General features: G+C 53.3%; 54 protein-coding genes, 1 tRNA gene and 1 pseudogene (1 of these 56 cut by a window edge). 28 read left to right on the forward strand and 28 right to left on the reverse strand.

The features are described 5' to 3' along the window. On the reverse strand, positions 1-1,502 hold the 5' portion of the coding sequence (locus ABLW18_RS09710) for a propionyl-CoA synthetase (RefSeq protein ID WP_347824612.1). 388 nt of this gene lie to the left of the window's left edge; 1,502 of the gene's 1,890 nt are visible here — the first part of the coding sequence; its start codon is at positions 1,500-1,502; its stop codon lies off the left edge, out of view. Positions 1,503-1,665: 163 nt separating this feature from the next. On the opposite strand from ABLW18_RS09710, the gene ABLW18_RS09715 reads away from it, so the two are divergent. From ABLW18_RS09715 to upp, 6 genes are all read left to right on the forward strand, one after another. Beyond that, positions 1,666-2,760: a cupin domain-containing protein gene (locus ABLW18_RS09715; RefSeq protein ID WP_347824613.1), complete on the forward strand. Its 1,095-nt coding sequence runs from the start codon at positions 1,666-1,668 to the stop codon at positions 2,758-2,760. A 100-nt stretch (positions 2,761-2,860) separates the two neighbouring features. Next, complete coding sequence (locus ABLW18_RS09720) at positions 2,861-3,277, forward strand: cytidine deaminase (RefSeq protein WP_347824614.1); 417 nt, start codon at positions 2,861-2,863, stop codon at positions 3,275-3,277. Next, on the forward strand, positions 3,277-4,599 hold the full coding sequence (locus ABLW18_RS09725) for a thymidine phosphorylase (RefSeq protein WP_347824615.1): 1,323 nt from the start codon (positions 3,277-3,279) through the stop codon (positions 4,597-4,599). Before ABLW18_RS09720 ends, ABLW18_RS09725 begins: the two co-directional genes overlap by 1 nt. Further along, positions 4,592-5,764: a phosphopentomutase gene (locus ABLW18_RS09730; protein ID WP_347824616.1), complete on the forward strand. Its 1,173-nt coding sequence runs from the start codon at positions 4,592-4,594 to the stop codon at positions 5,762-5,764. The genes ABLW18_RS09725 and ABLW18_RS09730 overlap by 8 nt, the downstream gene beginning before the upstream one ends. Further along, positions 5,761-6,729 (forward strand): adenosine deaminase, encoded by a 969-nt coding sequence (locus ABLW18_RS09735; RefSeq protein WP_347824617.1) that lies wholly within the window; start codon positions 5,761-5,763, stop codon positions 6,727-6,729. The genes ABLW18_RS09730 and ABLW18_RS09735 overlap by 4 nt, the downstream gene beginning before the upstream one ends. Before the next feature lie 115 nt (positions 6,730-6,844). After that, complete coding sequence (upp, locus tag ABLW18_RS09740; RefSeq protein ID WP_347824682.1) at positions 6,845-7,471, forward strand: uracil phosphoribosyltransferase; 627 nt, start codon at positions 6,845-6,847, stop codon at positions 7,469-7,471. 97 nt (positions 7,472-7,568) lie between these two features. On the opposite strand, the gene ABLW18_RS09745 is transcribed toward upp, so the two are convergent. Beyond that, complete coding sequence (locus ABLW18_RS09745; protein WP_347824618.1) at positions 7,569-8,486, reverse strand: hypothetical protein; 918 nt, start codon at positions 8,484-8,486, stop codon at positions 7,569-7,571. 91 nt (positions 8,487-8,577) lie between these two features. After that, positions 8,578-10,203, reverse strand: coding sequence for an AMP-binding protein (locus tag ABLW18_RS09750; RefSeq protein ID WP_347824619.1), 1,626 nt, complete (start codon positions 10,201-10,203; stop codon positions 8,578-8,580). 68 nt (positions 10,204-10,271) lie between these two features. Here ABLW18_RS09750 and ABLW18_RS09755 point away from each other — a divergent pair, with 68 nt between their 5' ends. After that, complete coding sequence (locus ABLW18_RS09755; RefSeq protein ID WP_347824620.1) at positions 10,272-11,174, forward strand: DMT family transporter; 903 nt, start codon at positions 10,272-10,274, stop codon at positions 11,172-11,174. A gap of 28 nt (positions 11,175-11,202) precedes the next feature. Here ABLW18_RS09755 and ABLW18_RS09760 read toward each other — a convergent pair whose 3' ends face one another. The 8 genes from ABLW18_RS09760 to ABLW18_RS09795 form a co-directional block, all read right to left on the reverse strand. Next, positions 11,203-13,386 (reverse strand): 3-hydroxyacyl-CoA dehydrogenase NAD-binding domain-containing protein, encoded by a 2,184-nt coding sequence (locus tag ABLW18_RS09760; protein ID WP_347824621.1) that lies wholly within the window; start codon positions 13,384-13,386, stop codon positions 11,203-11,205. 11 nt (positions 13,387-13,397) lie between these two features. Continuing rightward, a complete protein-coding gene (locus ABLW18_RS09765; RefSeq protein ID WP_347824622.1) occupies positions 13,398-13,811 on the reverse strand; it encodes a hypothetical protein in 414 nt (137 codons plus the stop codon). A gap of 21 nt (positions 13,812-13,832) precedes the next feature. Beyond that, positions 13,833-15,044: an acetyl-CoA C-acetyltransferase gene (locus ABLW18_RS09770; protein ID WP_347824623.1), complete on the reverse strand. Its 1,212-nt coding sequence runs from the start codon at positions 15,042-15,044 to the stop codon at positions 13,833-13,835. Positions 15,045-15,055: 11 nt separating this feature from the next. Beyond that, positions 15,056-15,688, reverse strand: a complete 633-nt coding sequence (locus ABLW18_RS09775) for a glutathione S-transferase (protein ID WP_347824624.1) — start codon at positions 15,686-15,688, stop codon at positions 15,056-15,058. 40 nt (positions 15,689-15,728) lie between these two features. After that, the gene (locus ABLW18_RS09780) at positions 15,729-17,510 is read right to left on the reverse strand and encodes an acyl-CoA dehydrogenase C-terminal domain-containing protein (protein ID WP_347824625.1); all 1,782 of its coding nucleotides are present in this window, start codon (positions 17,508-17,510) and stop codon (positions 15,729-15,731) included. A 22-nt stretch (positions 17,511-17,532) separates the two neighbouring features. Next, positions 17,533-17,922 carry a MerR family DNA-binding transcriptional regulator gene (locus tag ABLW18_RS09785; protein ID WP_347824626.1) on the reverse strand — a complete coding sequence of 130 codons (390 nt, stop codon included), beginning with the start codon at positions 17,920-17,922 and terminating at the stop codon, positions 17,533-17,535. A gap of 136 nt (positions 17,923-18,058) precedes the next feature. Continuing rightward, complete coding sequence (locus ABLW18_RS09790) at positions 18,059-18,427, reverse strand: MerR family DNA-binding transcriptional regulator (protein ID WP_347824627.1); 369 nt, start codon at positions 18,425-18,427, stop codon at positions 18,059-18,061. Between the two features lie 47 nt (positions 18,428-18,474). Next, positions 18,475-19,617, reverse strand: coding sequence for a putative manganese transporter (locus ABLW18_RS09795; RefSeq protein ID WP_347824628.1), 1,143 nt, complete (start codon positions 19,615-19,617; stop codon positions 18,475-18,477). A gap of 86 nt (positions 19,618-19,703) precedes the next feature. On the opposite strand from ABLW18_RS09795, the gene ABLW18_RS09800 reads away from it, so the two are divergent. Genes ABLW18_RS09800 through ABLW18_RS09810 form a run of 3 tightly spaced genes read left to right on the forward strand, consistent with a single transcriptional unit; the run spans position 19,704 to position 21,944 of the window. Then, on the forward strand, positions 19,704-20,132 hold the full coding sequence (locus tag ABLW18_RS09800; protein ID WP_347824629.1) for a PaaI family thioesterase: 429 nt from the start codon (positions 19,704-19,706) through the stop codon (positions 20,130-20,132). Then, positions 20,129-20,629, forward strand: coding sequence for a PaaI family thioesterase (locus ABLW18_RS09805; protein ID WP_347824630.1), 501 nt, complete (start codon positions 20,129-20,131; stop codon positions 20,627-20,629). The genes ABLW18_RS09800 and ABLW18_RS09805 overlap by 4 nt, the downstream gene beginning before the upstream one ends. Next, positions 20,622-21,944, forward strand: a complete 1,323-nt coding sequence (locus ABLW18_RS09810) for an MATE family efflux transporter (protein WP_347824631.1) — start codon at positions 20,622-20,624, stop codon at positions 21,942-21,944. The genes ABLW18_RS09805 and ABLW18_RS09810 overlap by 8 nt, the downstream gene beginning before the upstream one ends. 20 nt (positions 21,945-21,964) lie before the next feature. On the opposite strand, the gene ABLW18_RS09815 is transcribed toward ABLW18_RS09810, so the two are convergent. Both ABLW18_RS09815 and ABLW18_RS09820 read right to left on the reverse strand, forming a co-directional pair. Next, positions 21,965-23,026 (reverse strand): quinone-dependent dihydroorotate dehydrogenase, encoded by a 1,062-nt coding sequence (locus ABLW18_RS09815; RefSeq protein WP_347824632.1) that lies wholly within the window; start codon positions 23,024-23,026, stop codon positions 21,965-21,967. Beyond that, on the reverse strand, positions 23,023-23,361 hold the full coding sequence (locus ABLW18_RS09820) for a DUF952 domain-containing protein (protein ID WP_347824633.1): 339 nt from the start codon (positions 23,359-23,361) through the stop codon (positions 23,023-23,025). The genes ABLW18_RS09815 and ABLW18_RS09820 overlap by 4 nt, the downstream gene beginning before the upstream one ends. A 7-nt stretch (positions 23,362-23,368) precedes the next feature. Here ABLW18_RS09820 and ABLW18_RS09825 point away from each other — a divergent pair, with 7 nt between their 5' ends. After that, complete coding sequence (locus tag ABLW18_RS09825) at positions 23,369-23,767, forward strand: 5'-nucleotidase C-terminal domain-containing protein (protein ID WP_347824683.1); 399 nt, start codon at positions 23,369-23,371, stop codon at positions 23,765-23,767. A 71-nt stretch (positions 23,768-23,838) separates the two neighbouring features. Here the strand turns inward: ABLW18_RS09825 and ABLW18_RS09830 are convergent, their stop codons facing one another. Next, positions 23,839-25,635 (reverse strand): serine protease, encoded by a 1,797-nt coding sequence (locus ABLW18_RS09830; protein ID WP_347824634.1) that lies wholly within the window; start codon positions 25,633-25,635, stop codon positions 23,839-23,841. A 163-nt stretch (positions 25,636-25,798) separates the two neighbouring features. On the opposite strand from ABLW18_RS09830, the gene ABLW18_RS09835 reads away from it, so the two are divergent. From ABLW18_RS09835 to folP, 7 genes are all read left to right on the forward strand, one after another. Further along, a complete protein-coding gene (locus ABLW18_RS09835; RefSeq protein ID WP_347824635.1) occupies positions 25,799-26,713 on the forward strand; it encodes a glycine--tRNA ligase subunit alpha in 915 nt (304 codons plus the stop codon). After that, positions 26,713-27,231 carry a DUF6446 family protein gene (locus ABLW18_RS09840; protein ID WP_347824636.1) on the forward strand — a complete coding sequence of 173 codons (519 nt, stop codon included), beginning with the start codon at positions 26,713-26,715 and terminating at the stop codon, positions 27,229-27,231. Before ABLW18_RS09835 ends, ABLW18_RS09840 begins: the two co-directional genes overlap by 1 nt. Further along, positions 27,231-29,288, forward strand: coding sequence for a glycine--tRNA ligase subunit beta (gene glyS, locus ABLW18_RS09845; RefSeq protein ID WP_347824637.1), 2,058 nt, complete (start codon positions 27,231-27,233; stop codon positions 29,286-29,288). Before ABLW18_RS09840 ends, glyS begins: the two co-directional genes overlap by 1 nt. Before the next feature lie 116 nt (positions 29,289-29,404). Beyond that, entirely contained in the window at positions 29,405-31,891 is a 2,487-nt protein-coding gene (locus tag ABLW18_RS09850) for a putative PEP-binding protein (protein WP_347824684.1), read from the forward strand. A 101-nt stretch (positions 31,892-31,992) separates the two neighbouring features. Then, the gene (locus ABLW18_RS09855) at positions 31,993-32,676 is read left to right on the forward strand and encodes a cell wall hydrolase (RefSeq protein ID WP_347824638.1); all 684 of its coding nucleotides are present in this window, start codon (positions 31,993-31,995) and stop codon (positions 32,674-32,676) included. 48 nt (positions 32,677-32,724) lie between these two features. Continuing rightward, a complete protein-coding gene (locus ABLW18_RS09860; protein WP_347824639.1) occupies positions 32,725-33,648 on the forward strand; it encodes a dihydroneopterin aldolase in 924 nt (307 codons plus the stop codon). After that, positions 33,645-34,637, forward strand: coding sequence for a dihydropteroate synthase (gene folP / locus ABLW18_RS09865; protein ID WP_347824640.1), 993 nt, complete (start codon positions 33,645-33,647; stop codon positions 34,635-34,637). The genes ABLW18_RS09860 and folP overlap by 4 nt, the downstream gene beginning before the upstream one ends. On the opposite strand, the gene ABLW18_RS09870 is transcribed toward folP, so the two are convergent. The 3 genes and pseudogenes from ABLW18_RS09870 to ilvC form a co-directional block, all read right to left on the reverse strand. Next, positions 34,609-35,115, reverse strand: coding sequence for an EamA family transporter (locus ABLW18_RS09870; protein WP_347824641.1), 507 nt, complete (start codon positions 35,113-35,115; stop codon positions 34,609-34,611). The two genes, folP and ABLW18_RS09870, sit on opposite strands and share 29 nt — an antisense overlap. Positions 35,116-35,227: 112 nt before the next feature. Next, positions 35,228-35,605: pseudogene (locus tag ABLW18_RS09875) on the reverse strand (DMT family transporter); the annotation flags it as partial. A gap of 14 nt (positions 35,606-35,619) precedes the next feature. Then, positions 35,620-36,642 (reverse strand): ketol-acid reductoisomerase, encoded by a 1,023-nt coding sequence (gene ilvC, locus ABLW18_RS09880; protein WP_347816374.1) that lies wholly within the window; start codon positions 36,640-36,642, stop codon positions 35,620-35,622. Between the two features lie 134 nt (positions 36,643-36,776). Here ilvC and ABLW18_RS09885 point away from each other — a divergent pair, with 134 nt between their 5' ends. The 3 genes from ABLW18_RS09885 (at position 36,777) to ABLW18_RS09895 (ending at position 38,892) form a co-directional block, all read left to right on the forward strand. Next, a complete protein-coding gene (locus ABLW18_RS09885; RefSeq protein WP_347824642.1) occupies positions 36,777-37,232 on the forward strand; it encodes an Lrp/AsnC family transcriptional regulator in 456 nt (151 codons plus the stop codon). After that, positions 37,229-37,684 carry an Lrp/AsnC family transcriptional regulator gene (locus ABLW18_RS09890; RefSeq protein WP_347824643.1) on the forward strand — a complete coding sequence of 152 codons (456 nt, stop codon included), beginning with the start codon at positions 37,229-37,231 and terminating at the stop codon, positions 37,682-37,684. The genes ABLW18_RS09885 and ABLW18_RS09890 overlap by 4 nt, the downstream gene beginning before the upstream one ends. 74 nt (positions 37,685-37,758) lie before the next feature. Next, entirely contained in the window at positions 37,759-38,892 is a 1,134-nt protein-coding gene (locus tag ABLW18_RS09895; RefSeq protein WP_347824644.1) for an aminotransferase class V-fold PLP-dependent enzyme, read from the forward strand. Between the two features lie 7 nt (positions 38,893-38,899). On the opposite strand, the gene ABLW18_RS09900 is transcribed toward ABLW18_RS09895, so the two are convergent. Then, the gene (locus ABLW18_RS09900; protein ID WP_347824645.1) at positions 38,900-40,087 is read right to left on the reverse strand and encodes an FAD-dependent monooxygenase; all 1,188 of its coding nucleotides are present in this window, start codon (positions 40,085-40,087) and stop codon (positions 38,900-38,902) included. Continuing rightward, positions 40,074-40,772 (reverse strand): pyrimidine 5'-nucleotidase, encoded by a 699-nt coding sequence (locus ABLW18_RS09905; RefSeq protein ID WP_347824646.1) that lies wholly within the window; start codon positions 40,770-40,772, stop codon positions 40,074-40,076. The genes ABLW18_RS09900 and ABLW18_RS09905 overlap by 14 nt, the downstream gene beginning before the upstream one ends. 104 nt (positions 40,773-40,876) lie before the next feature. On the opposite strand from ABLW18_RS09905, the gene ABLW18_RS09910 reads away from it, so the two are divergent. Then, complete coding sequence (locus ABLW18_RS09910; RefSeq protein WP_347824647.1) at positions 40,877-41,533, forward strand: GntR family transcriptional regulator; 657 nt, start codon at positions 40,877-40,879, stop codon at positions 41,531-41,533. A gap of 75 nt (positions 41,534-41,608) precedes the next feature. On the opposite strand, the gene ABLW18_RS09915 is transcribed toward ABLW18_RS09910, so the two are convergent. The 4 genes from ABLW18_RS09915 to carA form a co-directional block, all read right to left on the reverse strand. Continuing rightward, a complete protein-coding gene (locus ABLW18_RS09915) occupies positions 41,609-42,016 on the reverse strand; it encodes a hypothetical protein (protein WP_347824648.1) in 408 nt (135 codons plus the stop codon). Positions 42,017-42,399: 383 nt separating this feature from the next. Next, positions 42,400-42,981, reverse strand: coding sequence for a hypothetical protein (locus ABLW18_RS09920; protein WP_347824649.1), 582 nt, complete (start codon positions 42,979-42,981; stop codon positions 42,400-42,402). Continuing rightward, positions 42,891-43,433, reverse strand: a complete 543-nt coding sequence (locus ABLW18_RS09925; RefSeq protein WP_347824650.1) for a hypothetical protein — start codon at positions 43,431-43,433, stop codon at positions 42,891-42,893. Before ABLW18_RS09925 ends, ABLW18_RS09920 begins: the two co-directional genes overlap by 91 nt. Positions 43,434-43,504: 71 nt before the next feature. Then, positions 43,505-44,668: a glutamine-hydrolyzing carbamoyl-phosphate synthase small subunit gene (carA, locus tag ABLW18_RS09930; protein WP_347824651.1), complete on the reverse strand. Its 1,164-nt coding sequence runs from the start codon at positions 44,666-44,668 to the stop codon at positions 43,505-43,507. Between the two features lie 139 nt (positions 44,669-44,807). Here carA and ABLW18_RS09935 point away from each other — a divergent pair, with 139 nt between their 5' ends. Next, the gene (locus tag ABLW18_RS09935) at positions 44,808-45,266 is read left to right on the forward strand and encodes a GatB/YqeY domain-containing protein (protein ID WP_347824652.1); all 459 of its coding nucleotides are present in this window, start codon (positions 44,808-44,810) and stop codon (positions 45,264-45,266) included. A 39-nt stretch (positions 45,267-45,305) separates the two neighbouring features. Here ABLW18_RS09935 and ABLW18_RS09940 read toward each other — a convergent pair whose 3' ends face one another. From ABLW18_RS09940 to lipB, 3 genes are all read right to left on the reverse strand, one after another. Then, positions 45,306-45,833 carry a DUF2244 domain-containing protein gene (locus tag ABLW18_RS09940; RefSeq protein WP_347824653.1) on the reverse strand — a complete coding sequence of 176 codons (528 nt, stop codon included), beginning with the start codon at positions 45,831-45,833 and terminating at the stop codon, positions 45,306-45,308. Between the two features lie 344 nt (positions 45,834-46,177). Next, positions 46,178-47,851 (reverse strand): cytochrome c oxidase subunit I, encoded by a 1,674-nt coding sequence (gene ctaD / locus ABLW18_RS09945; protein ID WP_347824654.1) that lies wholly within the window; start codon positions 47,849-47,851, stop codon positions 46,178-46,180. Positions 47,852-48,051: 200 nt separating this feature from the next. Beyond that, complete coding sequence (lipB, locus tag ABLW18_RS09950) at positions 48,052-48,771, reverse strand: lipoyl(octanoyl) transferase LipB (protein WP_347824685.1); 720 nt, start codon at positions 48,769-48,771, stop codon at positions 48,052-48,054. An 89-nt stretch (positions 48,772-48,860) separates the two neighbouring features. Between lipB and ABLW18_RS09955 the strand changes: the two genes are divergently transcribed. From ABLW18_RS09955 to ABLW18_RS09970, 4 genes are all read left to right on the forward strand, one after another. Further along, positions 48,861-49,004 carry a hypothetical protein gene (locus ABLW18_RS09955; RefSeq protein ID WP_347824655.1) on the forward strand — a complete coding sequence of 48 codons (144 nt, stop codon included), beginning with the start codon at positions 48,861-48,863 and terminating at the stop codon, positions 49,002-49,004. Next, positions 48,969-49,055, forward strand: a tRNA-Leu gene (locus tag ABLW18_RS09960). The genes ABLW18_RS09955 and ABLW18_RS09960 overlap by 36 nt, the downstream gene beginning before the upstream one ends. 56 nt (positions 49,056-49,111) lie before the next feature. Next, positions 49,112-50,251, forward strand: a complete 1,140-nt coding sequence (locus ABLW18_RS09965; RefSeq protein ID WP_347824656.1) for a tyrosine-type recombinase/integrase — start codon at positions 49,112-49,114, stop codon at positions 50,249-50,251. A 141-nt stretch (positions 50,252-50,392) separates the two neighbouring features. After that, positions 50,393-52,171 carry a M10 family metallopeptidase gene (locus ABLW18_RS09970; RefSeq protein ID WP_347824657.1) on the forward strand — a complete coding sequence of 593 codons (1,779 nt, stop codon included), beginning with the start codon at positions 50,393-50,395 and terminating at the stop codon, positions 52,169-52,171. 9 nt (positions 52,172-52,180) lie between these two features. Here the strand turns inward: ABLW18_RS09970 and ABLW18_RS09975 are convergent, their stop codons facing one another. Next, positions 52,181-53,653 carry a hypothetical protein gene (locus ABLW18_RS09975; protein WP_271547950.1) on the reverse strand — a complete coding sequence of 491 codons (1,473 nt, stop codon included), beginning with the start codon at positions 53,651-53,653 and terminating at the stop codon, positions 52,181-52,183. Positions 53,654-54,378: 725 nt separating this feature from the next. On the opposite strand from ABLW18_RS09975, the gene ABLW18_RS09980 reads away from it, so the two are divergent. Next, positions 54,379-54,759 carry a hypothetical protein gene (locus tag ABLW18_RS09980; RefSeq protein WP_347824658.1) on the forward strand — a complete coding sequence of 127 codons (381 nt, stop codon included), beginning with the start codon at positions 54,379-54,381 and terminating at the stop codon, positions 54,757-54,759. Between the two features lie 207 nt (positions 54,760-54,966). Here the strand turns inward: ABLW18_RS09980 and ABLW18_RS09985 are convergent, their stop codons facing one another. Continuing rightward, the gene (locus ABLW18_RS09985) at positions 54,967-55,689 is read right to left on the reverse strand and encodes a tetratricopeptide repeat protein (RefSeq protein WP_347824659.1); all 723 of its coding nucleotides are present in this window, start codon (positions 55,687-55,689) and stop codon (positions 54,967-54,969) included. Between the last annotated feature and the right edge of the window lie 1,035 nt (positions 55,690-56,724).

Here is a 56,724-nt window from a genome sequence, read left to right on the forward strand (position 1 = left end):
CCAGCGACGTTGATGACGTCATCGGTTCGCGCCATGATATAGAGGTAGCCATCTTCATCAATCATCCCGGCATCGCCTGTTTCATAATAGCCGGGAAACGCTGTGAGGTAGGATTTAATGAAGCGATCAGACGCATTCCAAAGGGTTGGCAGGGTGCCGGGGGGGAGCGGCAGTTTTATCGCAATAGCGCCCAACTCGCCGACTGGCATTTGATGGCCGCTCTCATCCAAGATTTGCACATCATAGCCGGGCATGGCGACGGTTGGGGAGCCAATTTTGACCGGCATGGCCTCAAGGCCCGTCGGATTTCCGGCAATTGTAAAGCCGGTTTCGGTTTGCCACCAGTGGTCATAGACGGGCACGCCCATGACCTTCTGCGCCCATTCTATCGTATCAGGGTCGGCCCGTTCGCCTGCCAGATAGAGCGCACGAAGTCTGCTCATGTCGAAATTTTTGATTGAGTCGCCCTTTGAATCTTGCCGTTTGATTGCACGAAAGGCGGTGGGTGCCGTGAAGAAACTGCGCACATCGTGCTCGGCAATGACCCGCCAAAAGGTTGTTGCATCGGGTGTGCCAACTGGCTTGCCCTCAAACACGACAGTGGTGTTGCCATGGATCAATGGCGCATAGCAAATATAGGAATGTCCAACGACCCAACCCACGTCGGAGGCGGCCCAAAACACATCGCCCGGATCGACATTATAGATGTTTTTCATCGTCCAGTGCAACGCAACTAAATGCCCAGCGGTTGGGCGCACAACGCCCTTTGGCGCGCCGGTTGTACCGGAGGTGTAGAGAATATAGGCCGGATGATCTCCGGATACGGCAACGCAGGGAGCGGGCGCTACGCCCTCTTGCAAATCGTGCCATTCGATGTCCCGCGGTCCCAACTCAGCCTCGCATTGGGGGCGCTGAAAGATCACGCTAAATTCAGGCTTATTCGCAGCCAAATCAATAGCGCCATCGAGCAGTGGTTTATATTCGACAATGCGGCCGGGCTCGATCCCGCAGGATCCTGCAATAATTGCCTTTGGAGTGGCGTCATCTATACGAACTGCCAGTTCATTTGCGGCGAAACCGCCGAAGACAACTGAATGAATCGCGCCGATACGGACGCATGCCAGCATGGCCACCAAGGCTTCAGGCACCATCGGCATGTAGATGACGACCCGATCTCCCACCGTCACACCTTTGGCGGCCAGCCCGCCTGCGAGCGTGGCGACTTGCTGTTGTAACTCGGCATAGGTGGTTTTGGATTTTTGTCCTGTAACAGGGCTGTCATAGATAATGGCCACTCGATCGCCATTGCCGGAGTCGACATGGCGATCAACGGCGTTATAACAGGTGTTGACCTGCGCATCCTTGAACCATTCGTACAGGGGGGCGTCATCGTTCCATAGAGCTTTGGAGGGTGCTTTGATCCAATCAATAGCCTCAGCAGCTTTCATCCAAAACGCCTCTGGATCTGCCTGCCAGCCGGCATAAACTTCTTTATAGGACATCTGTTCGCCTCCACGTCAGTTTTGAGAAGGTTATTCCCTATCACAGGCTTGGACGCAACATTGGGCTTGCGCTAACAGTTCGGCATGCGACGATCCGCCATTGCATCATGTAGAACTCTGGTGGAAAATGGCGATTAAGTCGCTGTGATATGGAAGAGAGATCATGCAAAACATACGCGCCGAAGTGGTGTTGCCAACCAAAAAATTGCGAGATGACATTCCGTTTTTCACCAAAACGCTTGGGATGCGCATGGATGAAATTTTTCCAGCCGATGATCCCAGCGTTGCGGTATTTTCCGGCTATGGTTTGCGTGTACGGGTTCAAAAGGACGCGGAGACTGTTCCGGGGTTGTTGCGCATCCTATGTGATGACCCGATGTTGATTGCCGGTGGCCAGACGCATTTGACCGCGCCCAATGGCACGCGCATTGAAATTGCCGCCCTCGCCCCGCCCGTCGTGATGCCACCGGTTGCGCATGAATTTGTTGTGCGCCGCATGGCCGATCAAGCCCCCTGGGTCATAGGGCGCGCAGGCATGCAATATCGCGACCTTATTCCCAGCCGCTTGGGCGGTTCAATCATCGCCAGTCATATCCGCATTCCTGGCGGCGGACCGGTGCCGGATATGGTGCATTTCCACTCCGTCGGGTTTCAACTGATCTATTGCTACAAAGGCTGGGTGGATTTGGTCTATGAGGACCAGGGTCCACCGTTTCGCCTCGAAGCTGGAAATTGCGTGATCCAACCGCCAGAAATCCGTCACCGTGTGCTCTTTGCCAGTGAAGATTTAGAGGTGATTGAAATTGGCGTGCCCGCAGAACATATCACCACAATAGATCATAGCATGGATCTGCCAACCGAGCATATACGGCCCGATCGGCTGTTTGAGGGGCAGAGGTTTGTTCATTACAAAGCCAATGAAACTGAATGGTGCCCGTTCCGCCTTCCGGGGTTTGTGGCGCGCAACACGATGATTTGTGCGAATACAGGAGCCATCGCGGGGGTTCAGGTGGTCAAGCCGGGGTCGGACCGACCTGTTTGGGCAAGCCACACGAGTGATATTCACTTCACCTTCGTCTTGCATGGTCACTTGACGCTGCAAAGCAAAGATCAAGCGGCGCAGACGCTTGTGGCTGGCGATGCTTTTGTCACCCCGCCGGATATGGCTTGTTTGTATAGCGCGCCCTCTGAGGATCTTGAGCTGTTAGAGGTCAGTTTGCCCGGTGAATTTGAGACTCATTTGGAAGACAGGGCTTAAACCCTTAACGGCTGCGGCATTTGCAGGGTAGACGGGGTCAACCATTGGGTATGTAATGCGTGTCAGCGGCGCTGCGCGCCGATTTTGAAAGGTTATAGTCATGAGCAATGATTTAATTCTCGCCGCGTCTCAGGTTCGTCTGAAAGCCTATGTGCCTTATTCCAATTTCCCTGTTGGGGCCGCGTTGCGCACTGTTAGCGGCGCAATTTATGTCGGCTGCAATGTCGAAAATGTTGCCTACCCCGAGGGAACTTGCGCTGAGGCCGGTGCGATTGCTGCCATGTGTGCAGGGGGGGAATATGAGATTACTGAAGTGGCTGTGATTGCTGGATCAGACCGTCCTGTGCCGCCCTGTGGCGGCTGTCGTCAAAAATTGGCGGAATTTGCCAAGGGACAGGTGCCCGTGACGTTGCTGGCGACCAATGGTGCGCAAGAGCGAACAATGGTGGCAGATTTGCTGCCCAGTGCATTTGATCCCGATCATCTGACATCTGGGACGCAGGACCCGAAAGCCTGATGCTGACCCGCGACCTTCTTTTGGCTTTACGAGAAGGCTTGCCGGTACCGGCAGAGGCGGTGCGGGCTTTTGGTGCCAACTTGGGCGCGGGCGATATTAGTGATGCTCAAGCCGGAGCATTTGCAATGGCGATTTGTTTGCAGGGGCTCAGCGAACAGGGGCGCGTGGCTTTGACGCTCGGCATGCGAGATAGCGGCAAAGTGCTGGGCTGGGACCTGCCGGGTAAAATGATCGATAAGCATTCTACCGGCGGCGTAGGGGATTCAGTTTCATTGATTCTGGCGCCGATGCTGGCGGCGGTTGGTGCCTATGTTCCAATGATTTCTGGGCGCGGATTGGGGCACACGGGCGGGACCTTAGACAAATTGGAGGCTATCCCAGGCCTGAAAACGCAATTCACTGAGGTCGAATTTCGCGCCATTGTGGCCAATGTTGGCTGCGCGATTGTGGCGCCAAGCCTGGATATCGCGCCGGCCGATCAACGCCTCTATGCGGTGCGCGATGTAACCGGGACTGTACGATCTCGGGATTTGATCACTGCCTCCATTTTGGCCAAAAAACTGGCCGCGGGGCTGGAGGGGCTGGTGCTGGATGTCAAAACTGGCTCGGGAGCGGTGATGTCAGATCTGGGTCAAGCGCGAGATCTGGCGCAGGCCTTGGTCGCCACCGCCAATGGAGCCGGTTGCCCCACCAGCGCGGTGTTGACCGATATGAGTCAACCGCTGATCCCAAGTATTGGAAATGCGCTTGAGATTGCCGACGTGATGCGTGCCTTTGAGACTGGGCAAGGGGCGATGGTCGAGGTGGCGCTTGAGCTTGGCACGCAGCTCTTGCTGCAAGCACAAATGGTTCTAACTGAGACAGGCGCGCGTGACCGCTTGCGGGCAACTTTGCAAGATGGCAGCGCCAAGGCCCGGTTTGGCGCGATGGTTCGGGCGCAGGGCGGCCCGGCAAATTTTGTAGATCGCTGGCAAGACTATCTTGAAATCGCTCCGGCCTATGAGCTGCGTGCTGCGAATGCGGGCTATTTGAGTGAGATAGATGGGGCCGCGCTGGGGCAGGCTGTGGTTACGCTCGGCGGCGGGCGGCAACGCGAAGATGATCGGATCGACCATTCCGTTGGCCTGTCTGACATTACCCCCCTGGGCACGTATCTGCGCAAAGGCGCGCCGATCGCGCGGCTGCATTGCCGAAGCTCGAAACAAGCGGATATCGCCCTGCGCGCTATTCAGGCCGCGCTTACCCTGAGTTCAGAGCCTCCGGTTTTGCCGGCTTTGATCATTGAACGGATTATGCCAGAAAAGGTCTCAAAACATGGCTAGGGCGTTCGTGGTTGTTCTGGATTCTTTGGGTTGCGGTGGTGCGCCAGATGCTGCCGAATTTGGCGATCTGGGGGCCAATACGCTGGGTCACATCATCCAGGCGCGCCAGGGTCAATTGCATGTGCCGACTTTGGCCGCTTTGGGCCTGGGCGAGGTGCTGCAGCATTCCAGCGGCATGTCCTCTCCGTGGCCGGCAGCGACCTTGGGGGTATGGGCGGTGGCACGCGAAATCTCCAAGGGAAAAGATACCCCATCGGGCCATTGGGAATTGGCTGGGGTGCCAGTGCCGTGGGATTGGCACTATTTTCCCAATAAAACGCCAGCGTTTCCGCCGCAGGTGTTGGCAGCATTGCAAGACTTTGCAGGTGGCAGCCTGGCCAATTGCCACGCTTCTGGGATGCCGGTGATTGAGGCTTTTGGTGCCGAGCATCTGCGCTCTGGCTTGCCGATTTGTTACACCTCTGTGGACAGCGTGTTTCAAATTGCTGCCCATGAAGACCATTTCGGTTTGCAAAATCTTTATCAGCTTTGCCAAGATATGGCAGGCATTTTACATGAAATGAAGGTTGGGCGGGTAATCGCACGGCCCTTTGTTGGATCGCTGGAAACGGGATTTCATCGCACGCTGAACCGTAAAGATTTTGCTATGGATCCACCGCATGCAACCCTCTGCGAATGGGTTATGCAGGCCGGACATCCGGTGCATGCGATTGGCAAGATCGGTGACATATTTTCGATGCGCGGGATTACGCGCTGCCGCAAGGGCAGTGATGCGCAGCTGATGGAACATTTGGCCGATGAAATGAAGCACGCGCCGGACGGCAGTTTAATTTTCGCGAATTTTGTAGAATTCGACACGCTCTTTGGCCATCGGCGCGATGCGGAGGGCTATGCGGGGGCACTGGAATGGTTTGATGCGCAGATTGGTCCGATTTTGGCTGAAAGCCGGTCTAATGATCTGGTAATCTTTACAGCGGATCATGGCAATGATCCGACCTGGCGGGGCACAGATCATACGCGCGAGCAGGTGCCAGTGCTTGTTCATGGGCAGAAGTTGGCGCAACAATTGGGTTGTGAGCGCACGATTGCGTTTCAAGATGTGGCTGCAACGGTGGCCATGCATTTGGGTGTTGTCGCACAAGGGCAGGGTAGGAATTTTTTATGAGTTGGAAAACATTTCCGAAAATTGAGCTGCATCTGCATTTGGAGGGGGCGGCGGATCCGGCCTTTATCCGGGGGCTCGCACAAGAGAAATCTGTTGATATTGGAGGGATTTTTGATGAGGCTGGCGCCTATAAATACAAAGGATTTGGCGAGTTTTTGCAGGTTTATGAGGCGGCCACCCAAGCGCTGCAAGGCCCAGAGGATTTTCAGCGCCTGACGCAATCAGTCTTAGAAAACCTCGCTGAACACAATGTTGTTTATGCAGAGACTTTCGTTTCCCCAGACTTTTGTGGTGGCAGAGATTTGGGCGCTTGGCGCGAGTATCTGCATGCCATGCAAGAGGCGCATGTTGAGGGGGTGACGCTGAAAGGTATCGTCACCTGCATCCGCCACTTTGGTCCAGACAAAGCGCGAGAAACGGCCATGTGCGCTGCCGAAACGGCGGGGGAGTGGCTTGTTGGCTTTGGCATGGGCGGGGCTGAGGATGCAGGCAAGGCCCAGGACTTTGCCTATTCGTTTGATATGGCGCGCGAAGCTGGGCTGCGCTTGACCTCTCACGCTGGCGAATGGGGTGGGGCGCAATCCGTCTGGGATACGATTAACGATTTACGAGTCGAGCGGATTGGCCATGGGGTGCATGCGATTGAAGACCCTAAGTTGGTCGATTACCTTGCCGACACGGGACTTGTACTGGAGGTGAACCCTGGCTCAAACATTGCCCTGGGCGTTTATCCAAGCCTGGCGCAACACCCGATTGCAAAGTTGCGGGACGCGGGGGTGAAAGTCACTGTCAGCACCGATGACCCGCCATTTTTCCACACCGATATGACCCAAGAATTTGAGAAGTTGGAGCGGGTGTTCGGCTGGGGCGCAGATGATTTCCGCGCGCTCAATGCCAATGCCCTCGACGCCGCATTTTGTGATGCCGGCACCAAAGAGGCTTTAGTTAAGATTCTAGAAAACTAGAACTCAGTTTCACCGCATGGCAATTTTGACCTCAGTTGAGGCGATGGTGCATTGTCATGGCGGCAATTTTGCACCAGTATTGGTACGGAAAATCCTAGTAACTGGGCCAAACCTCATGACACTCACCATTGTTGATCATCCACTTGTAAGGCATAAGCTGAGCTTGATGCGCGATAAGGCGACACCGACCAATCAGTTTCGCCAGTTGCTGCGCGAGATCAGCCATCTGATTGCCTATGAGGTGACGCGGGATCTGCCGCTGGAACTGTGCGACATTGAAACGCCTATGCGCTCTATGCAGGCGCCTGTCCTGGCGGGAAAAAAGCTGGCTTTGGTTTCCATTCTTAGGGCTGGAAATGGATTGCTGGATGGGGTTTTGGAATTGATTCCCTCAGCCAGGGTGGGGTTCGTGGGGCTTTATCGGGATGAAAAGACGCTGAAGCCGGTTCAATATTACTTCAAAGTGCCCGATGACCTGCAAAACCGTGTTGTGATCGCGGTTGATCCCATGTTGGCCACAGGAAATTCGAGTGTTGCGGCGATTGATTTGCTCAAACAGGCGGGTGCACGCAATATCAAATTCCTCTGCCTCTTGGCCGCCCCTGAAGGCATCGCCCGGATGCAAGAGGCTCATCCCGATGTTGATATCACGACCGCCGCGGTTGATGAATGCATCAGCGATATCGGCTATATTTTGCCGGGCCTCGGCGACGCGGGCGACAGAATGTTTGGGACGAAGTAAGCCGAATTAGAGCGTGGCATAGAGCGGATAGGGTTTCAAATTCTTAGCTTCTTGACACGAGATATAATCGCCTTTTGGTGTCACACTACTTGCGCCCTCACTCTGGGGTGCAAATCGCTTGTAGGCCGAGCCATGCGCCGTCGGGGAGCGGGGGTGTGGGGAGGGTCGTGGGGGGCTGTATGGTCGATGCGGGTCCGCGCTGATCTGACAGGGCAATTTTTGCCAGTTGGTCCACCTGCCGGTTTGAGAGCTCGTTTGAGGTGATCAGGCTTATAGAGACGAATGGTCCGGCGTCTTGCAGGTAGGTGCCGAGCGGATCTGCTTCATTTAAAGTGGCTATGGCGGAGGCGACATAGCCTGCCGTCACCGCTGGATCACCCGATTGCCCCACCATGTTATCAAACAATATCACTTTGCCGCCGGGCAAGATAATTGGAGCTGTGCGTTGACCGGGCAAGACGCGCAGCTCAAGTGCGGCGTTCGGTGCCAAGCCCTCCATGAGAAGCGCGGCGCTGCGGATGCCTTCAGGACTGGTGCAATAGGGGCCGGCCAACTGGCCAATGCGCTCTGCAAGCACTTGGCCAAGTTGCACGCGCTTGGCCTCCGGTAAGACATTGCTTGCATAGCTGACCATGGCTTGCGGGCCCCAAATTAAAGTTGCAAAGCTCAGGAGGACGACGCTGGAGGCCGCAAGAATGAAACGCAATCTGCCGGGATGTGGGCGGCTGCGATCAATGGCTTTTTGAACCTTGAGCAGGGCTTCGAGCATGGTTTTATCGGAAATTTCCAAACTTTCTTCTGAGCCAGGCGCTGGTCTTAGGGTTGCTGCATCCTCTTTATGCGTTTGAACATCGACCGCGGCCAAAGACCAATGGGCCAGCGGGCGGTTTTGCATGTCCGTCAAAATCAAGGTGGCTTGGCCGCAAGAGACCACTACCTCACGCCTTTGCGTCGCAGGGCCGCTGCGCCAAAGGCCGGTACATTCCAGCCGGTCATATGCTTTAAGTGCGGTCATAAGGGCCTGCTCTGCCTCTTTCCCGCAAGATAGGTTGATCTGTGCAGTGACGCAATGGCCTGTGGCGACCTGCGCTGATGTTTGCTCGCCCTTAGGCTGTTTTTGCGATACCTCGAAGCTCGAATTTTTGAATTTTGCCCGTAGATGTTTTGGGCAGCTCTTGGAAGATGATGCGCTTTGGGGTTTTGAACCCGGCCAGTCGGCCACGCACAAAGGCGATCACTTCAGCCTCTGTGGCCGATTTTCCCTCAAGCAGCTCTACAAATGCGCAGGGTACTTCGCCCCACTTATCGTCGGGCTTGGCCACAACGGCGCATAGGCTCACGGCCGGATGGGCCATTATAGCGCCTTCGACCTCAATGCTTGAAATATTCTCTCCGCCTGAGATGATGATATCTTTCATCCGGTCAGCAATCTGCATCATGCCATCGGGATGTTGAATGGCGATGTCTTCGGAGTGGAAAAACCCACCAGAAAAAGCCTTTACTGTTGCTTTGGGGTTTTTGTAATAGCCCTTCATGACCGCGTTGCCACGCATGACGATTTCGCCCTGGGTGGCGCCATCCATCACAATTTGCTGGCCTGTGTCATCGATAACTGTGGTCAAGTCCATCATCGGCATGGCGATGCCCTGGCGGGCTTTACGGGATGATTGCTCTTCTGCGGGCAAAGCATCCCAGGCTGGGTTCCAAAGCGATTCCACTACATGCCCATAGGTCTCGGTCAGCCCGTAGACTTGTGTGACATTAAAACCCATTTGCCCAATGGCGGCCAAAGTCGCCGGAGCGGGTGGGGCGCCTGCGGTAAAGACCTCAACTTGATGATCAAAGCTGCGCCGTTCGCCGTCGGCAGCGTTTACGATCATGTTGAGCACAATCGGCGCACCGCCAAAATGGCTGACACCTTCACCTGCGATGCCATCATAAATGGCTTTCGCTGAAATATCTCTGCAACCGACGACGGTACCGCCCAAAAGTGGCATCATCCACGTGTGGTTCCAGCCATTACAGTGAAATAACGGCACGATGGCCATGAACACGGGCTGAAGGGTCATGCGCCAACTGATTGGCGTGCCCATGGTCATTAAATAGGCGCCGCGGTGATGATAAACCACGCCTTTGGGGCGGCCTGTTGTGCCGGATGTGTAATTGAGTGCGAGGCTCTCCCATTCATCTTTCGGCATGATCCAAGGGGCCTGTGCATCGCCGCGTGTGAGCAGCGTCTCATATTCCAGATACCGGCCAGAAGCCTTAAAACCAGCCTCTTGATCGGCCACCTCAATGATCTTCGGCTTGGGTGTGTTCATAGCGGCAACGGCCGCCTCAACCGGCGGGAGAAATTGGCTATCGACCAAAACAACTTTAGCCTCTCCATGTTCGAAAATATAGGTAAGCGTGTCAACATCCAGCCGGGTGTTGATGGTGTTCAAAACAGCGCCACATGCCGGCACGCCAAAGCTGGATTCAATTTGCGCTGTGATATTGGGGAGCAACGTTGCGACCACATCACCAGGCTGGACGCCCAATCCGGTTAGGGCGCTGGCCAATTGGCTCACCCGCGTGTGATATTGGCTGTAGGTGGCACGATGGGAGCCGTAGACCACAGCAATGTGTTCCGCGAAGACCGAGGCGGCGCGTTTTAGATGCGACAAAGGCGTTAGCGGCACATAATTTGCCTGGCATTTGTCCAAACCGGTCTCGTCCGCCATCCATCCCATGTCGCATTCCTCCCTCGTCTCGCACTATCGCTCTTGTGCAGATGATTTCAAGAGCCCATGCATAACAAATGGATCAAAAAACAAATACAGTTGCGTCAATTCTCTTCATGGTGACCGGCATGGCCACGGTTGGAGTGATTGATAACTTCATCACCTATATCGCTGTGGAAGTGAGCCTGTGGCAATTTCATTTTCTGCGCAGCATGATAGCTGTTCCCGCTATTGTAGGTTTTGGCCTAATGGTTGGCTGGACATTGCGCCCCTTGCGCATTTTGCCGGTCTTGGGGCGCAATATGTTTCTGTCGGGTGCCATGTTTGTCTATTTTGGCTGTTTGGGGTTCTTTCCCATTTCGGCCGTGGCGGCAGGTCTTTTCACGGCGCCGGTTTTGGTGATGTTCATAGATGCTGTTTGGTCGCGTCGGCACATCGGGCCCATTCGCCTCGCCACGGCATGTTTAGGGTTTTTGGGCACGCTATTGGTGCTCAAACCAGAAGTGGGCGGATTAAGCTGGGCCAATTTGATCCCAGTTTCGGCTGGGATGATGTATGCTTTTGGCAATGTGGCCACCCGCAAATGGTGTGAAGGTGAAAGCGCTGTTGCCTTGCTTTGGTCCTATATGTTTTTGATGCTGATTTTTGGAGCTTTGGGAGCCGTCTACCTTTATTTCTTCCCCGGAGATCCAGACAGCTATCTCACGCGCGCCTGGGTTTGGCCCTCCGCAAGTGTATGGATGTGGATCGTTATTCAGGCGGTGTTTTCGTTGATTGGTATCGGATTCATCATGAAAGCCTATCTCATAGGTGAGGTGACCTATGTCTCGATCTTTGAATATTCTATGTTGATTTTCGCCAGCGCCACCGCTTGGATGTTGTTCGGTGATCGCCTTGGACCCTTGGGGTTTGTCGGCATCGGCGTCATCATCGTGACCGGAATTGTCATTGCTGTTCGTTCAAATACGGCGGACAATTAGGGCATCTACGGCCTGCAGCTGAGCGGATTCAAGCGGCGAAGTGGCTGTAAAAGCCTTTGCCTTCTTCTGCCAATGTGCGGAGCAATTCGGGCGCGGCAAATCGGGCGCCATAGCGTGATTGCAGCTCACCGCAGCGCGCGACCCCATAGCTGGCACCCAGCATGTCGAGCCAAGACAGCGGCCCGCCGGACCAAGGGGCAAAACCCCAGCCCAAAATCGCGCCGACATCGCCCTCGCGCACATCCATCAACACGCCCTCTTGCAATGCGCGCACCGCCTCAAGGCTTTGGGCAAACATGAGCCTGTGCTGCACATCTAATAGCTCCAGATTGCCGCCCTCTTTGCCGAAATGATCGCGCAGGCCCTGCCAGAGGCCTTGCCGCTTGCCTTTGGCATCATACTCATAAAATCCGGCCGAAGACTTGCGCCCAAGGCGGCCCTGCTCAAACAGCCAAAACAAGACCTCATCGGCTTGTGCATTGTCGTAATCTGCGCCCATGGCGGCTTTGGTGGCCTTGGCGATCTTGACCCCAAGATCGATAGAGGTTTCATCATTCAATTGCAGCGGGCCAAGGGGCATTCCCATGAGCTTGGCGGCATTCTCGATCAGGACAGGCTCAACCCCTTCGTGCACCATGCGCAGCCCTTCGTTGATATAAGGGATGATGCACCGGTTGGCGTAAAAGAACCGCGCGTCATTCACCACAATCGGGGTTTTGCGAATTTGCCGCGCAAAGTCCAAGGATTTTGCAACCGCTCGATTGCCTGTATCTGCACCTTTGATAATTTCCACTAGCGCCATTTTTTCGACAGGGCTGAAAAAGTGGATGCCAATGAATTGGTCGGGCCGCGCGCTGGCTTTTGCGAGCTCCGTTATGGGCAAAGTTGAAGTATTGCTGGCAAAAATACTGTCGGGTCCAATGACAGCTCCTACCTGACGGATCACCTCTGACTTGATTTTTGGGTCCTCAAACACGGCTTCGATGATCAAGTCGCACTCTGTCAGAGCTTGATAGTTGGTTGTTGCGTCAATGCGCGACAACAGAGCCTCTTTCTGCTCAGAGGTTGATTTGCGACGCGTGATCCCCTTGTTGCAATAGTTGGCGACATAGGCTTTGCCCCTATCGGCTGCCTCTTGGGTTTGATCAATGAGCACCACCTCAATACCAGCCTGCGCCGAGACAAGTGCAATGCCCGCTCCCATCATTCCCGCGCCAAGAATGCCCAATTTGCGCACGGATTGATCTGGCACTTCTTTGGGCCGTACCGCGCCTTTGTCCAGAGCGCCTTTGTTGAGAAACAAGCTGCGGATCATATTGGAAGAGGAGGGGTTCATTATAACCGATGTGAAATGCCGGGCCTCGATTTTTAGGGCCGTGTGAAAGGGCACTAAGGCGCCTTCATAGACGGCACTTAACAGTGCCTTTGCGGCTGGGTAAACACCCATGGTTTGACCATTGACCATAGCAGACGCACCGACAAAGGTCATAAAGCCGGTCGGGTGATAGGGCGCGCCGCCGGGCATTTTATAGCCTTTTGCGTCCCATGGCTTGACCAAATCAGTGTCTTTTGCCGCCAAGATCCATGCTTTTGCATCTTCGAGCGGGGTGGTGCTGACCGCATCAATGATCCCGGCTGCTTGGGCCTCAGATGGTGAGCAAAGCTTGCCCTGCAACAGATAGGGGCTTGCCGCCATCGCCCCCATTTTGCGAACCAAGCGAGTCGTGCCCCCTGCGCCGGGGAAAATACCCACCTTTATTTCTGGCAGGCCAATTTTCGCCTTTGGGTTATCGGCGCAAATGATGTGGTGGCAGGCCAGTGGGATCTCAAGCCCAATTCCAAGTGCTGTACCCGGCAGCACGGCGACGATGGGCTTGCCGCCCTTTTTGGTTTTGAAATCCATGCCTGCCAGTTCAATTTTACGCAGGATTTGGTGAATTTCCATAACCATCTCGAAACAGCCCTGCGCGGGATTTTCTGGGTGCATGTCCTTTGTCTCAGCGATCACCGCCAAATCCATACCAGCGGCAAAATCCGACTTAGCGGAGGTGATGATCACCCCATCGACCATGGGATCATTGAGGCACCCATTGATCAGAGCATTGATATCGGCAAAACCCTGCTTACTCATGACATTCATCGGCCGGGCCTGGCAGTCCCAGGTGATGGTGGCCAGACCATCGGCATCAAGGGTTTGGGTGAAATCGGACATATATCCTGCCTCTAGGTTAGGTATTCCCGGGTCGTCCAATCGCGATGACCCAGAGCGTTCATTATTGAGCTGATCCACCAAGTCTTCCCGTCATGGATTAACATGGCAGAGGAGGTATAGGGTCCCACAACACGCCGATCTTCCGCAAACATTTGCGTTTGATAGGTGCCGATCAACGTGTCCTCTTCGCTGGCTTCAATCACCATGACCTTTCGGATGATCTGCGAGATTTTCAGCGTATCAAGTGCTTGGCAACAGAGATCCCAATCTTTTTGGAGGCTTTCAATTGAATCGTTGTACAGCTGGCCGTTGAGCGTAATTGAGGTGAAGGGCAAGGCGATATGATCAACCCATGTCTGAAAATCGCAATCGACCCAACAGGCGGAAATTCGATCTAAAAAAGCTTGAAATTCGTCTTCATCCACGGGAATGCTCCATTTCTGGTCTCAAATGCGTTCAATAATCGTCGCGGCGCCCATGCCAGAGGCGACGCAGAGTGTGGCCAGGCCAGTGCCCTTGCCGCTGCGCTCTAATTCATCGAGCAACATGCCAATAATAATGGCACCTGTGGCGCCAAGCGGGTGGCCCATGGCAATTGCGCCACCGTTTACATTTACGCGGCTCTCGTCAACATTGAAGGCCTGCATAAAGCGCAGCACCACTGCGGCGAAGGCCTCATTGACTTCAAAGAGATCAATATCTGAAATGGACATCCCGCTTTGTGTCAAAATCTTTTCGGTAACGGGAACCGGTCCGGTCAGCATGATCGTAGGATCGGATCCAATTTTAGCTGTGGCGCGAATAACCGCGCGGGGTTTGAGACCCTGGGCCGCGCCAAAAGCTTTTGAGCCAATCAAGATGCCAGCCGCCCCATCGACGATGCCAGACGAGTTGCCGGCGTGATGGATATGGTTGATCCGTTCCAGATGCGGATACTTCATCAGGGCGACCTTATCAAAGCCAGGCATGGTTTCGCCCATATCTTTGAAGGCAGGTTTCAAAGCCCCCAGTGATTGCATATCCGTGCTGGGGCGGGGGTATTCGTCATGGGTCAGAATGGGGAGGCCGTTGAGATCCTTGACCTCAACCAATGTGTCGTCAAAGCGCCCCTCTGCTATGGCCCGCGCGGCGCGTTTCTGGCTTTCAACGGCCAAAAGATCAGCCTGCGCGCGGGTGAAGCCATATTCGGTGGCGATGATATCTGCGGAAATGCCCTGCGGCACAAAGTAATGCGCCATGGCGATCGCGGGATCTACCGCCACGGCGGCCCCGTCGCTGCCCATCGGCACGCGGCTCATCATCTCGACCCCGCCTGCGATATAGGCGCTGCCTGCACCGCCTTGGATTTGATTGGCCGCAAGGTTGACGGCTTCCATGCCGCTGGCACAGAAGCGATTGATTGACAGTCCGGGGATGCGCTCATCCAGATCCGAGGCCAGCACCGCCGTGCGGGCCAAACACCCGCCTTGTTCCATCACCTGCGTGGCATTGCCCCAGATGACATCCTCGATCACTGGCCCGTTCAGATGATTGCGGTGTTGCAACGCGTTGAGCAGATCGGCAGACAGCCGGGCGGCTGTGACCTCATGCAGGCTGCCATCGGCGCGCCCCTTGCCACGGGGTGTGCGTATGCAATCGTAGATATAAGCCTCAGTCATAGATCGTTCCTTTATGCCCGGTCAGAGGGATTGCCTGGCATCAAATCATAGGGGTGTTTCCAACCGGGCGTCTTTTCGATCCGGCCGAGCCAAGCGTCAATATTGGGCCAGTCAGAACGGATGAAGCCATAGGGCTCCGGATAGAATAGATAGCCACAATTGGCGATATCGGCGATGGTGAGGCTTTGGCCGACGATCCAATCGCGCCCTAGGAGATGGCTGTCCAGTGTTTTATAGGCACCAAGCAAGCGGCCCTGCATAAATTTGATCGCCTCTTGCGGGCGTTTTTCTTCGGCTAAGAAATTCATTAAGAAACGGGTGACGCCGGCCTGTGAAGACATCTTATGGTTGTCAAAAAGCACCCAGCGCAGCACTTCGTATTTGTCCTCTGGCTTCCCGCCCAGTTTGCCGGTTTGGTCGACCGCCCATTGCTGAATTGCGCCTGATTGTGACAGGGTAAAATTATCCTGTTCCAGCACCGGTGCCTCGGCCATAATGTTAAGGCTGAGATAGGAGTCGGTCCGCGCTCCGCCGCTGAAAAAATCTACAAAAACGGGTTGCCAGTCGAGGCCGGAGAGCTCAAGCGTGAGCGCTGCTTTGTAGGAATTTCCGCTTTCTCCGAAGCAATATAGTTTGAGCGTCATTTAAGCCTCTAGATGTATTTTGTTGCGGTCGAATGAAGTGTCAGCCAGAAAAGGCCTCCGCGTCAAGTGCCATTACCGTGTCTCCGCCCGAAGTTATTCGCGCCAGGTGAAGCGCCGTGGCCGGCAAGTGCCGGGTCATATAATATTGGCCCGTTGTCAATTTTGCTTCGTAAAACGCGCGATCGCTCGGGTCTGTTTCCAGCGCCGCACAGGCCGCCTTTGCCATCTCGCCCCACATCAAGCCGAGACAGACATGGCCGAGCAGATGTAGGAAGTCTGTGGATCCGGCCAGGGCATTATGGGGGGTTTTGATCCCGTGTTGCATGAAATACATCACGGCGGTCTGCAAATTTTTGGAGGCGGCTTTTATGCCGGCGACGAAGGGTTCCATCGCTTCACTATCGGCATTCTCATCACAAAAGCGCGCGAGACGCTCCATAAACCCTAGGATGTATTTTCCACCTTCTTGCCCGAGCTTGCGGCCCACCAGATCCAGCGCTTGTATCCCATTGGCGCCCTCGTAGATCATTGCGATACGCGCATCTCGGGTGAATTGCGACATGCCCCAATCTTCGATGTAACCATGGCCGCCGAAGACCTGTTGCGCCTGCACGGTCATCGCATAGCCTTGATCGGTCAAAAACCCTTTTATCACAGGGGTCAAAAGCGAAATGAGCCCATCGGCGGCAGCGTCTTGCGAGCGATGGGCCTGGTCAATGAGACTCGCGCCCCAAAGTGTAAGCGCCCGGGCTCCTTCGATAAAACTTTTTTGATCCATAAGGCTGCGGCGGATGTCGGGATGCACAATCAACGGATCGGCGGGTCCATCTGGGTTTTTGATGCCGGTGACGTCGCGGCCTTGCAGGCGTTCCTTGGCGTAGATGACTGCATTTTGATAGGCGGCGCTGGCCTGTGCCAATCCTTGCATGCCGACACCCAAACGCGCCTCGTTCATCATGGTGAACATCGCGCGCATGCCCTTGTGCATCTCACCAAGCAAATAACCTGTGGCGCCGTCGTAATTCATGACGCAGGTTGCATTGCCATGAATCCCCATTTTCCGCTCAATCGCCCCGCAGGTCACTCCGTTGCGCTGGCCAATGCGGCCCTCGGGGGTGACAATAAATTTTGGCACAATGAACAGTGAAACGCCTTTGATGCCCTCCGGTCCACCTGGAATTTTGGCAAGAACGAGATGAATGATATTCTCGGCAAGATCATGCTCTCCGGCTGAAATGAAAATTTTCTGGCCGGTCACCGCATAGCTGCCATCCGCGTTCGCGATAGCCTTTGTGCGCATCAGGCCCAAATCCGTGCCGCAATGCGGCTCGGTCAAATTCATCGTGCCGGTCCAATCGCAGGCAATCATCTTTGGCAGGAAAAGATTTTTTTGTGCTTCTGTCCCATGGGATAAAATTGTTGAGGCGGCGCCGTGGGTGAGGCCATGATACATGGAAAACGCTTGATTGGCGGCCATAAAATGCTCTGTGACTGCGGATCCGATCACGGAGGGCATGGATTGCCCGCCATATTGTTCCGGCATATCAATCCCAGCCCAGCCGCCAGATTTGAGCTCTTCAAAGGCTTTCTTGAACCCGGCGGGCGTGCGCACCTTGCCTGCGTCCCATGTGCAGCCGTCACGATCACCAACCGCATTCAAGGGCGCGATGACGGCACTGGCCAGCTTGCTAGATTCGTCTAATATTGCCTTGGTGAATGCTGGATCAAGATCGCTGTAGCCTGGAATATTGGACTGAGAGAGCCGCAACACCTCGTGCAAGATGAATTGCTGATCCTTAACGGGGGCGCTGTAGCTTGGCATGGGGGATCCTTTGGCTGGAAACTTAATCTGTGGCGCGCGTTTTTTGGTGCAGCAATTGGCGGCCCCAGTCTAATTGGGCTTTCAATTCGTCAATTGCCTCATTGAGCTCATCGCGCTGGCGCTCCATATCCTCCAAGCGCGCGCAAGCAATGCGATAAGTCTCTTGGAGTTGCGTGGCTTGCCCGTCTCCAATGTCGTACATATCCAGGAGCTGGCGGATTTCCTCGAGGCTAAAGCCAAAGCGCTTTCCGCGCAGGATCAGCTTAAGCCGGGCGCTGTCGCGGCGGGTGAAAAGGCGCTGGGTGCCCTCTCGCTTGGGAAACAGCAATTCTTTGGATTCGTAAAATCGTAAGGTGCGTGGCGTGACGCCGAAGGTCGCGCACATTTGTTGTATCGTTTGTGTCTCTTCCATCTCTTCACCACTGAGGTTTCATCATAGGCCTGCTTGCAATGCCTTACGTTGACGTCAATCAAGAGATAGGTAAAGCAAATTGGCATAATATATAAATTTTTGGCGGCAGTTTGCCTATTTATTGTAAGTTTTGACCCTAGGATAGCTCTGCTGAAATGGCGTCAATCATCGTCGAGAGATCTGTAATTGCGCCTTTGATGTCCTCTTGCTGCTGTTTCAACAGAGCTAATTTTTCTTGCGCGATTGGAATCCAGGCCTGCATCTGCGCCGTGCTGCCTTCTTTGTCGTAGATCTGCAACCATTGGCGCAGTTCTTCCAGACTAAAACCAAATCGGCGGCCGCGCATAATCAAAGTCATGCGCGCCACTTCGCGCGGGCTGTAAAAGCGGGCCCGACCAACCCTTTGGGGCTGCAAAAGCTCGATGTATTCATAATAGCGCAGAGTGCGCGGGGTCACATCGAAATGCGCGCACATGTCTTTGAATGTTAGGTTTTCTTGTGTCATGTTTCCCCCACTCGCATGGTATTGCACTGAAATGGACGGTCAAGAGATCAGTTCATGAAGCCCGGTGCCAGGATGTAAAACCCATAACCTACCACAAGAGCCGGGATGGCCGAATAGCCTGTGGCAATTAGAGCTGCACGTGGATTGAGCGCAATGGCTGGGAAGAGCGCATCACCGTCATTAGAGATCGCATTGCCGATCAATGCCGCAAAGGGCAAAACGCCATTAAGGTAGAGCGTGGCGACCAAAACTTGCGGTCCGCATCCTGGAACAAACCCAACCAAGACCGCAATCAGCGGCAACAGCACCCCGATGGTTCCAAAGGCGGCACGCAGGTCAAACCCGCCAAAGGTTTCGGCGTAACTATAGCTGAGATAGGCGATGATCACCCAGATAGAGATAAAGGAGGTCTCCTCTGCGACGCGGGTCAATGGGTGATCGGCAATATTTGTCATGGCTTTGAGCGGAGAGGTTGCCCAGATGAAAAGCCCGAGAAAAATACCGGCAAGAGCGACGGAGAAAATCAAACCAGTGCCATAAAGTGCAAAAATGTCTGCTCCCGCCACTTGGGTGACGCCAAAGATTAATCCGGGCAGGGCCAGGCCGACATATGCGTAGTCTTGCCAGCGTGTGCGCCCAATGACCGGCGCAATTTCGCAATGTCCAGAGGTGTCCGGTGTGAGATCAAACCGATTGAAGCGATCGACAAGCCATCCTGACAGAATGCCGACGACAAAGGACAGGGGCAAAACAACCAGCGCCGCATCTGGACGGGTTGCGATCAACAGAAAGGCGGCATCCCCCATGGTTGCGGTCAGCGTTGCGACCACGGCGCCAAAGCTGACATTGCCCGAAGAATAAGCCGCCACCACAACCACAGCGCCGCCGCAGCCGGGCGTGGTGCCCAGAAGTGCGGCCATAGGCACTTGAAACCCTTTGGATTTTTTCAGAGCGGACCCAATATCAAATCGAAACACCCGTTCCGCACCATAAAATAATAGCAATGTTGCGGCGACAAATGCTGAGACCTGCACATAGGCATCCACCATCAAACCACGGGTGAGATGCCCGACGGGTCCTGGAGCGAGCGCGAGAGCCAAAAATACACATAAGACCAGCAGTCTTCGGCTTCGAAATGGGCCGAGCATATCTGACGCGATGAATGTCTGCGCATTGGAGCCTGTGGTCATGACAGCTTTCGTATTTCAATTGAGAATAATTCGCAAGTGCAAATAAAGCGCTTGGCAATCACCGGCGCAGGCACAATAACCGCTGCATGACAAAAGACCAAATGACAGCTGCGCGTCAGTTCATTGATGCAATTCCGCATTCTCGCCGATTGGGCATGCAGCTCGAAGAGCTGAGTGATGGTCGTGCGATTATTTCGATGCCCTATGATTCCGCCCTGATTGGCGACCCGGTCACAAAGGTCATTCACGGCGGCGCTGTGTCTGCTTTGATGGATACGGCGGGTGGGGCCGCGGTGGTGGCACATCCTCTTGCGGGGCTGGGCACGGCAACTTTGGATTTGCGCATTGATTATATGCGGCCTGCAACGCCAGGCCAGACCATCACGGCCACTGCGGAGTGCTATCATGTCACCCGGACAGTGGCCTTTGTGCGTGCCACGGCCTGCGATGAAGACACAGGCCGCCCCGTTGCTACGGCGACGGGTGCTTTTACTGTTGTGAAAGCCAGCGCATGAGCCGGCCAGAACCTGTCACCCAAGTCAAACGTCGTCGCGATCTCGCCTTGTCCGTAATCGTTAGCCAAGTGCCCTATATCGAGTTTCTGGGCGTGCGCTTTGACCGGCATGGCGATGAGTTGACTGCAACTATGGGGTTCCATGACAATCTGATTGGCAACCCGATGCTGCCCGCGCTCCATGGGGGCGCAACCGCGGCCTTTTTGGAGATCACCGCGATCATCGGCTTGGCCTGGAGTACGCTTTGGGATGATATCGAAGCGGAGAGATTGGATGTCGAGGCGGTCCAAAATGGCGCCTTAGTCCTGCCAAAAACCATTGATTTTACCGTTGACTACCTGCGCACCGGCCTGCCGCGCGATGCCTATGCAAGGGCACGGGTCAACCGTTCGGGCCGGCGCTATGCTTCGGTGCATGTCGAGGCTTGGCAAGACAATCGAGATCGCCTCTTCGCGCAAGCATCTGGACATTTCTTGATGCCGCAGAGCCATGGCTAACCCAACTTATGGCATAACGCATAGGCGTTTTTTGTCGATTGCCCTGCCGATCGTGATTTCCAATGCGACCGTGCCGATCTTGGGTGCGGTAGATACCGGCGTGATTGGCCAATTGGGCGGAGCGGCGCCCATCGGTGCGGTTGGCATTGGCGCCATTATTTTGGGCGCGCTCTATTGGATCTTTGGATTTCTGCGCATGGGCACCGTGGGTCTGACCAGCCAAGCATTGGGCGGCGGGGACGCGCAAGAGGTCCGCGCGCTGTTCTTTCGCAGCGCAGGCATTGGACTGCTCGCCGGGCTAGGTTTTATTACGTTTCAGATCCCCATTTTTGCTGCTGCCTTTTGGATTGCCCCAGCCTCTGCGGAAGTCGAGGGTTTGGCGCGGGCCTATATGTCTATTCGTGTTTGGTCGGCACCGGCGGCGATTGCAATTTATGGCCTCAGCGGGTGGCTGATTGCGCAAGAGCGCACCCGCGCGGTGCTGATGATTCAGCTTTTCATGAATGTGACAAATATCATTTTGGATTTCTGGTTCGTACTCGGATTGGGCTTTGGGGTCGAAGGGGTGGCCGTGGCGACTTTGATTGCCGAATGGGGCGGGCTGGTATTGGGCCTCTATCTCTGCCGACAGGTCTTTCGCGGTTTGGCGCTGTCTTTGTGGCAGCAGATCGTTAACCGGCGGCGTGTGATCTATATGATGCAGGTGAATGGCGATATTCTAATCCGCTCAGTGCTCCTGCAAGCGGGCTTCGTTAGCTTTTTATTCTTTGGGGCCGAACTCGGGGATGTGACCTTGGCGGCCAACCAAGTCTTGCTGCAATTTGTTTATCTGGCCTCCTATGCCATGGATGGCTTTGTTTTCGCGGCAGAGTCTTTGGTGGGCCAAGCTATGGGTGCCAAGGCTGTAGCGCAATTGCGGCGGGGCGCATCGGTGACAGCGGTTTGGGCTTTTGGCTCGGCCTTTGTCATGGCCGCCGGATTTTGGATCGCCGGGCCCTTTGTGATTGATGTGATGGCCAAAGATCCCGCTGTGCAGCAGGCGGCGCGTTTGTATCTACTGCATATGGCGCTTGCGCCCCTTTTGGGCGCTTTGGCCTGGATGCTTGATGGGGTTTTTATCGGCGCCACCCGCACAAAAGACATGCGCAACATGATGATCCTGTCGTTTTTAGGTTACTGCGGTCTTGTGCTCTTGCTCTTACCGAGTTTCGGCAACCATGGGCTTTGGATGGCGATGAATGGGTTTTTCATTCTGCGCGGTGTCAGTTTGGCGCTTCGCTATCCCGCGCTGGAACGGGTTGCCGCCGCGCCTTAATCATGAGCCGGCCTTTGGCTTTAGAGCCAGTCTTGCGTGGTGGTGCCAGTGGCTTGATCGAGCCGCTCATGGCCGTCCTGGGCCAAAAGTTGATCCAGGCCATTTGCAATGTGCGGCACCAAGGATAGCCCCTGGTAGACCATGGCCGAATAGATTTGCACGGCGCAGGCCCCAGCCGTGATTTTCGCATAGGCGTCCTTTGCCGATCCGATACCACCCACGCCCACCAGATCGATCTCGCCCTGTGTGGCCTGGCGCATTTTGGCCAGAATGCGGGTGGATTTTTCAAACAAAGGCCGCCCCGACAGGCCGCCTGTTTCTTGGCGCTGCGCAGAGGCAAGCCCGTCCCGGTCCAGAGTGGTATTGGTGCAGATAATCGCCGCAAGCCCGGTTGCGCGCGCCAGATCGGCGATATCCTGGATTTCTGCATCCGTCAGATCAGGTGCGATTTTAAGGAAGATAGGCAGGGGGGTGGTCAGATTTGAATTGGCTGCGTTCACTCGGCCCAACAGATCTTCTAGGGCCGCTTTTCCCTGAAGATCGCGGAGCTTTTCGGTATTGGGCGAAGAGATGTTTACCGTTGCGAAATCAATATGGGCTGCGGCCCGTGTGAGTACCTGGCCAAAATCATCGGCTCGGTCTGCGCTGTCTTTGTTGGCACCAAGATTCAAACCGCGTGGTATGGCTGTTGGGTTTTGCGCGAGACGGGTGGCGATTTCGGCGATGCCTTGATTGTTGAAGCCAAAGCGGTTGATGACCGCCTGGTCTTTGGTCAGACGAAACAGCCGTGGCTTGGGATTGCCGGGCTGTGGCTGCGGGGTCGCGGCACCCACTTCTAAAAACCCAAATCCCGCCTTGGCCATTGGCGCCAGCGCCTCGGCGTTTTTGTCATAGCCCGCGGCTAAACCAACCGGGTTGTGCAGGGCAATGCCGCCCATAGAGGTTTCAAGGCGCGCCCTTTGAACCGGGCCGCCGTGCAGCGGGGCCAGGCCCAGCTGTAGCGCTTGAATTGACAATCCATGTGCACGCTCTGGATCCAACTGGTGCAGAAGCTTCAGGCCCAATTTTTCCCGCAGGCTCATGTTAGGCCTTCGGGGAGTTTGTGGCGTCCATCGACCAGCGGCAGGGGCTGGCACCAAAGAACATCTGATAATTTGAGTGTGGCATAGAGGTGGGGAAATTCAGCGCCCCCGCGCGAGACTTCCCATTTTATCGCAGGGCCCAGAGCGTCAGTTTCGACCGCTGCCAGAAACAGATTTTCCGCATTGGCAAAATGTTTGTCGGCTGTGTCTTGGGCCTGCTGGGCTGTGGAGAAATGGATATAGCCGTCTGCGATATCGATGGGAGCCCCAAGGGTCTCGCCCTGTGTCTGCAGGGCGTGCCATTCATCGGCACGGAATATTTTGTAAATCATCATCCCCCACCTGTGCCGTGTCAGGGGAAAATCGTCAACCGTCCTTTCGGGGCAGGGGTTGATTGACGCGCTTGAAAACTCAGCCAGCCAGGTCGAGGCGGTTGCTGGCCGTTTTGCACAGGTTGCTGGTTTTAAATACACTTGGGATCGGCAGGTTGCACCCAATGAGGGACGGATCGTCGAGGTGCTGGTCGCGCAAAATGGCGGCTATGAGCCTATTGATCCTGCGGCCCTCTATTCTGTTGTTACGAATAATTATGTGCGCAATGGCGGAGATGGGTACAAAATGTTTCGGGATGGTTTGAATGCCTATGATTATGGACCAGGTCTCGAAGTGGTTTTGGCCGAATATATGGCCGCGCAGGGAAGCTATGAGCCCTATATTGATGGCCGTATTTCGGTCAAATAATAAAATGCAGGGCCGATTAGCCCCGCATCCCGCAATCTTTGGGCCTTACATTTGAAAATATTTCTTGCCGGTTATGGCCAACATGCAATCAGGCCAACGGTGTTTTGCGCAAGATTGGCTAAATCCACGGGCTCCAGCTTGACGGTCGTGGTTTCGGTGCTGGCGGCGGCCTCGGCCGTGATCAATGTCTCAGAAATCAATGGCCAATTGGCTATGAATTGTACATTTGCAGGCAGTTGGCGAGATCCCTGCGGTGGTGGAGGCAACAGCACACCGATTACAGAGCCATATTGATCATAAACCGGCCCGCCAATATCGCCCGGCAGGCTGTCGATCTCCAATCGGGCAACACCCGCGCGGCCTGTGAGGTCTGTCAGTGCTTGCAACTGGCCCATGGTTATGGATGGTGCGCCAAGTTTGCCACCATAGGAGTAACCCCCCAGAGCAACATATTGCGGCGCATTGGGACGCTCGGTTTCGAACCGGCCAACCGACGGGGGTGCCGCGCCTTCTGTGGGAACCAAGACTGCAAGCTGCGCGTTTTGCGCTGCGATGCTGAGTGGGAGACCATCTTGCAGGAGCAAGCTTGTGCACTCGGAAAAGTCTTGAGCCGCCGTGAGGATGTGGCCCGCGCTGCTGATGAAAACACCCGATTGAGTGAAGCTTGGTTGGCGAATGGTCAGGCCGCCCAGGGATTCTTTCGGCTTGAGATCCGTGCCAAGAATGGGTGCCTCGCCCAGCGCGCCAGCAACAGATGTGAAGCTGGTGAAGATTTCCTCTTCTACGCGTGCGCGGCGCGTTGCGTCCCCGCGCGGCCAGACAAATATTACGCCTTTGATGTCACCGCCCTGCAATGTGGCAAAGCCGGTGGTGTGGAGCCGGTCGTCATAGGCCTCTATCGTGAAGCTGGATTTTGCCAGATTGCGTGGGCCAGTTTCTGGTAGGATGCTCAAAGTTTGCATCACCTCATAGAGGGCTGCCAGCCGGGGTCTATCGCCGCGTTGACTAATGAGGATCACCTGCGCCAAGCCTGTGCCTTTGGCGGCATAGGTGGCAAAGGGCGGGTTATAGGAGACTGGCGCCAAAAGAGCGTTGGGCAGGCGCAGCGCGATACCAGCCTGCGCATCAACCACCTCTTCAAATCCCAATCCTGCCAACAAAAATTGATAATCCGCAATAGCTTCGGCTCTTTGTTCGGCGGTAAGAACACTGGTTTCTTTATAGCCATTGGCGCTTTGCCAGCGCGTCATAGCCGAACGCGTTCCCGGCCCATAAAGCCCATCAATGGTACTTTCATAAAACCCGGCCCAAGCGAGTGCGCGTTGCAGGTATTTTTTCTCGCCCTCTGTCATCGCCCCTTCTGTTGCTTTGGCTTGGGCGAGCTGCTCGGCCAGGCTGATTGGCTGTTCCGGTAAGGTCACTTCCGCCGGCCCATCGGGCACCGCGCCAGGCTCTTGATCTGCGGCGTGTGCCTCGGTTTGGGGTGCCGTATTTGGCCGCCTAGCGGTTTGTGTGGCGACTTGAGCTGTGCGCGGGCGCGGGTAGAAGCGTTCACCGTAGGATGTGCCGCTTGTGGTGAAGCTGGTGCGGGGAATAATTCCCTCAGCGCGGAACTTTTGCAAGGTGGCGTCGGCCTGCTCTGGATCATATGGGCCAATGGCGACGCCGAACCAGCCACCGTCAATTTCAAACCCGTTCACATTATCTAGATCGCGGGCATAGATCTCAATTCTGTCCAAACTTGCCTCGAGATGCAGCCGGGTCTCGAGCTGGATCCAAACCTGCCGAGTCACAGTCGATTGTGCCAAAGCAACCTGTGCCGAGGTCAAAATCATAGCCACGAGGCTGTAGATAAGCGCTGATTTCATCGTAGAACCTTTAAAAAATTTATCCTGTTATTTGTGCGATTGCTGCGTAAATCAAGTCACTGCAGGAAAGTTTTGGGATTTGCGCTGATTTCGCATCGGTGGCTTGATTGACGCTGGCCCGTGCAGCGCCTATTCAGGCGCCAGATCAGCGGCCGAGGAACATATGAGCACTCCTAAATCATTCCAAGAGATTATTTTGCGTCTTCAAACCTACTGGGCCGAGCAGGGCTGCGCCATTTTGCAGCCCTATGATATGGAGGTGGGTGCTGGCACGTTTCACCCCGCCACCACGCTGCGGGCTTTGGGCTCTAAACCCTGGGCCGCTGCCTATGTGCAACCATCGCGCCGTCCAACCGATGGGCGCTATGGAGAAAATCCAAACCGCTTGCAGCATTATTACCAATATCAGGTGCTCATCAAACCCAGCCCGCCGAATTTGCAAGAGCTCTATCTGGGCAGCCTCAAAGCCATTGGCATTGATATGGCCCTGCATGACATCCGCTTTGTCGAAGACGATTGGGAAAGCCCGACCCTGGGGGCTTGGGGATTGGGCTGGGAAGTGTGGTGCGACGGTATGGAAGTGTCGCAGTTCACATATTTCCAGCAGGTCGGTGGCCACGACTGCCACCCGATTTCTGGCGAGCTGACCTATGGTCTAGAGCGTTTGGCCATGTATGTCTTGGGCGTGGATCATGTGATGAACATGCCCTTTAACGACCCTTCGGCGCCTATCGCGCTAACCTATGGGGATATTTTCCGTCAAACTGAGGAAGAATACGCCCGTTGGAACTTCGATGTGGCCAATACCGAGGTATTACTGCGCCAGTTTGAAGAGGCTGAGGCAGAATGCGAGACCATTTTGGCGCAAGAGGCGGTTGACCCCAAAACTGGCAAGCGGATCATCATGGCCCATCCGGCCTATGATCAATGTATTAAAGCCAGCCATATGTTTAACCTTCTGGATGCGCGTGGCGTAATTTCAGTAACAGAGCGGCAGGCCTATATTGGCCGAGTACGGAGTTTGGCGACCAAATGCGCCGATGCCTTCGTTCAGACTTCAGCAGCGGGAGCGGCCTGATGGCTGTCAGTGGAAAAGTGATCAGCGGCGGAATTTTAGGGATAACAGCGGCCTTCGGGATTGGCGTCTATTATGCGCAGGTCTATGGCTATTACGAGACCTTCACCCAGGGAGAGGTTACCTTGACCTCGGTCGTTAGTGGTGAGCCGACACGTATTCCGGTGACGGAGTTTGAGGGCATTGATGCAGACAGCAGCCCAATCCGCTATCGTGCCTGCTTCAAAACCCCCTTGAGCACGGCCATGCTCACAGAGACATTCACCACGCTGGAGCGCTCGGAGCCGCGCAACGCGCCGGAGTGGTTTGGGTGTTTTGATGCGGCCCAAATAGCGGCTGACATCGACGCAGGCCTTGCGACCGCTTATCTTGGCGCGGCGAATTTCGAATTTGGGATCGACCGGATTGTGGCAATTTACGATGACGGGCGCGGCTTTGTTTGGCATCAGATCAACGATTGTGGCGACAAACTTTATGACGGCTCGCAGGCCTCTGACGATTGCCCGGAAAGGGATCAATAATGGCGGATCTTCTCATTGAACTCTTTTCGGAAGAAATACCCGCAGGTTTGCAAGCTCCAGCGGCCGAGAATCTCAAGAAACTTTTGACCAATGGGATGGTCGAGGCGGGCTTGACCTATGCGACGGCTTCAACGTTTCACACAGCGCGGCGATTGACTTTGGTGGTGGAAGATTTGCTTGACGCCAGCCCCACCGTGCAAGAGGAGCGTAAGGGCCCGAAAGTTGGCGCGCCGGAGCAGGCGATCAATGGATTTTTGCGCGGCGCGGGACTGTCCATGGATGACCTTGAAGTGCGCAACGACAAAAAAGGTCAGGTCTATTTCGCGAAGATTACCAAGCCTGGGCGCCCCGCCTCTGAGATTGTGGCCGAGGTGTTAGAGACGACTATTCGGAATTTCCCTTGGCCAAAATCGATGCGCTGGGGCTCGGGGAGCCTGCGTTGGGTGCGGCCTTTGCAATCGGTTCTTTGTATCTTGTCGAATGAGGCCGAAGTCTCGATTGTCCCGCTCGAAGTGGATGGCTTCAAGGCTGGCAACCAGACCCGAGGTCATCGTTTCATGGCGCCCGATGCTTTTGCGGTGAGCGGTTTTGACGATTACGACACCAAGCTGAAGCGCGCCAAAGTGATCCTGCGGACCGAGGAGCGCCAAGCGGCGATTTGGCAGGACGCCCAGACCCAAGCTTTTGCGCTGGGCTATAGCGTGGTGGAAGATGCCGGCTTGCTGGCGGAGGTGGCAGGGCTTGTGGAGTGGCCCGTTGTTCTGATGGGCCAAATTGACGAGGAATTTTTGGATCTGCCGCCAGAGGTATTGAAAACCTCTATGAAGGAACATCAAAAATTTTTCTCGGTCGCAAACCCGAAAACAGGCCGCATTGAGCGCTTTGTGACTGTGGCTAATATTGAGGCGGCCGATCAGGGCACTACGATATTGAAGGGCAACCAAAAGGTACTGGCCGCTCGTCTTGCCGATGCGAAATTCTTTTGGGAGAATGATCTGCGCGAGGCAAAAGTGGGCATGGGAGCCTGGCAGGCGGCTTTGGAAAACGTCACTTTTCACAACAAGCTCGGCAGCCAGGCTGCGCGAATCAAACGTATCGCGGCTTTGGCCCGTGACTTGGCGCCAATGGTGGGCGCGGATCCCGATATGGCAGAGCAGGCCGCTTTGGTGGCCAAGGCAGATTTGAGCTCAGAAATGGTCTATGAATTTCCCGAATTGCAGGGATTGATGGGACGCTATTACGCCGCAAAAGCGGGCATGTCTGCCGAGATTGCGGCGGCCTGTGAAGCGCATTATTCGCCGCTTGGTCCCTCGGATGACGTGCCGACAGCGCCGGTTTCTGTTGCTGTAGCTCTGGCCGATAAGCTTGATACTCTAACAGGGTTTTGGGCGATTAATGAAAAACCGACTGGCTCGAAAGATCCGTTTGCACTGCGCCGCGCAGCTCTGGGGGTAATCCGTTTAATATTGGACAATCACCTCACCTTGCCGTTAGCTGATAGGCTGATCCCTGCGGATGCGGGTGCTGGAGCCGCGGATTTGCTCGGATTTTTCCAAGATCGCCTCAAAACCTATCTGCGTGACCGCGGTATTCGTCATGATGTGATCGACGCCTGCATCGCCATGCCGCAAAGTGACGATCTGGCACTTTTGATCAAGCGGGCCGAGGCCTTGCAAGGTACGCTGACCACCGATGATGGTGAAAACCTGATTCAGGGCTTTAAACGTGCCAACAACATCTTGAGCCAAGCCGAAGCGCAGGACGGGGTTGAATATAGCTTCGGCGCCGATCCAAAATTTGCCGAAAATGAAGCGGAAAAGGTGCTTTTTGCGGCGCTAGACGCGGCGGATAAGAAGATTCAACCTGCTATGGCAACACAGAATTTTGCCACTGCTATGGCAGCTATGGCCACATTGCGTGGTCCGATCGACGCGTTTTTTGAAGCGGTTAAGATCAATGCCGATAGCGCATTGGTCCGCCGTAATCGGCTGAATCTTTTAAGCCGGATTCGCACAACCTGCCTGTCTGTTGCTGATTTGACCAAAGTCGAAGGCTGACAAGTGCCTCTTGCACTACGCGGTTAACGGCCTATGCTGCAGCAGAACATGAGGATGCCGCAGTGCAGAACGATCAAACATTCGCCCCTGTTGTATTGGTCACCAATACAGCCTCAATGACCGCCCTCGCCTATGGCGGGCGGGCCAAATGTGCGCAGCGCTTGATCCGGCTGGATATGCCGGTTCCGACAACGGTGGCCCTCTCCTTTGAGGCGGTGCATGAATTGGCGCAGGGCCATGCCTTGGATCTTGGTTTGGTCTTGCCACATTTTGGCGCGGCGCCTTTGCTCTCGGTGCGGCCGTCCTCTGGCAGTCCCGATTGGGGCGGGCCGGGTGCGATTTTGAACATTGGCATGAATGATGTTACATTTTCAGAGCTCTGCGAAAGCCATGGTGAAACGGCAGCAGCCACCCTCTATCTGCGGTTTATCAACGCCTATGCCACCCATGTGGCACGGCTGGATCCAGATGCTTTCGATGATCCTGAAACGCCGAATGCCGGCGATGTGATAAAGGCTTTGACCACCTATCGCGACGAGGCCGATGAGCCCTTTCCGCAGGAGGTCGATGTGCAATTGGCCCATGTGTTGCGATCTATGGCCCGCGCATGGGAAAGCACCAGTGCGCGGCTTTTGCGCCAGGCTAAAGGCGCACCTGTGGATGCGGGGCTTGGGCTTGTGGTTCAGGCGATGGCCATTGGGGTTGGGCGCGGTGAATGTGGGTCGGGTGTGATACAATTTGCCTCCTCTGATACGGGCCTGCCCGAGATTCACGGGCGCTATCTGCGACAATCTCAAGGGCGGGAGGCATTGGATCGTCAGGTTGGATCCTTATATCTGACCAAAGATCCGCGTGGTCCGTCCTTTGAGGAAACTTGCCCCGAGGCTTTTGCTCAGCTTTTGGATTATTCGGTGTTGGCCCGAAAGCGCTTGCGTGAAGAGATGCAAATTGAATTTACACTCGAGAGTGGCAAGCTGGCGATTTTGGATGCGGTGCGTATCGTGCGATCTTCAAGCGCGGCGGTGCATATTGCCGTGGGCCTGGCGCGCGACGGCATCATACCGCGTGAAGATGCACTCATGCGGGTTGACCCAAAGGCATTGTCCGAACTGTTGCACCGGCAAGTGGCGCCCAATGCACCGCGCACCGTATTGGCCAAGGGCATTGCCGCAAGCCCGGGGGCGGCGACTGGAAAGATCGTCTTTACAGCATCTGACGCGCAAGCCAGTGCTGCACGTGGCGAAGCGGCTGTTTTGGTGCGGCGTGAAACAGGCCCGGAAGATATTCGCGGGATGCACTCCGTGGTTGCGGTGCTCACGGAACGCGGTGGGGTCACGAGCCATGCCGCTGTGATCGGGCGCGGTCTTGGCTTGCCTTGCGTGGTGGGCGCCTCAGACATGAGTATCGACGGTCAAAAGAAGTCGATCATTGGCCGTAACCAACAGATTTTGCGCGAGGGCGATGTCATCACTGTGGACGGCACTCATGGTGAGGTATTGGTCGGGCATGTGGAGACAGTGGAAGCTGGTCTCAATGCCGCTGTTACAACCCTATTGGGCTGGGCAGATGAGCTACGCGATATTGGAATCAGAGCCAATGCGGATACGCCGCGTGATGCGCAAACTGCCAGAAATTTTATGGCTGACGGCATTGGCCTGTGTCGCAGTGAGCATATGTTCTTTGAAGCTGATCGCTTGACGGTGATGCGGGAGATGATTTTCGCTGAAAACGAAGAGGACCGCGCCGCCTCTTTGGAGCGACTTTTGCCAATGCAACGAGCTGATTTTACTGAATTATTCCAAATCATGGAGGGGCGTCCGGTTTGCATTAGGTTGCTTGATCCGCCTTTGCACGAGTTTTTACCAGCCGATCGTAGCGGATTACGCGATTTGGCCGAAGCGCTCAATCTGCCCCTATCGCGCGTGACGGAACGGGTAGAGCAATTGTCGGAATATAACCCGATGCTCGGTCTGCGCGGTGTGCGGCTTGGGATCACGGTTCCTGAAATTTATGAGATGCAGGCACGGGCGATATTTGAAGCGGCGATCGACAGCGGCGTTGATGCCTCACCAGAGATCATGATTCCATTGGTGTCGGCCTGCCGCGAAGTCGAATTGGTCAAAGCGCGCATTGATGCCGCTGCCGCCGCGGTCCGGGTCGAACGTGGGTATAGCTTTAGCTATTCTCTTGGAGTCATGGTCGAAACTCCGCGTGCGGCCCTGCGAGCTGGAGAAATTGCCGCCTATTCCCAATTTTTGAGCTTTGGCACCAATGATCTGACACAGATGACCTATGGGCTGTCTCGCGATGATGCAGGGCGGTTTATGTCTTCTTATGTACAGCAGGGGGTCTATGAAGAAGATCCGTTTCATCGATTGGACAAAGAAGGCGTTGGCGAATTGCTGACGCTTGGCGCTGAGCGTGGCCGGGCTGCGCGGCCTGAAGTGGTCCTGTCCATCTGTGGTGAACATGGGGGCGATCCGGTAGCGATCGCTTTTATCCGTCAATGTGGTTTCACCTATGTGTCCTGCTCGCCTTTCCGTGTGCCCGTTGCCCGCCTAGCGGCTGCGCAATGTGCCATTGAAGACAAAATAACCAACTGATTTTTATTATTTTTTGTAAGGCCGCTTGATGTAAATTCTGCGGTCGCTGGACGAATCCCTCATATTTGAGTAAATCGTCTCGAGCTGTTGGGAGAGTATCAATGGGGTTTGGAGAGTTTCGCACCTTCGCCATGGCGATCTGTGCTGGGCTGGCTTTGCAGGTTTTGGCCCTGCAGCCTAGCAAGGCCAGTGATCTGTCCTCTGCTTTTCCAGCGGCGGGGTTAGAAGATGCCCTGCGCCATGAAAACGCGATGGTCTCGGCTGTCTCTTTGAGCCGCGTTGCGGTTTTGACGTCCCCGCGCCCTAAAGAGCGCCCAAAGGGATCTGAAGTGCGATATTCTGGCCGTTGGCTGCGCAGTTTGGCAAAGCCAAGTGGCGGCAAACAATGGGCGTGCTTGGCTGAGGCTATTTATTTCGAAGCCCGCGGAGAATCGGTCGAAGGGCAATTTGCGGTGGCGGAAGTGATTCTTAATCGTGTTGACAGTCCAAAGTTTCCAAACAGCATTTGCAGTGTGGTGCGCCAAGGTGCGGGGCGCATACATGCGTGCCAATTTAGTTATAATTGTGACGGGAAGTTGGAGTATATCGCCAATGGGACGGCCTATGATCAAGTCAAAAGAGTCGCGTGGGTGTCGATGGACCGCAAGACGCGGCCTTTGACAAAGGGGGCTACCTATTATCATGCCACCCATGTGTCCCCATCTTGGGCGCGACGTTTTCAGCATGTGGCCACAATCGGGGTACACAGATTTTATAAACCCATTAGACGCGTTGCTGAGAAATAGTGGTTGCGCCACGCTGAGCGCGGCTATCAAACAGGGCAAGAGGCCAAAATGACCGTCGATCTAAAACATGCTTTTGCTCATCCCAGCGCGCGGTCAGAGGCGACAGCTAAGGCACCTTTTGATAGAATTTCTGTGCGCGACTATATCCTCACTGTGGAAATTGGTGCGTTTCAAGCTGAACGCGGCACCACGCAACGCATTCGTTTTGATGTGGTGGTTGAAGTCCAGCCTTTGAGCGACGAAATCGACGATGATGTGGATCGCATCCTGTCGTATGATCGGGTCACAGAGGCTATTGACGCGGCCTTGTCCGAAGAACGGCTGAATTTGCTGGAAACTTTGGCGGAACGTGTTGCAGAGCGCATATTGCTCGCGCCACAAGCGCAGCGGGTTTTTGTGCGGATTGAAAAACTTGATCGCGGGCCGGGCAATTTGGGCGTTGAGATTGTGCGTTCAAAGTCACGCGCCGTTGAAACGGACCTTCCGGGGTTGGAAGGGACGCCGCATCCGATTGTTCTGTTTTTGGCAAATACTGTGATCGAAGAGGGGCATTTAGATGTCTGGCTCTCCGCCGCTGAACATAACACCCGCCCGGTCATTATCTGTGTCGGTATGCCCGATGTGGGAGCGCCGCAGGTGGCGAGGCATCGCATGGTGCAGCGCCGCATTGATCTCTTGGCGATTGAACAAAATGCTTGGATTTTTGCCAGTCACGATCCGCGATGTGTGGTTGTGGGTACGAAGACAGAATTGGATTGGGGCATGCGCCACGATCAGATCAGCCTCTGGGCACCCTCGAAAATTGTTTTGGACGCGGTCGATGGTCCGCCGCCTGAGATGGTCGATATTTCTGCTCTGGTCGAATGGTTTGCCCAAGAAATGCAGGCGGCGCAGCTGGTGTTTGTCGGCGCCACTCCAACAGGGAATTTGCCTATTGCCCGCCAGGCTCAGGCAGATCTGGTACGGTTATGACACTGTATTATCGGCCTTTGGTCGAAGAGCAGGGCTCGCATGTGCTTGCGGGGGGCTGGTGCCGTTTTTCCAAGGTCGAAGTTCTGTCGCGGCATGGGAGCGCTGAGTTGATATCAGCTGATGAGGTGCCGCAAGACATCTTGAAACGGCTCACCTCTGTGCGCTCTGATTTGGGCATAAGCGCTAGCACAAAAGCGCGGCCGCAGATCATGGGTATTTTAAATACTACGCCAGATAGTTTTTCTGATGGTGGGCAATTTGACAGCCGTGCAAGCGCGCGTACCCATGCAGTGCGCTTGAAGCAAGAGGGTGCAGATATCATTGATATTGGGGGCGAAAGCACTCGCCCCGGTGCTGATGAAGTTGCCTTGGAGGAAGAGATTGCGCGTACCAAGCCCGCCATTCTTGATGTACGGCAGGTGTCGTCTGTCCCATTGTCTATTGACACGCGCAAAGCGCCTGTTGCGGTGGCGGCCTTGGATGCGGGTGTTGATTGGATCAATGATGTCTCCGCTTTGAGTTTTGACTGTGAGATGGGGCAAGTGGCGGCCCGCAGCGGCGCGCCATTGTGCCTGATGCACGCACCCAGCGACCCCAAAACGATGCAGCAAAACGCGCAATACCAAGATGTTTTGCTTGATGTGTACGATTATTTGGCTGCACGGGTGGATTTTGCGCTGTCACAGGGCGTGTTGCGACACAATATTATTGTCGATCCCGGCATAGGGTTTGGAAAAACCTTGGAGCACAATTTGGCACTTTTGCGCGGTCTTGCCCTGTTTCACGGCTTGGGGTGTCCCGTTCTTTTGGGCGCGTCCCGTAAGCGCTTTATTGGGACGATTTCTGGTGCAGAGAAGGCCCAGGACCGCATGGCTGGCTCCATTGCTGTGGCCTTGGCTGGCGCTGGGCAAGGCGCGCAGATCTTGCGGGTGCATGATGTGTGCGAAACGGTTCAGGCGCTCAAACTTTGGGCGGCTGTCCGCGGCTAAAGATGTGGCGCAAGACACCCGCTTGAATGATTGCCACTCCCAATAAGATTAAGGCCAAAGCGACAAAGAGTGTGGCTGGAAGGGTTTCCCCCAGGAAGAGGCTGCCAGCGAGCACGGACCAGACGGGGACTTGGTAATTTGTGAGCGTCATGAACGACGGACCGGCGCTGCGGATCAGGGCAACTTTGATGATGAAGGCCAATGCGGTAGAAACAAGGCCCAGGTATCCAATGGCGAGTAGACCTGGGAGGCTGGGCAGCTTGGGCAGGCCTTCGATAAGCAGCGCGATTGGCAGTAAGAACACAGCGGCCAAAATGAGTGAGCCGGTGGAGAGCGCCAGCTCATTAATGGGTGGGCATTGTCGCGTGGCGATGGAACCGCAGGCATAGCAAAAAGCGGCCCCCACGCAGGCGAAACGCGCTAGAGTCTCCACGGGGCCCTCTGCTACGCCAAGTCCGCTTGTGCCGATCAGTAACATTGCGCCCAAAAAGCCAACCCCAAAGCCGATGAGTTTGCGTAAAAAAATCCGCTCGCCTGGTAAAAAAATGTGCCAGCGGCAAAATAAAAATTGGCAACGCCGCCATGGTCATGCCGGCGTAGGCGGAGGGCACATGTTGTTGGCCCCAACTGAGCAGCGCGAAGGGGATTGCACTGGACAGCAGCCCAACCAAAAGAACAAAGCGCCAGACGGCGATATTTTTGAAACTGTGCAAGGCAATACCGCGCCAATGCATCAGGCAAAAGAGTGCGATGGCGCCGATGCTGATCCGCCCGGCGGCAAGGGTCAGCGGTTCGAAGTCACGCAATGCGATGCGCACCACCATAAAGGCTCCGACCCAAATCATTGCTATGAAGGCAATGCGAAGCCAGTTGATCACTCCGGGAGATGTCATGGACGTACTTTCACAGAGGCAAAAGAAAAGGGCCCGGCCAGTCGTGCCGAGCCCCCAAAGTCTAATGTGAGCCATAGCTCACCACAAGATTAGTTCTTGGATTTATCAACCATCTTACCAGCAGAGATCCAAGGCATCATTGCGCGCAGTTTTTCACCTGTGGCTTCAATCTGGTGTTCATCGTTGATGCGGCGTGTCGCTTTGAAAGATGGCTGGCCAACAGCGTTCTCGACCATGAAGTCACGCACGAATTTGCCGTTTTGAATGTCGGTCAGAACCGCTTTCATTTTGGCTTTGGTTTCGTCGTAGGGCAAGATACGTGGACCGGAGACATATTCACCGTATTCCGCCGTGTTGGAGATGGAGTAGTTCATGTTGGCAATGCCGCCTTCATAAATCAGATCCACAATCAATTTTACTTCGTGCAAACACTCGAAATAGGCCATTTCTGGAGCGTAGCCCGCTTCGACCAAAGTTTCGAAACCCATGCGGATCAGCTCCACCAAGCCGCCACAAAGAACCGCTTGTTCACCAAAGAGATCCGTTTCGCATTCTTCACGGAAGTTGGTTTCGATAATGCCTGAGCGGCCGCCACCGATTGCTGAGCAATAGGACAGGCCGATTTCCAAAGCTTTGCCTGAGGCGTCTTTGTCTACGGCAACGAGGCAGGGCACGCCGCCGCCTTTGGTGTATTCGCCGCGCACGGTGTGGCCCGGACCCTTTGGAGCCATCATGATGACGTCGATGCCTTCTTTTGGCTCAATCAGGCCAAAATGCACGTTCAAGCCGTGTGCAAATGCAATTGCCGCGCCTTCACGGATATTGTCGTGGACATATTTTTTGTAAGTTTCGGCCTGCAATTCATCCGGCATGGTGAACATGATGACATCGGCCCAAGCGGCTGCTTCTGCAATGCCCATAGTTTTCAGGCCTTCCCCTTCCGCCTTTGCAATAGAGGCAGACCCTTCACGCAGCGCGACCACGAGATTTTTCGCACCGCTGTCGCGCAGGTTCAACGCATGGGCATGGCCCTGGCTGCCATAGCCGAGAATGGCGACTTTTTTGTCTTTGATCAGATTTACATCGCAATCACGATCATAATAAACGCGCATTTTGGCGTCCTTTCATAGTTGGGATTTCTGGGGCCTGTCTATCAGTTTGAACGGTGTAATAAAGGATATATTTTGACAAATTAAAAGCAATTATAACGGTTTTCATTCGTCATATTTTAATATATGAAAATTTCATGCTTGATGATCTTGATCGACGCATTTTGCGGTTTTTACAATCTGACCCTACAGCACCGCTATCGGAGCTGGCGGAACGCTGCCAATCTCAGCCGGCCACTGTGGCGCGCCGGTTGGATCGGTTGAAGGGATTAGGCGTGTTGCGCGGTTTGCACGCGGTGATTGATTGGGCGGTTTTGGGGTATGGGGTTGAGGTCAGCCTGCGCTTTACTTTGGACAAAACAAATTCAAAGGCTTTTGATGAGTTTCTGGCCGCAGCGCGCCGGATCAAACAAGTGATCGCCATACAAACCTTTTCGGGCCGCGTGGATGTGCGTCTTTCGGTGATTGCGAAAGACATGCCAGATTATCAAAAACTGTATCGCAGTGAGATTCTCAATCTGCCACATATCGCGGAGCTTGAGGCATTGATGCATGTGGCGACGCTGAAAACCGCGGAAGCTCTGCCCCTATGAGTGCCTGGGATGACAAGGATTTTGCGCTTCTGCGGGCTTTGTCGCGGGATGCCACCCAATCGGCAGGTGTTTTGGGCCGTCAATTGGGATTGAGTCAGCCGGCCACCTGGCGGCGCATTAAGCGGTTGCAGGCTGCGGGGGTTCTGGCCGGTCGTCGGGTGGATCTAAATGTCGAGGCATTAGGATTCGGGGTCACGGTTTTTTTGGGCGTAAAACTGGCCACGCGCGGGCAGGTCAGCCTTGAGGATTTTGAACGTGCCGTCACGGCCATCCCGGAGGTGCAAACCGTTCAGCATGTGCTCGGGCGCTATGATTACCGCTTGCGGGTTGTGGCGCGGGATATTTCGGACTTTGAGCGGGTCCTGCGCCACCGCATTATGACCGTGCGCGGTATCGGTGATGTGGAGGCGAATGTGCTTTTGAGTGAAGAACGTCTGCTTGGCCCACTTTAGATGCATACCAAGATAGACCGTGCATCCTGTGGCCAAGCTTTTTATACTACCACAACCTTAAAGGAGATGCCGAAATGACCGCTTTGCTTGATACCGTAGATCCAGATGGCCTGCTTGAATATTCTGTTGTGTTTACAGATCGCTCGCTCAACCATATGAGTGCGAAATTTCAAGGTGTGATGCGTGATATCTCATCCATTCTGAAAGAGGTGTATTCTGCCGATGGCGTCGCTGTGATTCCCGGTGGCGGTACCTATGGGATGGAAGCGGTTGCGCGGCAGATTGCTGTGGGCAAAAATGTTATGGTGCTGCGCAATGGATGGTTTTCCTATCGCTGGACCCAGATTTTTGAAGCCGGCTCAATTCCTGCCAGCGAAACGATCATGAAGGCCCGGCGGGTGGGCAATGGCGTGCAGGCAGCCTTTGCCCCTGCGCCGATCGATGAGGTTGTGGCCAAGATTTTGTCGGATCAACCTGATGTCGTTTTTGCACCGCATGTCGAGACCTCAGCGGGTTTGATCTTGCCAGATGACTACCTCAAAGCGGTCTCCGATGCGGTGCATAGTTACGGCGGATTGTTCGTTCTGGATTGTATCGCCTCAGGCTGTGCTTGGGTGGACATGCGCGCTGTAGGCGTTGATTTCTTGATTTCCGCGCCTCAAAAGGGGTGGTCAGCTTCACCATCTGCGGGATTGGTCATGCTGTCTGAGGCCGGTATCGCAGCGGTTAAGGCCAGCCAGTCCAACAGCTTTGCCGCGGATCTGGGCAAGTGGTTGTCCATTATGGAGACCTATGAAGCCGGTGGTCATGCATATCACGCCACAATGCCAACCGATGCTTTGATCGGGTTTCGCGATACAATGCTCGAAACCAAGGATTACGGTTTTGGCAAATTGGCCGATGCTCAATGGGAGCAAGGTAATCGGGTGCGTGCAGTCCTGGCGGAACGCGGCATTGCCTCCGTTGCCGCTGATGGATTTGGCGCCCCCGGTGTCGTTGTGAGTTTTGCAAGCAGCCCAGAGATGCAATCTGGCAAACCTTTTGCCGCGCTTGGTATGCAGATCGCAGCCGGCGTGCCGCTGCAATGCGACGAGGGCCCGGAGTATCGCAGTTTCCGTCTTGGATTGTTTGGCCTTGACAAGCTCTATGATGTAGACGCCAGCGTGGCGCGTTTAGAGCAGGCTTTGGATCAAGTCCTCGCCGCGTAAGCCCGCGCTAGCGGATACCCAGCCCCAACTGCATGAGCTGGCGGCGTAGGGGTGTGATCCGGTGGATCGCGTCCAGCCCCAAGGCCCTGGCCTTGGTGGCGATGGGGCCCTCGGCCTTGGAGGAGCGGTTCAGCGCCCCGACGCCGATCACCCGTGATTGCGCAATTGGCCGGCGGGCTTGATGGTAACGCTTCAGCATATCAGCCTCACCAATCTGCGCCGGTGCGGCCCTGGCAAGATCAAGCAGTGCCTCAATATCTCCTAAGCTCAGGTTCAAGCCCTGCGCACCAATCGGCGGCACCACATGCGCGGCTTCTGCAATGAAAGCGGTGCGCTCGGCAAAAAAATGATCAGACAATTGGCTGATGATCGGCCAGGCGGTGCGCGCAGTGATCAACTCCAGTTGTCCCAAAACACCGGCGGAACGCTCGGTTATGGCCGCATTGAAGGCCTCTATGGGTTGGCATTGCATCTCTTTTATCGCGCTGACGCGGTCCATCCACACCACAGCGGAGGAGGGTTTGCCGTTGCAATCGGGCAGGGGCACTAAGGTAAAAGGCCCGCCCGCTTTATGAACCTCTGTCGAGATGTTTTCATGCAGTATGTCGTGGTTCACTGCAAAACTTAATGCCAATTGACCAAAATCTGTGCGTTTTGCGCGGATATTTGCAGCGCGCCGAATGGGGCTGTCTCGGCCGTCGGCCGCAATCAGCATTTTGCAACAGACACGTTCTGAAGAGCTCAGAGTGACGCGCGCTTCGGTGCTGCGCGTTTGACTGCCGATTGTCGAAACACCGGGCTGAAAGTCGACATTCGGTAGGGCGCCCAACCGTGTCAAAAGCCCCTCGCGCATGTCCCAATTTCCCAGATTCCAGCCAAATGGCGCATCTGAAATATCGGCTGCGTTAAAATCCTTACGGACCAATGCCTCCCCGGCTGCATCCACAATGCGCATGATCTGAAGCGGTGCGCTGCGGTCTGCCACCAAAGGCCAAAGACTAATTTGCTGCAAAAAAGCTTGCGCGGGTTGCAAATAGGCGGTGGTGCGGAGATCGGCGCCTTGGTGGCTTCCGTCGGTGACAGGAGCCGTGGGATCGACGCAAAGAACCTCGAACCCAGACTCGCCAAAGGCAACAGCGGCGGTCAGCCCGGCGATGCCGCCGCCAGAGATGATAATGTCTTTATATATGGCCATAAGTTTTATGTAATCTGCCGCTTGGCTTTGAAAAGCAAGCTGCGACCAATTGCGACAAGAAGGCCTCCAAATCCTGATGCGCGGCGTCGACGTAATCAGGCGCGACCGTGTTTGACGAGATGTAGACCGTCCGCATCCCAAGGCCTGCGGGCACCTGCAAATTGCGGGAGTCATCCTCAAACATAGCGGCGGAATGCGGGGTCACTGCCGCGCGCGCAAAGACCTCCGCGAAGGCCTCAGCATGGGGTTTGGGCCGATAACTTGCGTGCTCTATACCGTAGACGGCATCAAAATTTTGCTCCAAGCCACGGGCTTGCAATACCCGGCGTGCATAGGGTTCCGTGCCATTGGTATAGACAATTTTCCGACCCGGCAGGGCGGAGATCAGCGATGAAAGCTCTGCCGAATGCGGCAATGGTGAAAAATCTATGTCATGGACAAAATGCAAAAATGCCTCGGGTGGCATAGCGTGCTGGTCCATCATTCCCGCTAGGGTTGTTCCGTGACTGCGCCAGTACTGCGCGCGGAACACATCCGCCTCTTCAAGGCTAACATTCAGAAAATCAGAGACAAAAAGGCGCATTTTTTCTTCAATCTGATCAAAAAGCCGGACCTTGTGCGGGTAAAGCGTATTGTCGAGATCAAAGATCCAAGTGTCGATATGTGAAAACTGGTCAAAATCCATGGGGCAATTGGTACCAAATAGCGCGGCAGGTTCAATGCCGAAACGCTTGCGAGGCGCGGCCAGCTCGCCCATAGTTGACGAAAGGATCGATAAGGAGCCTATTTATGCTAGAAACATCTGCATCCCGACCCGTTCAAGGGGACGCTTATGGATTGATTTTGGAGGCGATTGACGTGGGCATCTACAAGCCCGGCAGTCGCTTGGTTGAAAGTGAATTGGCCGAACGTTTTGGCGTGTCACGCACACCTATCCGCGAGGCGCTGCAAAGGCTGGAGACGCAGAGCCTTTTGACCCGTGATGGCCGGAGTTTGATTGTTGCCTCTTTGGATCACAATCAAATGGCTGAGCTCTATGTGGTGCGCACAGAACTTGAGGGGCTGGCGGCACGTTTGGCGGCGCAACATGCGTCGGTTGAAGAGATCAATGTGCTGCAACAAATGATTGATGCGGACCGCGAGCGGGTGTCGGATGCCGCCGCTTTGGCGCGCTCGAATAAGAGGTTTCACAAGCAATTGCATTTGGCGTCGCACAACCGGTTTTTGGTGCAACAGCTGGATTTGGTTTATCGCTCCATGGCGCTCCTTGCGACGACCTCCCTTGCCGTCGAGGGGCGGGGACCTGTGGCCTTGGACGAGCATCAGGCGATTGTTTTGGCAATTTCGAATCGGGATGGGCCGGCGGCCTATGAGGCGGTGAAGCAGCATTTGAGCGAGGCCTTCGTCACCCGCCTGAAACATGATGCGGGCGCTCAGGCCTGGTAAGAGGTGGGGCCGGAGCAGTGGCAAGCGATATGCTATGGGCGGTTTTGTCCCAATAAAAGGGTTTCTAGAGCAATTTTAGGAAGCCTTTATAGGCGGCCATAGATTGTAGGCGGCCATAGATCCCAGCGGGAGATAGAAATGCAGGCTGGGCACCCATTTGAGCAAATGGCGGTGTTTGGCTTGATTGCAGTCCAGCAAGCCAAATATGATGTCGATGACCTCGGACATTAAATAAATCCCGCCCAAAGTGTAGAAGGCCCAGCTCGGCATGAAGCCCGTCAGGGGATGGGGCAGAGCAAGAAAGGCCAGCCAGAAGGTCCAAAGCACTGGGGCCAATAAAAATTTTGACAGTGTTCCTGCGAAGAGCAATTGTACACCGAAAAACTGCCAAAGACCCAGGTCCCGCAGGAGGGTTTTCGGCGCGCGCATGTGCACCGCCCAGGTGAGCGCATAGCCTTTGAGCCAGCGGCTGCGTTGGCGCATCCACGGCCAGCCACGGGCAATTGGCCTCCGCAAGGGTGACGGTGGGCAAGAGCTCTGTGTGATAGCCGAAACGTGTTAGGCGAATGCCAAGATTTGCATCTTCCGTGACGTTATGCGCGTCCCAACCACCGAGCTCTTCAAGGATATGCTGGCGAAAAAACAGGGTCGTTCCACTGAGTGGCACGGGGAGCTTGAGCCGCGCAAGACCCGGTAGCACAATGTGAAACCAAGTGGCATATTCGATGGTGAAACAGCGTGACAACCAATTGGAGCGCGAATTGTAGAAATCCAAAGAGCCCTGAACGCAGGCCAATTTCTCGTCGCTTTCCGCAAAATGGCGGGCCACTTTGCGCAGTTGGCCCGGTTCGGGGGCATCTTCGGCATCATAGACGCCAATGATCGACCCTCGGCAGTGATCCAAGGTGTTTGAGTGCCCTCGGCTTTGTTTTGATGGACCCGTTTGGCACATTTATCGCGGTGATCCACGGCGGAAGTTTGATGCCAGCGAGGGTCTTGGCTGTGCTTATGTCATCGCGTTCCATCACCAAAATCACCTGTAGCAGATTTTTTGGATAGTCGAGTTGGCGCAGATGCGTGAGCAGATGGCTCATCATTGCGCATTTTTTGAACAGGGGCACCATGATGGATATTTCGGGCAGGGGTGCATCGGTTGTGCGGCCCCTATATTTAAGACTGGCCAGTGCTCCGTGATGTAAAAACAGCATCGCGGTGGCGAGTTTCAGCGCCATATTGGCGATCAAAGTGAGGGTTCCCCAAAGGGCGAAGACCAAAAATGTAATAGCAGGAGCGAAGGCACCCGTCAGGGCAACCAGCGCGATCAAGCTGCACAAGGCAACATGTAAGATTTTGAAATTCAGATCGTGGGAGCTTTCACGCGCGGCAACGCGGTGTTCGGCCCGATGGATAAGCGCCGCTTCTTCGGTGGTGGTGATGTAGGGTCCCATTTGATCCGGGCAGGTAAAGGCGCGGCGCAGTGGGCCAAATATTTGGCGCAAATAGGATTGGTTTTCATCAAATGATTGGGCCGATCGGTCAAGATGATAGTCACATCTGCACTCAGGCGCCAAGGCAACACACCCATTTGCAGGGCGTTGGCCGGACCAAGAATTTTGAGCAAATCTGGGTTTGGTGGGAAATAGGTGAGATCGATATAACCCTCGCCCAAACGTTCCGCTTGCAAATGCGCCAAGCTGGTCGCGTCAATGAGGCCAAGGGAAATCAATGTGTCGCTCTCAGAGGAGTTGCCATCCATATCGCGGTTTTGCAATTGCAGATAAGCCGCGGGGGGCAGCAGGTTCGCTTCAGTCAGGAACTCCAGCAAATCTGACGGATCCCAATGACTCGTGCGGGGGGGGTGCAATGCGCCGGTGGGGGACGAAGGAGTATTGTAATTCAAAGTAACCTTCCCTTAAGCTGCGATTGGTTGCGACAGTTTGAGGGCTGGATGTTAAGGTAAGGTTTAAGATCTTAGGCCGCGCGAGACTTTTTCATTTCAGCTGCGAAGTTTTCAAACAGATAGAAGCTGTCCTGGGGCCCCGGGCTGGCTTCAGGGTGATATTGTACCGAGAATACCGGACGATCCGCCATGCGAATGCCGCAATTGGAGCCATCAAATAGCGATATATGAGTTTCCACGACACCCTCGGGCAGAGACTGGCTGTCCACGGTAAACCCGTGGTTCATCGAGGTGATCTCGACCTTATTGCTTTGCACATCCTTCACAGGATGGTTCGCGCCATGATGTCCGTGGTTCATCTTGATGGTTTTTGCACCCAATGCCAAAGCCAGCATTTGATGACCTAAGCAAATGCCAAACATGGGGATTGTGCTTTGTGCCAACACCGCCTGGATCATCGGCACAGCATAGCTTCCTGTGGCGGCGGGATCGCCTGGGCCATTGGATAGGAAAAGCCCATCGGGCCGGTGAGCCAAAACATCCTCTGCGGTGGCCGATGCGGGCAGCACAGTGACATCGCAGCCCACGGAGGCCAAGCAGCGCAAGATATTGCGCTTTGCGCCATAATCAATGGCGACAACCTTATATTTGGGCGCCTCTTCGGCAACATAGCCTTCCGGCCAAGCCCAGCGTTTCTCATTCCATTTGTAGGATTGTGTGCAGCTGACATCCTTGGCCAGGTCCAAACCTTCGAGACCGGCGAATCCTTTGGCTTGCGCCAGAAGGTCCTCCAGATCGAACACGCCGTCTGGACTGTGGCACAGAGCCACGTGCGGAGCACCCTGTTGGCGGATGGCGCGAGTGAGGCGGCGGGTATCAATGCCACCTATCGCGATGCGCCCGCGCGCGGCAAGCCAAGGGGCGAGCTCTTCTCGTGCGCGCCAGCTTGAGGGCTCGGTTGGATCCCATTTCACTACCATGCCAGCGGCAAAAGGATCTGCGGTCTCATCATCTTCTGATGTGATCCCAGTGTTGCCAATATGCGGGAAGGTGAAGGTGACGACTTGGCCGGCATAGGAGGAGTCTGTCATTATCTCCTGATAGCCTGTCATAGCGGTGTTGAAACAGAGCTCGGCAACGGTGGTACCTGTGGCTCCAAAGCCGTGGCCGTAAAAAATGGATCCGTCCGCAAGCACAAGGCAAGCAGTCGGTTTTTGGTTCGATGACATTGTCATGAAAGCACCCCTGGCAGATTGCGCTGGTGTTAGTCGTTGATGCGTCGGGGGTCAAGGGTCAGGCGGCGCCATCGGCGTTGTAAATCAATTGTTCAGCGGTTATAGATTGTGATCTTAACAGGTCGAGGATTATTGGATCATGAGTTTGCGGGATCGTTTGAGCGTATCGCTGAAAGAAGCGATGAAGGCCAAGGATGCAACGCGATTGATGACACTGCGTCTCATCAATGCGGCGATTAAAGATCGCGACATTGATGCGCGGTCAGAGGGAACCGATATGGGGGTCTCTGATGACGATTTATTAGCTATTTTGAGCAAATTGGTAAAACAACGCCAAGAAAGCGCGCGGGCCTATGAAGAAGGTGGGCGGCTTGAATTGGCGGAAAAAGAACGGGCTGAAATCGTCATTGTTGAAGAATTCTTGCCGCGGCAATTGAGCGAGCAAGAGGTCGAAAAGGCGATTGCCGAGGCCATAACTGCATCCGGGGCGAATTCGATTCGCGATATGGGCAAGGTCATGGGTGTTTTGAAGTCCAAATACACAGGCCAGCTTGATTTTGGAAAAGTTGGCGGCATTGTGAAAGCGCAACTGAGCTGATCGACCCGCATCTTTCGCAGGGCTGATTGAGCCCCTTGGTCACACTTGCCTTGCAGCGTTGAGAAAGGCTGATTGCAAATCGGCGGCCAAAAGTGGCCGCTCTTCTTGCGACAAAAATGCGCCAATTTCCACCACACGCCCACCACCGCGTAGGGTGAGATAGTCTGGAACGGGCCCATCATCCTTGCTCATGTGCACTTCCACCCAATAGGGGTTAGCGCGCCATTCTTGCGACTGACCATTGGGGTTGATGCGGCGCAAAATGGCCAGATCACTCCAAAGTTCAAACTCTTCACGTACTTGACCGCGTCGCCAACTGGCTTTGAGGGCCAGCCAAATCGCGCAAAGGGCGCTTCCAAGGGCCGCGGCGATGATCCAAAGTACCGTATGGCCTAAAAACGCCAAGAGCGGCACAGCCATGAGGGCCGCAGTGGCGCCAATGAACCCAGCAAACCCTTCCCGGCTGAGCGCATTATGTGCGCTGAGCGACAGCCGAAGACCGGGCTGGTGACTGGATGCCGCGCCAAGCTGCGCGCGTTCTGGAGGGCTGGACCATTCATAGGGCATGGTGGGGAGGTAAACTGAAAACCTTTAAGGTTCACTGCGCCATAATGTCATAAGACCTCTGCATAACCCAACCGCTAGGTCAAAACACTTTGCCCGGTGGCAACACCGGGCTGCTCCCCAGCAGGCGCATTCACCACCTCAACATGCTGGTGCGTATGGTTATTGCTCAAATTTTGCAGTGATTTCACCACTGGACATATGCGCTCGCCCAGGCCGGCGCTGCCCTCATTTCATGTTGAAATGGCGTTATGCAGAGGTCTTTCATAAGACCCCAGCGGCTGAGTCTTGACATGAAAAAAGCCCCGGAGATCCGAGGCCTTTCTATTATTTTCAGCACATGACGATTAATGCGCGGAGCTTTTATCCCAATCTTCCTGTTTTGGAAGAATTTCGAATGTGTGCTCGGGTGGTGGTGATGGGATAGTCCATTCCAACGTATCGGCCCATTCGTTCCATGGGTTGTTCGCGGTGACCCGGCGCCCTGCAAAGACTGCATAGGCGATAATGCCGATGAACAACAAGAAGGAGGCGAAGGAGAGGAAGGCGCCCCAGCTTGACCAATAGTTCCAATAGGCAAAAGCCTCAGGATAATCGATATAGCGGCGTGGCATACCTTGGCGCCCGAGGAAGTGCTGCGGGAAGAAGGTGATGTTTGTGCCGATGAAGAACATCCAGAAGTGAATTTTGCCAAGGGTTTCATTGTACCAACGGCCAGCCATTTTTGGCAGATAGAAATAGACCCCTGCGAAAATACCAAAGGCGGCCGCAATTGCCATCACATAATGGAAGTGTGCAACCACATAGTAGGTGTCGTGATAGGCCCGGTCGACCGCAGCCTGCGACAGAACGATGCCGGTCACGCCGCCGACGGTAAACATGAAGACAAACCCTGTTGCAAAGAGCATTGGTGTTTTAAATTCGATTGAGCCGCCCCACATAGTCGCGATCCAAGAGAATATTTTCACCCCAGTAGGCACCGCGATGACCATTGTGGCCAACATGAAGTAGGATTGCTGCGTCAGTGACATGCCCACGGTGTACATGTGGTGTGCCCAAACAACGAAGCCCAGAGCGCCAATTGCGATAAGCGCCCAGACCATCGGCAGATAACCGAATACAGGTTTTTTTGAGAATGTTGCAATGACATGTGATATGATGCCAAAGGCAGGTAGGATGACGATATAAACCTCTGGATGCCCAAAGAACCACAGAATGTGTTGGTAAAGAATGGGATCCCCACCGCCGGCCGGATCAAAGAAGGCCGTACCGAAGTTACGGTCCGTCAGCAACATGGTGATCGCGCCGGCCAGAACAGGCAGGGCCAAAAGGATCAGCCAAGCGGTCACAAAGATTGACCAAGAAAACAGTGGAACTTTGAACAGGGTCATGCCGGGCGTGCGCATGTTCAGGAAGGTTGTGATCATATTAATCGCGCCCAGAATGGAAGAGGCCCCGGAGAGGTGGACCGCAAAAATGGCAAAGTCCATAGACATGCCACCTTCATTGACCGAGAGCGGCGGATATAGCACCCAGCCCACGCCCGAGCCGGCTTGTCCATTCCCGCCGGGGGTGATCACAGAGAGCACCGCCATCGTGGTCCCAGCAACATACATCCAGTAGGATAGGTTGTTCATGCGTGGGAAAGCCATATCAGGCGCGCCGATTTGCAAGGGCATGAAATAGTTGCCAAATCCACCAAATAGCGCTGGGATCACCACGAAGAACATCATCAAGATTCCGTGACCGGTGATCAAGACATTCCACAGGTGACCGTTGGGTGTACAATCACCCACGGCAGCGGCGGTGAGCCGTGCGCCCTCCATGCACATATACTGTACGCCTGGCTCCATAAGTTCCATCCGCATGTAGACGGTGAAGGCGACGGAAATGAAACCGGCCAAGCCGCCGGTCAAAAGGTAAAGGATACCAATATCTTTGTGATTGGTGGACATGAACCAACGTGTGAAGAAACCGCGGTTATCTTCGTGGTCGTGTCCGTGTACGGCTGCATCGGCCATCAGGCTCTCCCGTTTATTGCTACCAAAACAGAACAGCCGACTCGCAGCTGTCCCGTCTCTTTCTGTTATAGTCTCTACATTCCACAGGCTCGCAGCGCAACGCGGTGATGGAGGTTTTCTATGGGTTAAAATGGCGCAGGGGGTAGGCCCATGCCGCCCGATAGGTTTCGCCAAATCTCAAGAGCCAATTTCGATGCGCGCTACGTGGCGGCTTGTTCTGAAAATACTGCGTTAAAGTTGCGGCGCAGGGCGAGATCAACATCGGCAAGGGTGACCGGCAGGCCAAGATCTACAAGGGACGTCACCCCGTGCTCCGCGATGCCACAGGGGACAATGCCGGAAAAATGCTCCAGATCGGGTTCAACATTGATGGAAATTCCATGGAAGCTAATCCATTTGCGCAGGCGGATACCGATGGCCGCGATTTTATCCTCTGCCAGAGCGCCGCTGGGGTGCAGAGGCTTGTCGGGCCGTGTGACCCATACGCCGACCCGGCCGGGGCGAATCTCGCCTGTGACGTTGAACTCATCCAAGGTTCGGATGACCCAATCTTCCAATTGCTGTACAAACTTGCGCACGTCCCGCCCGCGCTTTCCAACATCGAGCATCACATAGATCACCCTCTGGCCGGGCCCATGATAGGTGTATTGCCCGCCCCGTTGCGCTTGAAACACGTCAAAGCGATCCGGATCTGTGAGATCCTTGGCATCGGCGCTGGTGCCAGCCGTGTAAAGAGGAGGGTGCTCCAAAAGCCAAATCGCCTCAGAGGCGCGGCTGGCCAAAATATCCGCAACCCGCGCTTCCATCCAGCGCACGGACTCTTTATATCCCACTGGATTTTCCGAGGTGATCCATTTGACCATCACACAATGCCTTTCGCACGCAAACGTGGCATGTGGCTCCGGCTGACCGGGACAGATGCGCCGTTTGCTAAGATTAGGCGGGCACCGTCCCCTCGGCGCTCGGTTTTGTCAATGGCATCAAAGCTGACCCAATGGGAATGGTGCACTTGCAGACCTGGGGAGTGCCGCGGTGGTGGGACGGCGTTAGTTTTGAGGTGGCGCAATTTTCCCTCTTGAGCCTCCGGCAGCCCTCGACTATGCAGCGTCCAAACCACGCGGTCGTGGCGGAATTGGTAGACGCGCAGCGTTGAGGTCGCTGTGAGGTAACACTCGTGGGGGTTCGAGTCCCCCCGACCGCACCAATATTTCAGAAATATTTATTGAAATTCCTTGGGTTATTCTATCGAGGAGGTTCATCGTGTCACACATCCCGTATACAATTTTCCGTTCCGGCACCTATTACTACAATCGACGTGTGCCAATACATGCAGTTAATTCCTATGGTCATTTCATCAGGCAGGTACTGTCGAAAGATCCACTGAAAGCCGAAGCACTCTCTAAACGTCTTAGTAATGTACTGGAGGGTGCCTGGAGTGCTACGACAAATGCCCCACCAGTAAATGTCTTTACCATTATTAAAGGCTTCCATCCAAGACGTGTAGCTCTGTCAGAGATAGCTGTTGAGTATCTGGCGTTGAAACAGATAGATCAAACACCACCCCGTGTTGCTCTAAGCACCTTCTTATCTCTAGCTGGTGATCGAGATGTCAGCGAATACACACGGCAAGATGTCAAGCTGTTTGTTCACCACTTGGAAATGAAGGGTAACAAGACAGCTACTATCAGACGCAGGATCAATAGCCTCTCGGCTATTATGAATTATGCCTATTCTGAATTGGATTTGGATAAACGTAATCCATTCACCAGATTTTTCATTCGCAATGAAGGTGATGACGTATTCAAGCGTGGCATCTTCACCAATGATCAACTCAAATGGGGCTATGACAAAGCTTTGGCTTCTGGCAGCAGTGTCAAACTCCTGATGCCCTTACTGGGTGAGACGGGCTGTAGACTGGCAGAGATTGTGGGGCTAAGATTGGAGGATATAAACCTGGATAATGACCTCATATATATCAGGCCTAACTCAGCCAGAAGGCTCAAGAACAAGACCAGTGAAAGAGTGCTGCCGTTGGTTGGCTATGCAAAGCTGGCAATGGAACAGGCCCAAATAAAGGCGGACGATCAGTGGTTGTTCCCCCAATATATAAAGCCAGGGCACTGCTACGCCACACACGCTTCTAATGCGGTCAACAAGTGGCTGAAGCGTGACTTTGGTGGACTGACAGCACACAGCTTAAGGCATACGTTCAGAGACCGTTTGAGGGCTGTAGAGTGTCCTATGGATATGATTGATCAGATAGGTGGGTGGAGATCTGTCGGTGGTGTGGGAACTAACTATGGGCATGGTTATTCGAGATTGCAGGTTGAGCGATGGTTGCGGTTAGTTTTAATTCCGCTAGCCTCTGGTGATGGTACCTACACCCTAGACCCTTTCTAGAAGATTTTTATTATACGTTGATAGCCAAAAAGTATCATAAGGTTGCTGGCTGCCGGAAGTTTTGGTCTAGAGTTTATGTTTTCACTCTAGATCGTTTTAACTAGGCGGGCTAAGAAATGGGACGTGATGATGGAGAAGTAAGTGCAGAGAAAAAACATCTTTGTTCGGTCGAGTGCTAGGGCAAAAATTGCCTTTTCGGCCTCCCCACTCGGATTTTTGCTCGCAGCCTGCGGTGGAGGAGGTGGCGATGGGGCTGGTACAAATTCTATTTCGACAACAACTTCAAATAATTTTGTTGATAATTTGAACGGATTAAATGCGTTTGTGGCAGAATCAGCAAGTGATTTTACCGGCAGATATAGTGCTTCTGATCAGCTTTCTTCGCCGGCTTTGGATCAATCAAAATCAGAAAATTATTTATCAGGTTATGACAACAAAACTGCACTTACGGCGCTATCTGGTCAAAATGAAATCGATAGTCTGCTCTTCACCAACAATGAAGATTCCTCTAAAACTGAATATTGGCAAGGAGCAGATGCTGAAAATAAAATTTCCTTTAGCTTTTTCAATACTACTATATTGTTATTAGACGAGAATGCTTACGTTGGTGGAGGCGGTAGTGGGGTTTATAATAATGGTTTTCATGAATTTAGCGATGTCCAGAAAGATGCAGTCAGAACAGCACTTCTTGAGTTTGAAAAAGTAATCAACGTAGAGTTCGTTGAAGTCGCTGAAGAAAACGATCAAGTTGGTACGATTAGGTTTGGCATTAGCCAAGATGAGATGGCAGACAACACTGTGGCATTCGCCTGGGTGGTTGATGATTATTGGTCAACGGGCGGTGATGTTTGGCTTGATACCAATCATAATGGCGTAGACCTTGGAAAAGGTACGTATGAGTTTTTGACCTTAATCCATGAAATTGGTCATGCAATGGGATTGGCGCATCCACACGAAGGTGGTGCGCAAACGTTGCAGTCTGAATTGGATTTCATAAACTACACTGTGATGAGTTATGAGAGCCCGGACTGGGCATATTTTGGCTCTGGATCTAACAGGGATATCACGATTTCTGACAGTTTAATGGTCTATGATATTCAAGCTCTCCAGTACATGTATGGAGCAAATAATGACTATAATTCAGGAAACACCAAATATGAATTTGATCCAACAAAACCAAATTCGTTGACAATTTGGGATGGTGGAGGAGAAGATTTACTAGATTTTTCGAATTTTAATTATCGGTGTGATATTGATCTCAATGACGGAGCATATTCCACGATCAGATACGCTGGCTGGAATCCAGATGATAATTTTGGAATTGCATTTAACACCTTCATCGAAAATGTTTCAGGCTCTCAATCTAATGATACTATTATTGGAAACGAACTTGATAATGAAATTTCCGGTAATGATGGAAATGACACACTCTTCGGTGGTGCCGGTAACGATGTCTTTAATTGGGCAACGGATAGTCGAGATGGCGTTGATACAATGCATGGCGGGACTGGAAATGATACCTACGTGCTTTCAAGCGCCAGTGACATCGTAGTAGAATTAGCAGGAGAGGGGGCCGATACAGTATATACGCCGACTAGCTATTCTGCTCCTTCAAATGTAGAAAATGTATTCGGTTTTGGAAATCGAGGGAGCCTCACGATAAAAGGAAACAATCTCGACAATGTCCTTCGTGGCTCCGAACTAAATGACATCATTGAGGGTGGCGGCGGTTCAGATGATTTTTTACTCTACGTTGGAATGGGAAATGATAAAGTAACAGACTTTAATTCTGATGAAGGAGACGAGGTATTACTCGCCTATGGCCTTTCAGGTTACCAATTTGCGAATACGTCTACAGGAGCCATGTACAGCTTAGAAGACGGTTCTTCTTTGGAGTTAGTTTATGAGTTTATTGCCTAGGTCAGATTTTCAATAAACCGCCGTCCAATCCGGCACCCAATCTTCCCATAACGGCTTGCCCTTAAATTTCCGAAACAATTCCAGCTCGGTGAGATGCCTCTGGCTTGGTGGTCCAGAATAGTGGTCTTGTTGTAGCTCCACCGGATTATCAGGATGCGGTTCTTGCTCGATCACATCAAAATATTCGGTAGTGTGTTCAACTACAGGGTGTGTCACGCCTGTAACCTCTTCGAAGGCGGCTTGCATTTCTTGATACAGAAAATGGTCATAGCCGAACGGCACGATATAACTGTCGTGGACCGTGAGAATTGGGCATTTATAGACGCAGGTGAATTTTTCAATCAGCTTCTCCGTGATTTGACTGTCAACATACATAAGATCAATCCCAGCTCCTGAAGCTAACTTGTGGGCAATTGGTTCGTGCTTTTGAGCAAGCTGCTGCAACATGGCTGATAGCTGTCCATCAGTCATTTTCTTTTCTGGACTGCCGGTTACTGACTGAGACCTAAAGGCTTTGAAGGCTTTCTTTGTGTCATCTGAATTGATGGCTGTCAGCAGTAGAAGTTTGGCTGCAGCCCTAAGGTCAACATCAGGATCAATGTCATTGATGCCATGCAATTCGTAGGGATCTTCATTTACCTCAGCCCAATAGTTGATCCCCTCCTGCGCATACAAAATAACAATGTGTAGGCCCGAGAAATCTATCTCAGCTGTCATGATCCCATCGAATTGAATTTTCTTCCGGTAGTTTTTCGGACATCTTTGCCACCAACCACCATAGAACCTTCCGCCCTGATCCCATCTGGAGTTGTTAAAGATACGTCTGACCCTTTTATCCTGCTGGTTGATCTGAAGACGCATTTTCTTTTTGCCATCACCAATTGTCAAAACTGATGTCTCAAGATCGTAAATGTCGATGTGGGTTTGCTCCAAAATTTTGATGTAATCGAGCAAGACGGATCTCATCCTCTTGGTCTCAGACGTGTCTGAGTATTCTTGCGCATCTTTGGATTCATTCCGTAAGACGATCGGCTCCCAGTCTTCGTGATAGGATATATAGAATTGGTTGAATCTAGCTTTCTCAAAAAGAGTTATCAATTTTTCTGAGGCCCATAGGCGAGACTGAAATCCAATACCACTTTCCCTGTCATTGAATCCTAATTGTTGACCGATCACCCCATTTGCGATCAATGAGTCAACAATACTAATGATCTTCTTACTGATGTGCAGCTCGTTATATCGAGATCTAGCTTTGTAGGCGTTATTGTCTCTGCTGAACATCAGCATCAATACAGGGTCGGCACACCAGGCCACATAAAGATCAAGTAGGATCACCTTCACCAGCTTCTTGCTGATCCGAGAATTTCCATTAATAGATTGGAGATCAGTGAAGACATGGCCTACTAAGTCATTCACCTCAGGATATTCTGACCACCTGTGGACATCTAAAGGTCTGGCATTGGCATAGTCTATTTCTGTCATGATATCTCATAATATTGTTTATTATTAATACCTTGAATAAGATATAAAGATATATAAATCAATAGAATAACCAGCATATTTCATGCTATTATTACATAACTCAGACGTTTTTATTACTTGGGAGATTTTCAAAGGGCGAATTGTAGTTAACACCTTAAGTGCTGACCGCACTGGCACAGACCAAATATATATGACGGGTACGGATGGGGTGGCCCATATGGGATAGTATTAAGATTGAGCAAAAGTGGTTCGCAAAAGTTTTCACCAAACGGGGCATCAAGTGATTATTTGTTATCACGCATTTGGCCCACACCGTGGCATACGTAGGGATAAGTCATGCGGAGTTACAGCAAAAGGGTCAGTCAGAATTTAACACATCACCTGTCCATTTCGTTTTCAAAGAAATTGTAAGCGAAAAATAATAAAACAGCACTGAGCATGAGGACTGAACTACCAGCTAAAGCTAGGGCAAGTTCGAGCAGACTTAGGTTTAAATCGCTTCCCAATATGGACTTCCAACTCATGTGCACACTCCTAACTCGGACCAGCTTGAAAGCTGAACGCTATTTTGTATCTAGCTTTAAATTATATTTTATGATTTTAGTCAACGAATACATATGTATACCAGCTGGACGTCAAATGCCCTGGAATGTATTTGGAGTGCGAGCATTCTTTACAATGCAGTGAATTAAAGTGATTATTTATAAAAGTCGGAGGGGGCAAAAATGAGATTAATTTGTATATTTTTCACCGTTTTTTTTTCGCAAAGCGCAAATGCACAAATTAAAGAAGTTCGTCTAAAAACACTTTTATCCATTTGTGAGACAGCTCAGTCTACCAATGATCTTGGTACAATAAAAAATATTGCTAATCAGCTCAAAGATGAGCCGTTACAATCAAATCATATATTGGCATCAAGAATGAGGATCTGTCTTTCAGCAGCGAATGGTGGTGAAACAACAAAAATTAATGCTGAAGGTTTAGTTAAATCAATCGCAGAGAAAATGTTAGCAATTGAAAGCGATTGTAATGCACTTTTGGAAATTGCTCCCAATGTAGCATTAGATAATAAGACATGCAGAACAATATTTATTTCAAACAACTAGGCCCAAAGATCGAACTCTCCATCTTCTGACGTCAAAAATTCGGCTGACCTGGGGCCGCCGTAAGCCACATTTGGGCCTGGAGGCAGCGAGAGGTACCGCTATTGTCGTAGGATAAACCTGGCCCACTATATGCTAATCATGAATCTTAAGCTTCCGATAGGTGGCTTGAGCCGGGTCTCGGCAAAGCTTAAGCTTGCGGGCATCATACTAGTAATCACATTCTAAAAAATTGGTTTCTAGGCACTTTATTGCCATACTATTAGCTAATGCAACTTCGTCTAGAGCCATTTCTGCAGCAAGTTCTTCTTGTTCTTTTAGTGCTAAGGCCATGCCATTCTCTGCCGATATTTGAAACCACATGTGTGCTTTTATTCTATCTTGTTGAACACCAAGGCCATTACTATACATCGTCCCAATCATTTTTTGTGCGTAGGGATCGCCGCTTTGAGCTACTGTAGTGTACAAGTCCAAAGCTTTTTTGTAGTCTTGAGGTACTCCAGAGCCATGGTAATGTAATATGGCTAAGCGCCACTGAGCTGGAATATAACCCTCATCTGCAGCTAGCGTGTACCAATTAGCTGCTTCAACATCATCCTGATCAAAGCCTTGGCCTTGGCTGTGCATTAACCCAAGAAAAAATCTCGCAACGTTGTTTCCTTCTGTTGCGAGTTCTTGCCATTGGTCAACAGCAACCTGATATTCGTTATTTTTGTAGGCAGCCCAGGCAATATTTAGTTTTTTTAGGACTTCTCGTTTTTCTTGTAAGGCGATCACCTTATTCATGCGCTCTTCAGAGTTTTTCAACTTTTTAGAATTCACTGTTTTTTGTTCTGTCTCTGCTTTCTCTTCAGAGTGACTGTCCGCATGAACAACGGAAGTAAAAAATGCAAAAATGGCCGCTTGAATTATAAATTTTATCATCACTCGCATCTTCCATCGCCTGTTCAAACCTAATGCCTGATAAGATGACCGATAGATAATACAAATTCAAAGCTAAAAATACTCGCAAATCGATTTTAACTATTTCTAGTAAGGTTTCTGGTATCCGTTGTTTCATATCTAGGGCATAGAGAGGTATGATTAATCAGACCAATGCACAGTCACTTATTAAAAATATATTATCATAAAATGAATAAGGAGGCTGCTGCTTACGACCAGAGGTGCCGCTAACGGCATCACTCTAATTAACACCCACTGAACTCAATGCAATTGAGCAAATAAACATAATCGGTTCTGTTGGGGTGGCGCATATGGGCAGCGTTGAGATTTATCCAAAGTGTTTAGCGAAGGTTTTTACAAAGCGGGGCATCAAGTGATTATTTGTTGTCACACATTTGGTCCACATCGTGACACACATCGGGATATATCGTGGTCAATTCCCGTATTGACGGGCAGTTATAATTGTGGAAATCTTGGTGGAGGAATTCTTTAAGTTACTGAAAATATGTTTCTAACCGTTCAGCGTTGAGGTCGCTGTGAGGTAACACTCGTGGGGGGGCGAGTCCCCCCGACCGCACCAACATATCCTCTCGGCAGGGCATCCTTTGGGCGTAGAGCGGTTGGTGGGTTGGGCAAAATCACTGCTCTGGTCGAATTGGCTGGAGGTTACGGCGCGATTTAAACTTTATCTATTATTCTACGCTCTTGTGTTTGATGCACCGTGAGATTTGTCGCAAAGGTGCCTGATTTTTTACAAGTCAGCGGGGCAATTCACATCTTAACTTGCCATAAACCTTCCACACTGACATATGTGAAAGGATAACACAGTTAAGAAAGGGAATAATATGTTTAAAATTGGATCCATGCTTCTTGTATGTGCGACCCTCGCTTTGTCCGCATGCTCCGCAACAAATGGTGTTGGCGGCAGTTCCGCGCGCACGGTTGCAGCTGAACCGACAATGAACAAAATGTAATAAGCCACGAAGCAAGCACCTGCTTGCCTCTTTAGAACTGCGCATTTTAGCC

Origin of the sequence: uncultured Planktomarina sp. (assembly GCA_943788425.1) — a bacterium.
Lineage (GTDB): Bacteria > Pseudomonadota > Alphaproteobacteria > Rhodobacterales > Rhodobacteraceae > Planktomarina.

Bases quoted from the DNA above. Each gene is read 5' to 3' on its own strand.
- ABLW18_RS09715 (WP_347824613.1), top strand. From the start codon at position 1,666: ATGCAAAACATACGCGCCGAAGTGGTGTTGCCAACCAAAAAATTGCGA.
- ABLW18_RS09720 (WP_347824614.1), top strand. From the start codon at position 2,861: ATGAGCAATGATTTAATTCTCGCCGCGTCTCAGGTTCGTCTGAAAGCC.
- ABLW18_RS09725 (WP_347824615.1), top strand. From the start codon at position 3,277: ATGCTGACCCGCGACCTTCTTTTGGCTTTACGAGAAGGCTTGCCGGTA.
- ABLW18_RS09730 (WP_347824616.1), top strand. From the start codon at position 4,592: ATGGCTAGGGCGTTCGTGGTTGTTCTGGATTCTTTGGGTTGCGGTGGT.
- ABLW18_RS09735 (WP_347824617.1), top strand. From the start codon at position 5,761: ATGAGTTGGAAAACATTTCCGAAAATTGAGCTGCATCTGCATTTGGAG.
- upp (WP_347824682.1), top strand. From the start codon at position 6,845: ATGACACTCACCATTGTTGATCATCCACTTGTAAGGCATAAGCTGAGC.
- ABLW18_RS09745 (WP_347824618.1), bottom strand. From the start codon at position 8,486: ATGACCGCACTTAAAGCATATGACCGGCTGGAATGTACCGGCCTTTGG.
- ABLW18_RS09750 (WP_347824619.1), bottom strand. From the start codon at position 10,203: ATGGGATGGATGGCGGACGAGACCGGTTTGGACAAATGCCAGGCAAAT.
- ABLW18_RS09755 (WP_347824620.1), top strand. From the start codon at position 10,272: ATGGATCAAAAAACAAATACAGTTGCGTCAATTCTCTTCATGGTGACC.
- ABLW18_RS09760 (WP_347824621.1), bottom strand. From the start codon at position 13,386: ATGTCCGATTTCACCCAAACCCTTGATGCCGATGGTCTGGCCACCATC.
- ABLW18_RS09770 (WP_347824623.1), bottom strand. From the start codon at position 15,044: ATGACTGAGGCTTATATCTACGATTGCATACGCACACCCCGTGGCAAG.
- ABLW18_RS09775 (WP_347824624.1), bottom strand. From the start codon at position 15,688: ATGACGCTCAAACTATATTGCTTCGGAGAAAGCGGAAATTCCTACAAA.
- ABLW18_RS09780 (WP_347824625.1), bottom strand. From the start codon at position 17,510: ATGCCAAGCTACAGCGCCCCCGTTAAGGATCAGCAATTCATCTTGCAC.
- ABLW18_RS09785 (WP_347824626.1), bottom strand. From the start codon at position 17,922: ATGGAAGAGACACAAACGATACAACAAATGTGCGCGACCTTCGGCGTC.
- ABLW18_RS09790 (WP_347824627.1), bottom strand. From the start codon at position 18,427: ATGACACAAGAAAACCTAACATTCAAAGACATGTGCGCGCATTTCGAT.
- ABLW18_RS09795 (WP_347824628.1), bottom strand. From the start codon at position 19,617: ATGACCACAGGCTCCAATGCGCAGACATTCATCGCGTCAGATATGCTC.
- ABLW18_RS09800 (WP_347824629.1), top strand. From the start codon at position 19,704: ATGACAAAAGACCAAATGACAGCTGCGCGTCAGTTCATTGATGCAATT.
- ABLW18_RS09805 (WP_347824630.1), top strand. From the start codon at position 20,129: ATGAGCCGGCCAGAACCTGTCACCCAAGTCAAACGTCGTCGCGATCTC.
- ABLW18_RS09810 (WP_347824631.1), top strand. From the start codon at position 20,622: ATGGCTAACCCAACTTATGGCATAACGCATAGGCGTTTTTTGTCGATT.
- ABLW18_RS09815 (WP_347824632.1), bottom strand. From the start codon at position 23,026: ATGAGCCTGCGGGAAAAATTGGGCCTGAAGCTTCTGCACCAGTTGGAT.
- ABLW18_RS09820 (WP_347824633.1), bottom strand. From the start codon at position 23,361: ATGATGATTTACAAAATATTCCGTGCCGATGAATGGCACGCCCTGCAG.
- ABLW18_RS09830 (WP_347824634.1), bottom strand. From the start codon at position 25,635: ATGAAATCAGCGCTTATCTACAGCCTCGTGGCTATGATTTTGACCTCG.
- ABLW18_RS09835 (WP_347824635.1), top strand. From the start codon at position 25,799: ATGAGCACTCCTAAATCATTCCAAGAGATTATTTTGCGTCTTCAAACC.
- ABLW18_RS09840 (WP_347824636.1), top strand. From the start codon at position 26,713: ATGGCTGTCAGTGGAAAAGTGATCAGCGGCGGAATTTTAGGGATAACA.
- glyS (WP_347824637.1), top strand. From the start codon at position 27,231: ATGGCGGATCTTCTCATTGAACTCTTTTCGGAAGAAATACCCGCAGGT.
- ABLW18_RS09850 (WP_347824684.1), top strand. From the start codon at position 29,405: ATGACCGCCCTCGCCTATGGCGGGCGGGCCAAATGTGCGCAGCGCTTG.
- ABLW18_RS09855 (WP_347824638.1), top strand. From the start codon at position 31,993: ATGGGGTTTGGAGAGTTTCGCACCTTCGCCATGGCGATCTGTGCTGGG.
- ABLW18_RS09860 (WP_347824639.1), top strand. From the start codon at position 32,725: ATGACCGTCGATCTAAAACATGCTTTTGCTCATCCCAGCGCGCGGTCA.
- folP (WP_347824640.1), top strand. From the start codon at position 33,645: ATGACACTGTATTATCGGCCTTTGGTCGAAGAGCAGGGCTCGCATGTG.
- ABLW18_RS09870 (WP_347824641.1), bottom strand. From the start codon at position 35,115: ATGTTACTGATCGGCACAAGCGGACTTGGCGTAGCAGAGGGCCCCGTG.
- ilvC (WP_347816374.1), bottom strand. From the start codon at position 36,642: ATGCGCGTTTATTATGATCGTGATTGCGATGTAAATCTGATCAAAGAC.
- ABLW18_RS09885 (WP_347824642.1), top strand. From the start codon at position 36,777: ATGCTTGATGATCTTGATCGACGCATTTTGCGGTTTTTACAATCTGAC.
- ABLW18_RS09890 (WP_347824643.1), top strand. From the start codon at position 37,229: ATGAGTGCCTGGGATGACAAGGATTTTGCGCTTCTGCGGGCTTTGTCG.
- ABLW18_RS09895 (WP_347824644.1), top strand. From the start codon at position 37,759: ATGACCGCTTTGCTTGATACCGTAGATCCAGATGGCCTGCTTGAATAT.
- ABLW18_RS09900 (WP_347824645.1), bottom strand. From the start codon at position 40,087: ATGGCCATATATAAAGACATTATCATCTCTGGCGGCGGCATCGCCGGG.
- ABLW18_RS09905 (WP_347824646.1), bottom strand. From the start codon at position 40,772: ATGGATTTTGACCAGTTTTCACATATCGACACTTGGATCTTTGATCTC.
- ABLW18_RS09910 (WP_347824647.1), top strand. From the start codon at position 40,877: ATGCTAGAAACATCTGCATCCCGACCCGTTCAAGGGGACGCTTATGGA.
- ABLW18_RS09915 (WP_347824648.1), bottom strand. From the start codon at position 42,016: ATGCGCCAACGCAGCCGCTGGCTCAAAGGCTATGCGCTCACCTGGGCG.
- ABLW18_RS09920 (WP_347824649.1), bottom strand. From the start codon at position 42,981: ATGGGACCCTACATCACCACCACCGAAGAAGCGGCGCTTATCCATCGG.
- carA (WP_347824651.1), bottom strand. From the start codon at position 44,668: ATGACAATGTCATCGAACCAAAAACCGACTGCTTGCCTTGTGCTTGCG.
- ABLW18_RS09935 (WP_347824652.1), top strand. From the start codon at position 44,808: ATGAGTTTGCGGGATCGTTTGAGCGTATCGCTGAAAGAAGCGATGAAG.
- ABLW18_RS09940 (WP_347824653.1), bottom strand. From the start codon at position 45,833: ATGCCCTATGAATGGTCCAGCCCTCCAGAACGCGCGCAGCTTGGCGCG.
- ctaD (WP_347824654.1), bottom strand. From the start codon at position 47,851: ATGGCCGATGCAGCCGTACACGGACACGACCACGAAGATAACCGCGGT.
- ABLW18_RS09975 (WP_271547950.1), bottom strand. From the start codon at position 53,653: ATGACAGAAATAGACTATGCCAATGCCAGACCTTTAGATGTCCACAGG.
- ABLW18_RS09980 (WP_347824658.1), top strand. From the start codon at position 54,379: ATGAGATTAATTTGTATATTTTTCACCGTTTTTTTTTCGCAAAGCGCA.
- ABLW18_RS09985 (WP_347824659.1), bottom strand. From the start codon at position 55,689: ATGCGAGTGATGATAAAATTTATAATTCAAGCGGCCATTTTTGCATTT.